Here is a 56131-nt window from a genome sequence, read left to right as displayed (position 1 = left end):
TGCGGCAGGTTACGTGGTATACGGCTCCTCTACCATGTTGGTTTACACCACCGGATGCGGTGTTCACGCCTTTACTTACGATCCTTCGCTTGGCGTTTTCTGCCTGTGCCAGGAACGGATGCGCTTCCCGGAGAAAGGCAAAACCTACTCCATCAACGAAGGGAACTACATTAAGTTTCCAAACGGGGTGAAGAAGTACATTAAATTCTGCCAGGAAGAAGATAAGTCTACCAACCGCCCGTATACCTCACGTTATATCGGTTCACTGGTCGCGGATTTCCACCGTAACCTGCTGAAAGGTGGGATTTATCTCTACCCAAGCACCGCCAGCCACCCGGACGGTAAACTGCGTTTACTGTATGAGTGCAACCCGATGGCGTTCCTCGCGGAACAAGCGGGCGGTAAAGCGAGCGATGGCAAAGAGCGTATTCTGGATATCATCCCGGAAACCCTGCACCAGCGCCGTTCGTTCTTTGTCGGCAATGACCATATGGTTGAAGATGTCGAACGCTTTATCCGTGAGTTCCCGGACGCGTAATCTCCTGCGCCTCTCCACACGGAGAGGCGTTATTATTCCTGCGCAATATTGATTCTTGTCACTGGCGAACTCTGGCGATTCTCCCACAGCACCGTTAATCCACGCTGTAAGGCAATAAAAATGAACAGCAAAATGCCGATGGCGATTTTCGTCCACCATGAGCTCAGCGTGCCATCAAAGTTTATGTAAGTCTGAATTAGCCCCTGAATCGCCACGCCAAAAAGCGTCCCTAATACCGTTCCAACGCCGCCGCTCAAAAGTGTACCGCCAATCACCACCGACGCGATAGCGTCCAGTTCCACACCTACGCCCGCCAGCGCATATCCAGCCTGGGTATAAATCGAGAAGACTATCCCCGCCAGTGTTGCCAGCCCGGTGGAGAGCATATAAATGCGTATAGTGGTGCTGCGAGTGGAAATCCCCATCAGGTTCGCCGACGTCGCGTTGCCACCAATGGCATATACCTGATTACCAAAACGGGTACGATGCGCGAGGAATATGCCGATAACTACCACCGCCAGCATCAGTAGCCCCATCGCACTTAAGCGACCGCCGCCAGGGATTTTCCATGCAAGGCTTGAGAGCGTGTCATAAACAGGATGGTTTATCGGGATCGATTCTTCCGAAACGAGATAGCTGACGCCGCGCAAAAAGAACATTCCTGCCAGGGTAATGATAAACGCCGGGATCTTCAGGGCGTCGATCAGAAGCCCCATAAATGCGCCGAAGGCACAGCCCATCACCAGCACCAGTGGAAACGCCAGCAGCGGCGAGAGGCCGAAATCGCCAATCACTTTTGCCAGAAACACGCCGGTAAAGGCGATCACCGAACCGACGGAGAGATCGATCCCACCGGAGAGGATCACAAAGGTCATGCCAACGGCGATGATCCCCAGAAAAGCGTTATCGGTCAGGATATTGCAGATCACTCTTGTGGAAGCAAAACCGGGAAACTGCGTCAGACAGTAGAGATAACCCAGCACAAAGACGCCGATGGTGATCATAAGCGGCAGGTTACGTTTTATCACGGCTACGCACTCCTTTAATCAGACTGATAAAGCGTTGCGACTGAACAATCAGCACGCAAAGCACCACCACTGCTTTCACTACCTGGTTCATCTCTGGCGGAAAGCCAGAAAGTAAAATTCCGGTGTTCATCCCCTGAATAATCAGCGCCCCTACCACTGAGAGCAGCAGGTTAAAACGCCCGCCCATCAGCGATCCACCGCCAATCACCACCGCAAGAATGGCGTCCAGCTCCAGCCATAATCCGGCGTTGTTGGCATCGGCACCGCGAATATCCGCCGCCACGATAATGCCCGCAATCGCCGCACACAGCCCGCTCAACACATAAGTGAGCATGACGATGATTCGTGTGTTGACTCCGGCATTTTTTGCCGCCCGAATGTTGATACCAACGGCTTCGATAAACATCCCCAGTGCCGTTTTGCGGGTCAACAGCCAGAAGAGGAGAAGCGTCAGTACCGCAATAATGACTGGTGTTGGCAGGAACACCAGCGATCCGCTGCCAAACCATGAGAGATCCGGCGAGTTAAACGTGACGATCTGTCCGGAGGTGATCAGTTGCGCCACGCCGCGCCCGGCGACCATCAGGATCAGGGTGGCGACAAACGGCTGAATTTTGAGGATCGCTACAAGTATGCCGTTCCACAACCCCGCCAGGATGCCGGTGCCCAGGGCGCTTAACAAAACAATCGGCAGGCTGAATCCCGCGACCGTCATCGCAGCCGTTGTGGCTCCGGCGATAGCCATCACCGCCCCTACGGAGAGATCGATACCACCGGTGGCGATAACCAGCGTCATACCGATAGCCAACAGCGCAACGGGTGCCGCACGGTTAAGAATGTCGATGGGGCTACCGAACAAACGCCCATCCTGAAGCACGACCTGCCAGAAATGCGGGGCCACCAGGCTATCGACCAGCAGCACCAGCAATAGCGCCGCCAGCTGCGGCATTCCCGTTGGCCAGCGAAAGCGCCTTTTCGGCGGCGTAGTGTCCGGGAGAGATTGAGGCATCACACAGTTCTCCTTACGCCGCAATGGCGTTCATGATCGCCGGAACGGAAAGCTCTGCCAACGGGATCTCCGCAACCTGTTTGCGATCGCGCATGATAATCACCCGGTCGGCATAGCCCACCAGTTCTTCCAGTTCGGAGGAGATCACCAGCAGCGCCAGACCATCGGCGCATAGCGTTTCGATCAGGCGGATGATCTCAGCGTGGGCGCCAACGTCAATGCCACGCGTTGGCTCGTCGAGGATCAGAAATTGCGGCCGGGTCAGTAGCCAGCGTGAGAGCAGCACTTTTTGCTGATTGCCACCGGAGAGAAACTCAATCGGCTGTTCGCTGGAAGGTGTGCGAATGCCAAGCTGGCGGATAAAGCGTTCGGCAATCTCTTGCTGTTCTTTGCGCGAAATTGGCCGTAACCAGCCGCGCTGGGCCTGGAGAGCGAGGATGATATTTTCCCGCACCGAGGCGGCGGCGATGATGCCATCGGTTTTCCTGTCTTCCGGGCAGAAGCCGATACCCAGTACCGAAGCCTGATGTGGCGATCGCAGGGTTTGCTGTTTGCCTTTGATCAACGCCGTGCCGCTGTCAGCAGGTTTGATCCCGAAGATCACTTCGGCGGTTTCGGTACGTCCTGATCCCAGCAAGCCTGCCAGGCCAACGATCTCGCCGGGGCGTACTTCGAGATCAAACGGTGCGATCGTTCCTTTTTTGCCGTAATTTTTGAACGCGGCAACGGGTTTGTCGCTCAGCAATGTTCGTCCGGCACGCTGTAGCGCGTGGGTGTCCAGCTCGCGCCCCAGCATCATTTTTACCAGTTCGATCTGCGGTAGCTCGCGGGTTTCCCGACAGCCTACGAAACTGCCGTTGCGTAAGACGGTGATCCGATCGCTGACCTGATAGACCTGATCGAGAAAGTGAGTGACAAAGATCAGGCTGACGCCGCGATCGCGCAATTGACGCATCAGGCCAAACAGTAACTCTACTTCCTGAGTGTCGAGGCTGGCGGTGGGTTCATCGAGGATCAGCACTTTGGCGGAGAGATCGATGGCCCGGCAAATGGCGACGATTTGCTGCATCGCGACTGAAAAGCGGTTGAGCGGTTCCCGCACGTCGAGGGAGAAACCGTAAGATGCCATCAGTTCGGTGGCGCGCTTTTCCATCTCTTTACGGCGTAGAAGGCCGAAACGTTTGGGTTCGCGACCTATGAATAGATTATCAGCGACCGACATATTGGGTAGCAGGTTGACTTCCTGATAGACGGTGCCGATGCCGAGTTGTTGTGCGTGGGCGGTATTTTTCGGTGAGATAGTCTGGCCTTCCAGCCAGATGGTGCCACGATCGGCGTGGTAGACACCGGTTAATGCTTTGATTAGCGTTGATTTTCCCGCCCCGTTTTCACCGAGCAGCGCCATAATTTCACCACGGCGCAGGCTGAAATCAACGTTGTCTAACGCTTTGACGCCGGGGAAAAATTTACTTAATCCTTCGGTGCGGAGGATTTCCTGGTGTTGGTTAGTATTCATAGTTTCCCCCGTAGTAAAGCGTGCGCCAGATAAGACACAACAGCGTCGCATCAGGCATCTCGCACAACCGCCGGATGCGGCGTGAATGCCTTATCCGGCGGCCCACAAGTCGGCATCAGGCATTGATGCCCCTCAATACCCCATGTTTTTCTTCTTCTCTAACTCTTCTTTTGCAGTATCAGGCAGATAAAGGGTGGACTTGGTCAGGGTCAGCTTTTCAGGCAGGGTGCCGTCTTTTTTATATTTCTCCAGCGCATCAAAAGCGGGGCCTGCCATGTTCGGCGTCAGTTCAACGCTGGCGTTCGCTTCGCCATCAATCATCGCTTTGTAGATGTCCGGCACGCCGTCGATAGAGCCTGTCAGGATATCTTTGCCCGGTTTCAGGCCCGCTTCTTTAATTGCCTGAATTGCACCAATCACCATGTCATCGTTATGGGCGTAAACCATGCAGATGTTTTTGCCGTTGTTTTCCGCTTTGATAAAGCTCTCCATCACTTCTTTGCCTTTACTACGGGTAAAGTCACCTGACTGCGAGCGGATAATTTTGATATTTGGCGCATTCTTAATGGCTTCGGCAAAGCCTTTCTTACGGTCAATGGCGACACTGGCCCCAACGGTGCCCTGCAGCTCCACCACGTTACACGGTTTGCCATTCACTTCTTTTACCAGCCAGTCACCGATCAACTTGCCTTCCAGAATGTTGTCGGCAGTGACGGTGGTCATATAGAGAGATTTGTCTTTCACATCGATGGAACGGTCAAGCAAGAAGACCGGGATTTCGGCATCTTTCGCCTCTTTTAATACCGGCTCCCAACCGGTCGCTACCACCGGAGCGATAAAGATCGCATCCACCCCTTGCGCGACGAAGGAACGTACCGCTTTAATCTGGTTTTCCTGCTTTTGCTGACCATCGGCAATTTTCAACGTAATTCCGCGCTTTTCGGCTTCACTTTTCGCCACATTGGTTTCTGCGGCGCGCCAGCCGGATTCCGATCCGACCTGCGAAAATCCTACGGTTAATGGAGCGGCCAACGCCATAGACGACATGGCTGCCGAGACTGCAGAGACTACAAGTAAGCGTTTCCACATAGGGTTGTCCTCGTCGGGGTAATTATTATTGGTGAAAAGATGTTCGCGAAAAAACTATAGACAATTCGTTATGTAACGGATTGCGTTACATCACACTTCAAAAAAGTAAATAAAACGTTAATCACAAGTTTGTAATCGCTTTCATCTCACTATGAAAAATGCGGCTACGGTTATGGATTTTCCTGCTCTGTAAACCTTCTTAAAACTGGCGAAAAAGGAAAATGAAGACGAAAACAAGCGAAGACATTCGGCGCGAGTTGGCTATAATACTCGGCACTTGTTTGCCACATATTTTTAAAGGAAACAGACATGAGCTTACTCAACGTCCCTGCGGGTAAAGATCTGCCGGAAGACATCTACGTTGTTATTGAGATCCCGGCTAACGCAGATCCGATCAAATACGAAATCGACAAAGAGAGCGGCGCACTGTTCGTTGACCGCTTCATGTCCACCGCGATGTTCTATCCGTGCAACTACGGTTACATCAACCACACCCTGTCTCTGGACGGTGACCCGGTTGACGTACTGGTCCCGACTCCGTACCCGCTGCAGCCAGGTTCTGTGATTCGCTGCCGTCCGGTTGGCGTTCTGAAAATGACCGACGAAGCTGGTGAAGATGCGAAACTGATTGCTGTTCCGCACACCAAGCTGAGCAAAGAATACGATCACATCAAAGACGTTAACGATCTGCCTGAACTGCTGAAAGCACAGATCGCTCACTTCTTCGAGCACTACAAAGACCTCGAAAAAGGCAAGTGGGTGAAAGTTGAAGGCTGGGAAAACGCAGAAGCCGCTAAAGCTGAAATCGTTGCCTCCTTCGAGCGCGCAAAGAATAAATAAGTTCTTCTAGTGCCATAACCCTGAACGCCGGGCTTCGGTTAGTAAGGGTTTTTTATGCCCGCGATAAATAAACTCTCTATTCCCCTATCATTATTCTCAGCGCTTGCAAGGCTTGAACGGTAAGAACAAGCAAACACGACCACCATTTTGCTGTTCATAGCCGCTTGCTGGAAATTAGCCGACCTCACTCATTCTCACCGTTCAAAGCATGCCCCCGTTTTACCCCTACGTAATTGTGAACGCCAGCAGAGTTTTTTATGCGTTTACGGATATGGAAAGCGGCTCGGAGAGAAAAGCTAAAGATGGGGAAGTTACAAAAAAAATCGCGAGATACATCGCATAAAACAACGCCACCCGAAGGTGGCGTGCTTTTATTATTACTTATCCCTGTCTAACCAGTCGCCGCTTTCAATTAGCTTTAATCCATCGACGGGTCGTTGATAAACGTACATCCATGCACTCCCGTACGGCGTCTGAATCAACTGGCGCGCGTATTCACCGCCCCTGGTGCGCAAGGCATCAAGTTCGGCCAGCGTGGCGTTGTCAATACGATAAACTTCACCGTGTACTGTTCCGTTCCCCGGAACTGCGCCTGGATAGTGGCCCAGGCTATACAACTGGTAGTTATCGATACTGAAATCGCCCAGTAACTGGGCATTGGTCATCCAGTGACTGTTGCCTTGTTTGTGGCGTAAACTGCCGTAGACAAATATTCGCATTGCTAAAACTCGAACTGATAGAGCAAATCCAGTGCCTGGTCTACACCAGACACGGCTTCCAGATATAGCTTAGGCATCAGGCGATAACGTAACGTGAGTGTTGCTATTGAGTCAAATATACCCACGCCGTATTTCACTTGCAGACCTGGCAATACATAGCCGCTGACCACCACCTGGGAGGAGTCGCCTACTCCCTCTGTGTCGAGCGCTAAATTGCTTACGCCAAACGTCTCGCCGATTTTACCCACAATCTGACCACTTTGTGCAACCCCCAGACCAATCAGCATTGAGGTCATCGCCGCACTGTCACTCTGATCGCTCTCCAACCCTTGTCCACGTAGCAGGTAGGAAAGCGCGGCCTGTTGCGACATCGCCGGGTCAGAGAAGATCTCCGCTTTCGGTTCGTCTGCCAGACCAGTGACTCGAACTCCGGCGATTACGTCGTCTTCTGTAGCATCCGGGTTACGAATAGCTTCGATATTAAGATACGGTTGATCCGGCGGACCAGAGAACAGTAGCTCACCCTTACGCACAATCAGATCCTGACCATAAGCATGGAAGCGACCTTCAGGGATGTTGATCTGCCCGTTCAGGCCCAGTCCTTGTTTGTCCTGTACGACGTTGAGATCGCCCGTCAGCCGCGCTTTCAGGCCGAAGGCGTCAATGCGCACATTGTTGCCAACGTGGACAATCAGGTTGCTGTTAATCGGAATCGACGCCGTTTTCGGCTCTTCCGGTTGCAGGTTATCGTTAAGCATCACCACATCGCTGGAAACGCCCACCGCGCTTTCCGGCAGCTCATGCACCACAATGCGCGCCCAAGGGACATCCACGCGACCGTCGAGAGTAAACAGGTTTGGTGTAGCCTCGAATACAACATCTGGGGATACATCCATTCGTACCATCGGCGGCACGGTGATCCGTACCTTACTGCCTTTCGCGGTTACCCTCGCCCGCCAGTTTTCAATCTGGCTCCAGTCGGCGTCACCACTCAGGTAGATTTCTCCCTGTTGGGTCCGCACAGTACCAGCAAGCGTCGAGCGCATACCGTTAAAGTTAACCGCAAGCTGGCTCGGTTGCATATCAAACGGCATAAAGTTGCCGTCGATATCCACACCCGTAGCCTGGAGCTGACCAAACAACTGCGGGCTTTGTACATCCCCCCCCAGACGCAAGTTGGCACTCACCATCCCCGCTGCTTTTTCCCCACGGGTAAAGATGGGGTTTATCATCGCAAGGTTGAAGTTACGGATATTAACGTTGCCACCAAGATTACGGCGGCCTTGCGGATCGGTCACCTGCACCTGACCATCAAACTGGCCGTTATTGGTCAGGCGGATGGTCCAGCCCAGTTCAGCACGGTTGTTACGCAGTTCCGCCGTCAGATTCAGCGTCTGAAACGCCACGGGCAGCGCCGCATCGTTGACGGTTTGCGTTACCTGCACGTTACGCCCCGAAAGGGTGATACTCCCCTGTGGCAGCCCTTCTTTAGTGGTGTCCCATGCGACATCCGCTTTACCCGTGAAGATACCGCTGGCCTGTGTGGTTTCTGGCATAAACGGTTTCAGCATGGCGAGGTCGAAGCGATTGAGATTTACCACCGCACGCCCTTCAGCCCCGGCATCAATGGTTTGCGGCACGCACAGTTCCGCATTCGGGTTAAGCCAGCAGTGTGGCCCGATGCTGATTTTTTGCTCCTTGTTGCGATAATCCAGCGCAATATCGCGGGTCAGCGACCACGGGCCGACTGGCGTCTGGAAGCGGGTATTGCTAAGTGTTCCCTTCCAGCGTTCTTCTTTGCGATCAAAACTGCCTGCCAGATTAAGCTGCCCGGAAACCGGTTCGCCCTGAATCCGCAACTGTAGCTCGTGCTGCTTTTCGCTGCCTTTGGCATTCAGAGTGACGAGGTTGATATTCACATCGGGCTGCGAGATTTGCTCAACGCGTACGTCAAGTTTACCCGCAATCTGGTCAGTGGATTTGATATCACCTTTCACGCGAACCTGCGCCACGGAAAGTTCCTGCCAGCGCAGGCCGCGCGCGGTGATATCTGCCAGTAGTTGTGGCGCTTCCACCGTGCCGCGTACTTTCACCAGCCCTTTCGCTGTACCGCCAAGCCCCGGCAGCGCGTTATCCAGCCCCGGCGCGTTGATGGTGGCATCAAGATTGAGATCTTTTACCCCCAGTTCACCTTTCACTTCGGCACTGTTTGGCCCCAGTTCCAGATGCAGCCCTGGGATCATCCACTGCATATAACTGTTGCCTTTCAGCGTGCCGTCAACGTTCACTTTGTTCTGTTTGACGTTACCGGTCAGCTTCAACTCCGGCACGTCCATCTGCCAGGTGCCGCCATACAGACTACCGCGGGTTTTAATCAGACCATTGAGTTTCGACGGCCACTCCGGGAACTCTTTCGCGGTGTTAATGCCATTAAGCGTTAACTCACCGCGCCAGCTAATTGCCTGCTGCCAGTCGAGTAGCGCCTTGAGTTCAGTTTTCCCTTCCAGCGCCGCGACGGTGAGTTTGTCGAGATTGACCTGCTGTTCATTGCCTTTGGCATCAAGGGTAATGGTCGCGGGCGGGATCTCCTGCCCCTTCACTGCCGTACGCATAGAGATCGTGTAATCGGTCATTTTACCGGTGAGTTTCAATTTCAGATCATCCGCCTGATACTGCTTCTCACCAATGAACGGCCAGTAAAGCTGTTTGCTGTTCACTTCCACGTTGAGCGGCAATCCAGCTTCTGCCAGCCGCGTCTGGGCGCGCAGATCCATATCTACCGGGCCAGAAAGGTTAACGCCTATCTCCAGCTGTTCGCGCAGCGCACCACCCACTTTCAGCTTCACCTTTTCGCCTTTCAACGGCTCCACGTTCAGTGTGCTGTTGAGGGTGATATCCACCGGCCAGTTGTCTGATAGCTGCGCCGTGCCGCTGGCGTTGACGATCCCTTGACTGGAGTCGATATCCAGGGCGTCCAGTTTGGTATTGCCGTCAATGCTGCTCACTTTCAGCAGCATGGTGCGCACGGTGATGTCCGTGTCGCCCGTCACGCGCAGCTGCTCGCCCTTAAACTCTTCAATATTCAGGTTGAGCGGCAAATGCACGTCGGTCATTTCCGGCAATACCGGGCGAGAAAAGAGATCTTTCAGCGTTTCGCCGAGCGGTTTTTCATCCGGCTGCGGATTTTCAATCTTCGGTTCGACGACCTCTTCCTGCGCTACTTCCGCCACTTTCGGCAGAGCAATCAATAAACCTTTCAGTGATGTCGGTTTCAGGGTCAGGGTTTTCTCCTGCCAGTTCAGGCCGGAGGTGAAGTCCATCACCGATACCGTGGTGTCATCAATCTTGATGTTGACGTTATCCAGCGCCACCCGCGTCAGGGTGATGGGATACGGCGTGGAGAGATCCAGCGGCCCGCTATCTTCCTCTTCTTCAACCTGTTCAGAAGGGGGCATTTTTTTACTGTCGATGTTGACCTGAATGTCTTTCAGCGCCAGGTCATTAATACAAACGCTACTGTTCCACAGGCACTCAAGCCCGACCGCCAGATGGAGATTGCCCGCTTTTACCGCCACGCCTGGCTGCTCATAACGAACGTCAGACAAGGTGAGATCGCGCCAGCCGCCGCTGACCTTGCCAATATCCAGTCCTGGCACCCAGCGATCCGCCGCTTTAAATACCAGATGCAGGCCGCTGGTGGTGCCCACCAGAAACGCCACCGATCCCAGCAACAGTAAGATAACGATAACCACGCCGAGGCTGATTTTTTTCCATAAACTCATAATTCTGGCCCCAGACCGATGTAAAACTGTAACCCGTGTTCGTCTTTATCCGCGACCGGTACGGCAAAATCGAGTTTGATTGGCCCGACCGGCGATTCCCAGCGCACGCCAACCCCGGTACCGGTTTTAAAGTCGCTACGGCGAATATCGCTTACCGCTTCGCCACTATCGACAAACACCGCGCCCCACCATTTTCCGGTCACGTTGTACTGGTACTCCAGCGATCCGGTTATCAACTTCGATGCCCCTTTCAGGTCACCGTTGGCGTATTTCGGGGCGATAGATTTGTATTTGTAGCCACGAATACTGCGGTCGCCCCCGGCGAAGAAACGCAGATCCGGCGGTACTTTGTCGAAATCACCCGTTTCAATCCAGCCCAGCGTGCCGCGTGTCACAAAACGATGGCGATCGTACAGTGTGCGGATCCAGACGTTCTGCGCCTGGAAAACGGAGAAATCGACATCCGAGCCCCAGGCCGTGTTGGAGTAGTCGATAGAGTAACGTTGCGAGTCGCCCCAGGTTGGCATCAGGCCACCACGAGAACGCGTGCGGCTAATCATCACCCCCGGATAAAACAGCATCGTGGTGTTGGTAATTTCACCCTGGGTAAAGTGGTCGAGACTCCAGCGCAGGTTAATGGCACGCTGCCAGCCACTGGAGAGATCCCAGTAGCGAGAAGCCACCAGCGTCGTGGAGTCAGACTCGGTATCGTTCAGGTCAGTGCGCTTAAAACCGCCCTGCACCAAATAATATTGTTCCAGCGGGTTCTTCAGCAGCGGCATTTTATAGCTGAAGTCGAGGATCTGTTCCGGTGCGGAAATACTGGTACTGGTGGTCAGACTGTGACCGTAAGAGTTCATCCATGGTTTTTTCCACGTCGCTTTCACGCGCGGTCCCACGTCTGTAGAGTAACCGACCCCGGTTTCGATGGTGTTTTCTGTGCGCGGCGAAACCACGCCCGTCAACGGTAATACTTTCGTTTCGCGCGCTTTATCAAATTGTGGTGCAACCACCACCGAGTTAAACCAGCCGGTAGCAGAAAGTCGGCGGTTCAGTTCCGCGAGATCTTTCGACTCGTACTCATCGCCCTCTTTGAACGGCACCAGATTTTGCAGGTATTCGTCACGAATTTGTGATCCTTCAAAGGTCACATGCCCAAAGCGGTAACGTTCGCCACTGTTATAATCAATATCCCAGAAGGCTTTATGCAGGCCGAGCGCAATGCCCAGCTGCGCTTTGGTAAATTCGCTATCGAAATAACCTTTACGCAACGCAATGCTGGTTAAGGACTTTTTGAAATTTTCATAATCGCCCTGGTTCAGCACAGTGCCAATCGCCGGGCGAGTATCGAGCAATTTCAAATAGTCTTTATCGGTCCGCGCGCCGCCGCGCAATACCACATCGGTGCCGCCAATTAACACCGGCACGCCTGGCGTGACTTTGGCGATCAATACCTGCCGCCCTTTCTTTGGCGGTGGACGGAGATCAAATTCAATGGTCGGCTGGTAATAACCCAGCGCTTTCAGACCTTCGCGGATGGCATCATCGACGCGTGCGCGAAAGCGACGGTCTGGCGTCACTTCATCACTTTCAATTGTTGAAAGCTGTGCACGAACGTTCTTTTCCAGTTGTCCCGATAACCCTTCGACCTGTAGACGGACGTTCGCGGCGAAGGCAGATCCGCTTAAGCAGAGTAAGCTTACACAGCATAACTGTCGGATATAGCGCACATTTTCTCCTGAATATCCTTTATTCCTGCCCCTGGAACGCCGTTAAACGGCTTAACAAAAATCCAGTAATATGGATTAAAAAGCAGACTAAACCCCAAATATTTCTTATGTTTTACTTTAGACCTATTCACGGTGGTTATTGTGTGCAAATACGTCTCTTGTTACAACCTTAACCCCAATGACCGATTTTCGGGAGAGCGACACCATGAGTTTATTTGATAAAAAGCATCTGGTTTCCCCCGCCGATGCCCTGCCTGGACGTAACACCCCGATGCCCGTAGCCACGCTGCATGCGGTCAATGGTCACTCAATGACCAATGTACCTGACGGAATGGAGATTGCCATTTTTGCGATGGGTTGTTTCTGGGGTGTGGAGCGTCTGTTCTGGCAGCTACCCGGCGTTTACAGCACCGCCGCAGGTTACACCGGCGGATATACGCCAAACCCCACTTATCGGGAAGTGTGCTCCGGTGATACTGGTCATGCCGAAGCGGTGCGCATTGTTTACGATCCTTCCGTCATCAGCTATGAGCAGTTGCTACAAGTATTTTGGGAGAATCACGATCCCGCCCAGGGAATGCGTCAGGGCAATGACCACGGCACGCAGTATCGTTCAGCGATTTATCCGCTGACCCCAGAACAGGATGCCGCCGCTCGTGCCAGTCTGAAGCGTTTTCAGGCGGCGATGCTTGCCGCCGATGACGATCGTCACATCACCACGGAAATCGCTAACGCCTCACCATTTTATTATGCCGAAGATGACCACCAGCAATATCTGCATAAAAACCCATATGGTTACTGTGGAATTGGCGGAATTGGCGTCTGTCTGCCGCCGGAAGCATAGCGTTACGGTTACAAACTCAGATTGTTGATAAAGTGAGCTTTGTTTATGCCGGATGCGGCGTAAACGCCTTGCCAGGCCTACAAAACCCTCAAAATTCAATGTATTGCAGAGACTTCGTAGGCCTGAACAGCATAGCGCATCAGGCAGTTTTGCATTTATCAGTCGTCTGAATTTTAACCCTCTGGCGACTTTACAGTACCTTACGCTATACTAGCCACTGAAAATGCCGGTTCACTTTCTTCGAATCGGCTTTCAATGTGTATTTCACACAAATTAATCAACTTCCCCTTCCGAGGATCTGGCCTGAAAGGTCGGATAAGATATGTTAAACAGTATTTTTGTCATACTCTGCTTGATCGCTGTAAGTGCGTTCTTCTCGATGTCCGAGATCTCACTTGCCGCTTCACGCAAAATCAAACTAAAACTGCTGGCTGATGAAGGCAATATAAATGCCCAACGCGTTCTGAATATGCAAGAAAATCCTGGCATGTTCTTTACCGTGGTACAAATCGGTCTTAACGCAGTGGCGATTCTCGGCGGTATTGTCGGTGATGCGGCGTTTTCTCCAGCTTTTCACAGCCTGTTCTCCCGCTATATGTCGGCGGAACTCTCTGAGCAACTGAGCTTTATTCTCTCTTTCTCGTTAGTAACTGGCATGTTTATCCTGTTTGCGGATTTAACTCCGAAACGCATCGGTATGATTGCGCCAGAAGCGGTGGCTTTGCGTATCATCAACCCGATGCGCTTCTGCCTGTACGTTTGCACCCCGTTGGTGTGGTTCTTCAACGGCCTGGCGAACATGATCTTCCGTATCTTTAAACTGCCAATGGTACGTAAAGATGACATCACTTCTGATGACATCTATGCAGTTGTGGAAGCAGGTGCACTGGCGGGCGTGTTACGTAAACAGGAACACGAGCTGATAGAAAACGTCTTTGAGCTGGAATCCCGTACCGTTCCGTCGTCAATGACACCGCGTGAAAACGTGATTTGGTTTGATCTCCACGAAGATGAGCAAAGTCTGAAGAATAAGGTGGCGGAACATCCGCACTCGAAATTTCTCGTCTGTAATGAAGATATTGACCACATCATCGGCTATGTCGATTCTAAAGACCTGCTGAACCGCGTGCTGGCTAACCAAAGCCTGGCACTGAACAGCGGCGTACAAATTCGCAACACACTGATTGTGCCGGATACATTAACCCTTTCAGAGGCATTGGAAAGTTTTAAAACTGCGGGTGAAGACTTCGCGGTGATCATGAACGAGTACGCGCTGGTCGTTGGGATCATCACCCTCAACGACGTAATGACCACACTAATGGGCGATCTGGTCGGTCAGGGACTGGAAGAGCAGATTGTCGCCCGTGATGAGAACTCATGGTTGATTGATGGCGGCACCCCGATTGACGACGTAATGCGTGTGCTGGATATTGATGAGTTCCCGCAGTCAGGCAACTACGAAACCATCGGCGGCTTTATGATGTTTATGCTGCGTAAAATCCCGAAACGCACCGACTCGGTGAAATTCGCCGGCTACAAATTTGAAGTGGTGGATATCGATAACTACCGCATCGACCAGTTGCTGGTAACGCGGATCGACAGCAAGGCCACCGCCCTTTCGCCCAAACTGCCTGACGTTAAAGATAAAGAAGAAAACGTCGCGTAACCCCAAGAAACATCAACGGCTCCTGAATCAGGAGCCGTCTTATTTACTGCATAGCACTTTGGTTAAGCCATCTCTGTTTGCAGACGCATAACCTGACGGTTAACTTCGGACATCACTGACAAATGCAGCTTATCCTTCACTTTTGGGATAAGAATCTTACCCTTATCAAATTCAAAAGCGCCAACATCCTTGATGTATAACCGTCCACGGAACAGGATCTTTACGTACTTCGCCACCTGCAGTGGGTTGTACCGTTGGAAAATTTTCATTGTTATCTCCTGCTGAGTATTACGCCTTTGCGGTGCCACAATCGGCCCAACTATTATGAGGCGCAAATTTTAATGCTTAGTGACTATAGACTATCCGGGTAATGTTTCCACCGCGTATAACTTTTTTTACCTAAAGGTTACAATTATTCAGAATTATCTTTTTACCGAAGCGCGGTCTTCAGTATAAGCATTCATTTTTCATATGATTTGTGCGCTTGACCGCAAACTGGCATCACACTTGCGGGAAATTCGATAAATAGCACATATGATTAAAAGTCAGACCCCAAGTGGTCGGATCACCTGCATATCATAAGAAGGATACACCATGACCCTACGTAAGATTCTGGCACTCACCTGCCTGCTGTTGCCGATGATGGCTTCCGCACATCAGTTTGAAACCGGTCAACGAGTGCCACCGATAGGCATTACCGATCGGGGCGAGTTGGTGCTTGATAAAGATCAGTTTAGCTACAAAACCTGGAACAGCGCGCAGTTAGTGGGAAAAGTGCGAGTACTGCAACATATTGCTGGTCGCACCTCTGCAAAAGAGAAAAACGCGACGCTGATTGAAGCGATTAAATCAGCAAAGTTACCGCACGATCGTTACCAGACCACCACCATTGTGAACACCGACGACGCGATTCCGGGTTCTGGCATGTTTGTGCGCAGCAGTCTGGAGAGTAATAAAAAGCTTTATCCCTGGTCGCAGTTTATTGTCGATAGCAATGGCATCGCGCGCGGTGCCTGGCAGCTAGATGAAGAAAGTTCCGCTGTAGCGGTGCTGGATAAAGACGGTCGAGTGCAATGGGCCAAAGACGGTGCGCTCACTCAGGAAGAGGTGCAGCAAGTGATGAACCTGCTGCAAAAGTTGCTCAAATAATGTTAAGGTGATGCCTCTAATTAGTTGAATCTGATGTATAATTCGGGCTTTTGAGGTTATCTCATGGCCAGTGTTAATATTCATTGTCCCCGTTGTCAGTCAGCTCGGGTTTACCGCCATGGTCAGAACCCTAAAGGCCGTGACAGATTTCGCTGCCGTGACTGCCACCGTGTATTTCAGCTCACTTATACTTATCAAGCACGTAAGCCGGGTATGAAAGAGCTGATCACTGAAATGGCCTTTAATGGTGCCGGGGTTCGCGATACCGCCAGGACACTGAAAATTGGTATTAACACCGTCATCCGGACTTTAAAAAACTCGCGCCAAAGCGAATAACTTCTTCGCCTGTTGCCCATGCTGATGTGGCGCTTATCTGCGAGCTTGATGAGCAATGGAGCTACGTTGGCAGTAAAGCCCGGCAACATTGGCTCTGGTACGCGTACAACACCAAAACAGGCGGTGTACTGGCCTACACTTTTGGTCCCCGAACCGATCAAACGTGCCGGGAGCTACTGGCACTGCTTACACCCTTCAACATCGGCATACTCACCAGCGATGACTGGGGCAGCTATGGCCGGGTGGTACCGAAGAATAAGCATCTGATCGGCAAAATATTCACCCAACGCATTGAGCGTAATAATCTGACGCTACGCACCCGTATTAAGCGGTTGGCTCGTAAAACAATCTGCTTCTCACGCTCAGTTGAGATCCACGAAAAAGTGATCGGAGCGTTTATCGAAAAACACATGTTCTACTAATTGGATGCACTACCAATGTTAATAACATAAATTCTGGAAAAATAAATTTCCCCTATCGATATATATGGGATAGGGGAATTAAGTCTCTGAGTTTTTACGCCGAACTCATACTAGTATCAATAACCCTTATTCGCGTTTAACGGTTTTACCTCTTTTTTAAACGCTTCAATGGTAGATTTATATTTCTTGTGAATCTTTTCTGCGGTATAATTACCGTTTGCGGCAAGATTTGCACTTACAATCGCTTCCACTTGCTCGGTTATTTCCACTTGTTGGTAACCTGCATTAACCAGAAAATTATAAATAAGAGAGTAATCTTCACCCTGCAAAAAAATATAAGAGCCAGTTCGAAGTTCCTCATCCCCTCCATAGATTTTAAGAGCAAAGCCCAAAGATTCTATGACCATGGCATAATTTCCATTATTTATTTCCTCGCAAAAATACCATCCTTCACATTCTTTAATGCTACCTTCTGGCCCTTCAAGTTCAAATTTACCCCGTTTTAATTTGCTTACTACATTCTCCAAATAAGCAGAATCGTAAGATAAGTTACCCGCCGCCTTCCGAAAATAACCGTTAATCCTTTCAGGTATGTCAGACTGTTTTTTCTGCAAAATATCATAGGCATACAATCTTCTATTTTGTGCTAGTGGAAATTCACGGTTTTTAAAGTCTATAAATGAGTTATACTCATTTATTGGTAGTGCATCCAATTAGTAGAACATGTGTTTTTCGATAAACGCTCCGATCACTTTTTCGTGGATCTCAACTGAGCGTGAGAAGCAGATTGTTTTACGAGCCAACCGCTTAATACGGGTGCGTAGCGTCAGATTATTACGCTCAATGCGTTGGGTGAATATTTTGCCGATCAGATGCTTATTCTTCGGTACCACCCGGCCATAGCTGCCCCAGTCATCGCTGGTGAGTATGCCGATGTTGAAGGGTGTAAGCAGTGCCAGTAGCTCCCGGCACGTTTGATCGGTTCGGGGACCAAAAGTGTAGGCCAGTACACCGCCTGTTTTGGTGTTGTACGCGTACCAGAGCCAATGTTGCCGGGCTTTACTGCCAACGTAGCTCCATTGCTCATCAAGCTCGCAGATAAGCGCCACATCAGCATGGGCAACAGGCGAAGAAGTTATTCGCTTTGGCGCGAGTTTTTAAAGTCCGGATGACGGTGTTAATACCAATTTTCAGTGTCGGCGGTATCGCGAACCCCGGCACCATTAAAGGCCATTTCAGTGATCAGCTCTTTCATACCCGGCTTACGTGCTTGATAAGTATAAGTGAGCTGAAATACACGGTGGCAGTCACGGCAGCGAAATCTGTCACGGCCTTTAGGGTTCTGACCATGGCGGTAAACCCGAGCTGACTGACAACGGGGACAATGAATATTAACACTGGCCATGAGATAACCTCAAAAGCCCGAATTATACATCAGATTCAACTAATTAGAGGCATCACCCATTTATTGTTATAGGGATTTCTTCGTATTCAAATCCAGTGCCTCGCAATGTCATTGTATATTCGGCACCGTTATCTTTAAGGCGGAAACTGATAAGAAAATTATCCATGGAGTGAACGGTTTCATCTTTTAATGAAAGCACCTGATAACTATTTTTATCGATCTGTGTTGCTCTAAGAAAGAACTCCCTTAAAATTAACAAACTATCATAATTCGAAATCCAATCCCTTTTCTTAAATGCATGCTGAATATTATTAAAGAAATTATTTGAATGTATTTTTGTATGCGATGACTTTACAAATAACTCCACTGCACCAAAAAAAATTATTGTGTCTGATCTTGGGTAACATATGACAACCTTATTATATTTGGTTATTCTATGTCGCCATTAAACATCTTGTTAAAGAAATAAACTATCAAAAAACGCTCATTATTAAAACATAACTTATTAGCGTTAGAATATTTACACTTTAAATATAGTCCTTTATATCTATAATTTTTTAGGTTGGGAGCAAATCAGGATGGCAGAATCAGGAAATACACTGTTTCTGCCATCTGTATTTAATAAATAGACACTCTGAACCCAGGATTCAGGAACGATTCGCGCGGGGTGTAATCCAGCGGTTTACCCTGCCAGTCGTGAACATGTGCTCCGGCAGCGGCAGCCACGGCATGACCGGCGGCGGTGTCCCAAATATTGGTTGGCCCGAAACGCGGGTAAAGCTGCGCCTGCCCTTCCGCCACCAGGCAGAATTTCAGCGAAGAGCCGATAGACGTGGTTTGATGTTCGCCAAGCTGTTGCAGATACTCTTTCAGCTCCGCATCCGCATGGGAACGGCTGATCACCACCAGCGGCGGGCGCGCATCGCGGACCTGAATCTGCTTGCGTACACCGCACTCTTCTTTCCAGGCTTTGCCGTCTGCCGCGCTGTACATTACGTTCATTACCGGCGCATACACCACACCTAAAATCGGTTTGCCGTGGTCGATGAGCGCAATATTAACGGTGAATTCACCATTACGTTTAATAAACTCTTTAGTACCATCCAGCGGGTCTACCAGCCAGTAACGCTGCCAGTGTTGACGGAATTCCCAACCGGGAGGATCTTCTTCAGAAAGGACCGGAATATCCGGTGTCAGCGTACGTAAACCGTCCATGATAACGGTGTGTGCGGCAATATCCGCTGCCGTTACCGGAGAATTGTCCGCTTTGCTGACGACGTCCATCGGTTTCGTCCCGTCGTAGACCTGCATAATGGCATCGCCTGCATTCCGTGCAAGCTGGCATACTTGATCTAACATTTCTCCACCTCGTCTCTGTGAGCGGTGTTAACTTGTTGTTTTACTTATACCCTATCGTTAAAGAATGCGCCAACTGTGATAGTGTCATCATTTTCAAAGCGTTAAATTGTGGCATTCTTCACTGTTCTAAAAGTAAGAGGTTTATTCTCCCTTTTCTTTCGAATTCCCGATGATAAAAGGATGTCCCTGATGATTAAGTTTAGCGCAACGCTCCTGGCCACGCTGATTGCCGCCAGTGTGAATGCAGCGACGGTCGATCTGCGTATCATGGAAACCACTGATTTGCATAGCAACATGATGGATTTCGATTATTACAAAGACACCGCCACGGAAAAATTCGGACTGGTACGTACGGCAAGCCTGATTAACGATGCCCGCAATGAAGTGAAAAACAGCGTACTGGTCGATAATGGCGATTTGATTCAGGGGAGTCCGCTGGCCGATTACATGTCGGCGAAAGGCTTAAAAGCAGGTGATATTCACCCTGTCTATAAAGCATTAAATACGCTGGACTATACCGTCGGCACGCTTGGCAACCACGAGTTTAACTACGGTCTGGATTACCTGAAAAATGCACTGGCAGGAGCGAAATTCCCTTATGTAAACGCCAACGTCATTGACGCTAAAACCAAACAGCCCATGTTTACACCGTATTTGATTAAAGACACCGAAGTGATCGATAAAGACGGAAAAAAACAGACGCTGAAGATTGGCTATATTGGCGTCGTACCGCCGCAGATTATGGGATGGGATAAAGCTAATTTATCTGGCAAAGTCACCGTTAACGATATAACGGAAACTGTGCGCAAGTACGTACCTGAAATGCGCGAGAAAGGTGCCGATCTTGTTGTCGTTTTGGCGCATTCTGGTCTGTCTGCCGATCCGTATAAAGTGATGGCAGAAAACTCAGTTTATTATCTCAGTGAAATTCCGGGCGTTGACGCCATTATGTTTGGCCATGCTCACGCCGTCTTCCCGAGTAAAGATTTTGCGAATATCAAAGGGGCTGATATCGCCAAAGGCACGCTGAACGGCGTTCCGGCGGTAATGCCGGGCATGTGGGGCGATCATCTCGGCGTGGTCGATCTGCAACTCAATAATGACAGCGGAAAATGGCAGGTGACGCAGGCGAAAGCGGAAGCACGGCCAATTTACGATATCGCCAATAAAAAATCCCTCGCGGCGGAAGACAGCAAGCTGGTAGAAACACTTAAGGCCGATCACGAGGCCACACGCCAGTTTGTCAGCAAACCAATCGGTAAATCTGCCGACAATATGTATAGCTATTTGGCGCTGGTGCAGGACGATCCGACCGTGCAGGTGGTGAATAATGCACAAAAAGCGTATGTCGAACATTACATTCAGGGCGATCCCGATCTTGCAAAACTGCCGGTGCTTTCAGCTGCCGCACCGTTTAAAGTCGGTGGTCGCAAAAATGATCCGGCAAGCTATGTGGAGGTGGAAAAAGGCCAATTAACCTTCCGTAACGCCGCCGATCTTTACCTCTATCCCAATACGCTGATTGTGGTGAAAGCCAGCGGTAAAGAGGTGAAAGAGTGGCTGGAATGCTCCGCCGGACAGTTTAACCAGATTGATCCCAACAGCACGAAACCACAGTCACTGATCAACTGGGATGGTTTCCGCACCTATAACTTTGACGTCATTGATGGTGTGAATTATCAGATTGATGTTACTCAGCCCGCCCGCTATGACGGCGAGTGCCAGGTGGTTAATGCCAATGCGGAAAGGATTAAGAACCTGACCTTTAACGGCAAGCCGATTGATCCGAACGCGATGTTCCTCGTTGCCACCAATAACTATCGCGCTTACGGCGGCAAATTTGCAGGTACGGGCGATAGCCATATCGCTTTTGCTTCACCGGATGAGAACCGCTCGGTGCTGGCAGCGTGGATTGCAGATGAGTCGAAGCGTGCGGGGGAAATTCACCCGGCGGCAGATAACAACTGGCGTTTAGCACCGATTCCCGGCGATAAGAAACTGGATATCCGTTTCGAAACCTCTCCGTCAGATAAAGCCGCAGCGTTTATTAAAGAGAAAGGACAATATCCGATGAAGAAAGTCGCGACCGATGATATCGGCTTTGCGATTTATCAGGTGGATTTGAGTAAGTAAAACACTTCTTTTTCGACCTACAAATCATCAACCGCATCCGGCATTTATTGGCGGATGCGATGCTGTCGCATCTTATCCGCCCTACAAGTCATGCACCGTAGGTCGGATAAGCGCATCCGGCTGTTATTCTGCACGTTCATCCCGCACTGCCAACACCTCAGGCAAATTCAACTCAATCCAGTCCGCCAGTGCAGCAACCTTTTCGCTCACCTGCTCGCCCAGCGGCGTGAGGCTGTATTCCACATGCGGCGGCACCACCGGATACGCGATACGGTTAAGAAAACCATCCTGCTCTAGCGCCTGTAACGACTGCGCAAGCATCTTTTCACTCACCCCACCCATCTTGCGGCGCAGGTCGCTAAAACGGTGCGTACCTTCGCGAAGCGCGACCAGAATCAATACCCCCCAACGGCTGGTGACGTGTTTCAACACCTCGCGCGACGGGCACTGTTCGGCGAAGAGGTTACCCTCTTTCAGTTGTTGCGACAGGCTAGCCTGGCTCATTCATACTTACCTTTTTGTACGTACTTACTAAAAGTAAGTTTAGGTGGTAGCGTATTTAAACACAAGACAAACCGATGGAGGCTTCCCATGATCGCAATTACCGGCGCAACCGGCCAACTTGGTCACCATGTTATTAACTCCTTACTGAAAACCGTTCCTGCCAGCCAAATAGTGGCTATCGCACGTAACCCGGCAAAAGCGCAGGCATTGAGCGCGCAAGGCATTACTGTACGTCAGGCTGAATACGGCGATGAGGCCGCACTGACATCTGCGCTTCAGGGAGTGGAAAAACTGCTGCTGATCTCTTCCAGCGAAGTGGGGCAACGTGCCCCGCAGCATCGAAATGTTATTAATGCCGCTAAGGCGGCGGGCGTGAAATTTATCGCTTATACCAGCCTGCTACATGCTGATACCTCCCCGCTCGGCCTCGCCGATGAGCACATCGAGACGGAGAAAATGCTGGCTGCTTCTGGCATCGCTTACACCTTGCTGCGCAACGGCTGGTACACCGAAAACTATCTCGCCAGCGCCCCGGCAGCACTGGAGCACGGCGTATTTATCGGTGCCGCGGGCGATGGCAAAATTGCCTCAGCTACGCGAGCTGATTATGCGGTAGCTGCGGCGCGCGTAATTAGCGAAGCAGGTCACGAAGGCAAGGTTTATGAACTGGCAGGTGATAGCGCCTGGACACTGACACAGTTAGCGGCGGAACTCACTAAACAGAGCGGCAAACAGGTTACCTATCAAAACCTGAGCGAAGCTGATTTCGCCGCGGCGCTGAAAAGCGTCGGTCTGCCTGACGGGCTGGCGGATATGCTGGCAGATTCTGACGTTGGCGCATCGAAAGGCGGCCTGTTTGATGACAGCAAAACGCTTAGCAAATTGATTGGCCGCCCAACGACAACATTAGCCGAGAGCGTAAGCCATCTTTTTAATGTTAATAACTAGTTAATTAAAGTGGCATCCTCCCGTATCCTCTCTGATAATGACGGGATGCGGGGAGCAATCATGTCTGCTTCCTGAACTTTCTTCTGACAGACCAATGGATGCCAGTAATGATTAGCGGCGTGCTGTACGCCCTGTTAGCAGGGTTGATGTGGGGGCTTATATTTGTCGGGCCGTTGATCGTGCCGGAATACCCGGCGATGTTGCAGTCGATGGGTCGTTATCTGGCGTTAGGGTTAATTGCGCTGCCCATTGCCTGGCTGGGACGCGTGCGTCTGCGTCAGTTGGAGCGTCGCGACTGGCTTACCGCCTTGATGCTCACCATGATGGGCAACCTCATCTATTACTTCTGCCTTGCCAGTGCCATTCAACGTACTGGCGCGCCTGTTTCCACGATGATTATCGGCACCCTGCCGGTGGTGATTCCTGTCTTCGCCAATCTGCTTTATAGCCAGCGTGACGGTAAACTCGCGTGGGGGAAACTCGCCCCGGCGCTGGTTTGTATTGGCATCGGCCTGGCATGTGTAAATATTGCTGAGTTAGACCACGGACTCCCCGATTTTGACTGGGCACGTTATACCTCTGGCATCGTGTTGGCGTTAGTTTCCGTGGTCTGCTGGGCGTGGTATGCCTTGCGCAACGCCCGTTGGCTGCGGGAAAACCCAGACAAACATCCGATGATGTGGGCAACGGCGCAGGCGCTGGTCACGCTGCCGGTTTCGCTCATCGGTTATCTTGTCGCCTGTTACTGGCTGAATACGCAAACGCCGGGCTTCTCCCTACCTTTTGGCCCCCGTCCGCTGGTGTTTATTAGTCTGATGATTGCGATAGCTGTGCTTTGCTCATGGGTCGGCGCACTTTGCTGGAACGTCGCCAGCCAGCGATTACCGACGGTTATCCTCGGACCGTTGATTGTTTTCGAAACGCTGGCAGGTTTGCTGTACACCTTTTTACTCCGCCAGCAAATGCCGCCGCTAATGACGCTGAGCGGTATCGCGCTGTTAGTGATTGGCGTGGTCATTGCGGTCAGAGCCAAACCGGAAAAACCCTTAATTGAACCTGTCTCTGAAAGTTGACACGCTGGCAGTGAGTTAAATAAGCCTCTGCTACGTAAGGGTTATAGCATTCACCTTAAAGATGCATTTAAAATACATCTTATCTTATTAAGAATGAGGTATCAGCTATGGCTTATCGCGACCAACCTTTAGGTGAACTGGCGCTCTCTATTCCTCGCGCTTCGGCTCTGTTTCGTAAATATGATATGGATTACTGCTGTGGCGGTAAGCAAACGCTGGCGCGCGCGGCGGCACGTAAAGAACTGGATGTTGAGGTCATTGAAGCCGAACTGGCAAAGCTTGCTGAACAACCGATTGAGAAAGACTGGCGTAGCGCCCCACTGGCAGAAATCATCGACCATATCATCGTGCGCTACCACGATCGTCACCGCGAGCAGTTGCCGGAGCTGATCCTGCAAGCTACCAAAGTCGAGCGCGTTCACGCCGACAAACCGAGCGTGCCAAAAGGGCTGACAAAATACCTGACTATGCTGCATGAAGAGCTTTCCAGCCACATGATGAAAGAAGAGCAGATCCTCTTCCCGATGATCAAACAAGGAATGGGCAGCCAGGCGATGGGGCCAATCAGCGTAATGGAAAGCGAGCACGATGAAGCGGGCGAACTGCTGGAAGTAATTAAACACACCACCAATAACGTCACACCGCCGCCAGAAGCCTGCACCACCTGGAAAGCGATGTATAACGGCATTAATGAACTGATTGATGACCTGATGGAGCACATCAGTCTGGAAAACAATGTGCTGTTCCCGCGCGCGCTGGCGGGTGAGTGATCTAAAAGCTGGATGGCATTGCGCCATCCAGCATGAGAAAGCCGTTACTTCCGCAGTTCAGCAGTCCGCTTCTTACCAATAAACAACCAGCCCAACCCCAGCGCGATAAACCACAGCGGGGTAACCAGCAGCGCCTGGCGAGTGTCATCTTCCAGTGTCAGCAGCACGACCACGAACACAAAGAACGCCATACATACCCAGCACATCAGCTTGCCGAGCGGCATCTTGTAGATAGACTTCTCATGCAGGTGCGGACGCTGTTTGCGATACACCAGGTATGAGCAAAGGATAATCGTCCAGACGAACATAAACAGAATCGCGGAAACAGTCGTGATCATCGTGAACGCGCCAATTACACTTGGATTCACATACAACATCACCACGCCGCCGAGCAGACAGATACAAGAGAAGGTCAGCCCTTTCGCGGGCACGGCGCGCTTAGAAAGTTTAGCGAACGCTTTCGGCGCAACACCTTCCTGGGCCAGACCAAACAGCATACGGCTGGTAGAGAAGACGCCGCTGTTAGCGGAAGACGCCGCAGAGGTCAGCACCACAAAGTTGATTACGCTGGCAGCCGCAGGCAAACCCACCAATACAAACAATTCAACAAACGGGCTTTTCTCCGGGACTACTGAACTCCACGGCGTCACGGACATAATCACAATCAGCGCGAAGACGTAGAACATAATGATACGGATCGGAATGGAGTTAATCGCGCGTGGCAGTGATTTCTCCGGATCTTTCGTTTCCGCAGCGGTTGTACCGACCAGCTCAATCCCCACGAAAGCGAAAACCGCTATCTGGAATCCGGCAAAGAAGCCACTTAAACCTTTCGGGAACCAGCCGCCGTCATTCCACAAATGCGCAAACGACGCTTCCACACCGGTCGGTGACTGGAAGTGCATCATGACCATGATCAGACCAACGACAATCAGCGACACGATGGCGACAATTTTGATCATCGCAAACCAGAACTCCATCTCACCGAACATTTTCACGGTAGCGAGGTTGAGCGTCAGCAGCAGCACTATCACCGCCAGCGAGGCAACCCAGTCGGAGAGATCGGGGAACCAGAACTGAGCATAGGCAGTGATGGCCACCACGTCCGCCATACCGGTAACCACCCAGCAGAACCAGTAGGTCCAGCCAGTGAAATATCCCGCCCATGGCCCCAGTAAATCGGAAGCGAAGTCACTAAAAGATTTGTATTCCAGATTCGAAAGCAGCAATTCCCCCATTGCCCGCATCACGAAAAAGAGCATAAAACCGATGATCATATAAACGAAGATGATCGACGGTCCGGCAAGGCTGATTGTTTTACCGGACCCCATAAACAACCCCGTACCAATGGCCCCACCAATGGCAATAAGCTGAATATGTCGGTTTGTGAGATTGCGCCGTAGCGACTGTTCAGCCGGAGCCTGATCATCGGCAACGACTTTTACCTGATCTACCATGTTTTTTTCTTCCTGTACCTGTCTGTGTTGTTCAGGCTCTGCGGCCTTTAGTCAGTCTATGATACGACGAATCTGTATCGGGACTCATCGATATTAGGTAACAATACGCGGGATGAATACTAAGATTTAGATCTAATGTTAATTTTATGTTTAAAGTGAGTGTCATATCACGGTGATAACGCGAAACAGCTCACAAAAATACACGCTTACGTGGTCTTTGCAACACAAAATAGCGCCATTTGGCAAACTGAAGGGTTTATTGCTGAATGCCTGCTCCCCTCTGGCTCGAGGGGAACAGAATGCGCTGCTTAGAGGATTTCCAGCAGTTCGACTTCAAACACCAGGGTGCTGAACGGAGGGATGGACGCGCCTGCGCCACGCTCGCCATATGCCAGTTCCTGCGGGATAGTCAGTTCCCATTTAGAACCTACCGGCATCAGAGTCAGTGCTTCAATCCAGCCAGGGATCACGCCGTTAACCGGGAATTCAGCTGGCTCGCCGCGAGCGACGGAGCTGTCAAACACGGTGCCGTCGATCAGTTTTCCGGTGTAATGAACACGAACGCGGTCGGTACGTGCCGGAATTGCGCCTTCCCCCTGATTGATCACGCGGAATTGCAGGCCAGATTCGGTGCTATTCACACCTTCTTTTTTGGCGTTTTCTTCCAGGTATTTCACACCTTCAGCAGCCATCGCCTGGAAACGCTGACGACGAACGGCATCGGCGCGTTCGTGGATTTCACGCAGCGCGCGGTGCACCACATCAACCGGAACAGCCGGATGTTTGCCTTCCAGCGCATCGGCAATGCCTGCAACCAGTGCTTCTGGCAGCAGCCCTTCCAGGCCTGATTCACTCAGTTGTTGCCCTACCTGCAAACCAATGCCGTAGCTTGCTTGCGCTTCGATGGTGTCAAAAGTTGGGGTGGTCATCGTATTTCCTTTCTTAGGGTATAAAGTAGCGGGCAGCATATCAGCCACACTTCTTTGGGTAAAACTTTGTCGCGGGAATGATGACAAATCCCGGGGAAAAAGAAACAATAGCAATATCCCGTATGAATATAATAAAGGCGGGTTTACCACGGACATCATAGCGTTAGCTTATTCATAGGCTATGATTGAGGAACAAGACGCGGAGCAGGAGGAAACCATGCCCGGGCGCTTTGAACTAAAACCAACCCTGGAGAAAGTCTGGCACGCGCCGGACAATTTTCGCTTCATGGACCCGCTACCGCCGATGCATCGTCGGGGGATCATTATTGCCGCTATTGTATTGGTGGTCGGATTTCTACTCCCGTCGGATGATACGCCAAACGCGCCGATGGTGACGCGTGAAGCACAGTTAGATATTCAGTCGCAATCACAACCGCCGACAGAAGAACAGCTGCGGGCGCAATTAGTCACACCACAAAATGATCCTGATCAGGTGGCTCCGGTCGCTCCAGAACCGATACAGGAAGGCCAACCGGAAGAGCAGCCGCAAACCTCGCAAGTGCAACCTTTCCAGCCAGATAGCGGAATTGACAATCAATGGCGCTCTTATCGTGTCGAACCCGGTAAAACAATGGCGCAGCTGTTCCGCGACCACGGACTGCCCGCTACCGATGTCTATGCAATGGCGCAGGTAGAAGGCGCGGATAAGCCACTGAGTAATTTGCAAAATGGGCAGATGGTGAAAATCCGCCAGAACGCCAGCGGCGTGGTGACGGGCTTAACCATTGATACGGGAAATAATCAACAGGTCCTGTTTACCCGCCAGCCGGATGGCAGTTTTATTCGCGCGCGGTAGATGAAGGGTCAACCAGAAGCCAGCTAAGGATCGTCTCTTTGATGACCTTACGCCTGGCTTCCAGTGCCTGCGGTGAAACCATACTGATGTGATAAACCAGGCCAAGCGTATGCTGGTTGATCAAATAATATCCTCCAAGAGCAGCAATATTAATATTCACCTGCAACGGGTCGATATCTGGCTTAAAAATATTGCGCCGTTTGCCTTCAGCTAATAATGACTCCATTAACTGTAAGTGTGCGTGGTTAATTTCTAAAAGGCGCTGTGATTTTGCATAATGCACCCCTTTACTCTGGTTTTCACTATGCACAATTTTTAAAAACCAGGGGTTAGCAATGTAATAATCCCAGGTGAAATCGATAATTTTCTCAATGGCTTTTTGTGGCGGAAGACCTGAGAAATCAAGGGATTTTTCTTTTTGCCGGATATCATTCCAGGTATATTCCAGCACTTCGATAAATAAATTTTCTTTATTACCAAAGTGATGATAAACCGTCTGTTTACTGCACTCCGCGGCCTTGACGATATTATCGACTCTGGCCCCTTCGTAACCATATTCGGCAAATTCATTAACCGCACATAACAACAGCTTTTCCTTCAGGCTTTGTACGTTGCTGGTATCAAGATACATTCCGCTTCCCCACGTCTTCTTCGTGATGACTATCTTAACCCGATTTGTTAGAAGCTCCACTAAAATGGCTAAAAACTCGCAATTTCATCGGGTTATCAAATGCTCTGTGATCATTATCGCATATCAACCAACTAGATGGTTGATCTTTCTTGCCACACATTGCAAGCTAATCGTCACTTAAGGAAATAATATTCAAAAAGAGGGTTATCGTATGAAGTCAACACGTCCTGTTGCTGTCATCACTGGAGCCGCACGTGGTATTGGAAAGGGCTGTGCACTGGAACTTGCGCGTGGCGGATTTAATCTGCTGATTAATGATCGTCCGGATGCCGACAGCGTAGAAAAATTACATGCCACACAACAAGAATGTCTGGCGGAAGGCGTGGAAGTGATTTGCTTCCCTGCTGATGTTGGCGATCTCTCCCTTCATGAAGAGATGCTCGACGCGGCGCAAAACCAGTGGGGACGTCTGGACTGTCTACTCAACAACGCAGGCATTTCAGTGAAAAAACGCGGTGACCTCCTCGACCTCGAACCAGACAGCTTCGACCAAAACATTGCCATTAACACCCGTGCGCCGTTCTTCCTTGCTCAGGCATTCAGTAAGCGATTACTGGCACAGCCGAAACCGGAAGCAGAACTGCCGCACCGCTCGATTATTTTTGTCAGTTCCATTAACGCCATCATGCTGGCGATGAATCGCGGCGAATATACCATTGCCAAAACTGCCGTCTCCGCCGCAGCTCGTCTGTTTGCCGCTCGCCTTTGCAATGAACAAATTGGCGTTTATGAAGTGCGCCCTGGCCTAATCAAAACCGATATGACCATTCCGGCAACGGCTTATTACGACGAACTGATTGCTAAGGGGTTAGTGCCGTGGGGACGTTGGGGTTATCCGGCTGATATTGCCTCAACGGTCCGCGCGATGGCGGAAGGCAAACTGATTTACACCTGTGGTCAGGCGGTCGCCATCGACGGCGGCTTAAGTATGCCGCGCTTCTGAGGCTGAATCATGAGAGATCTGTTACAACGCCCGGATTTATTCAGTATCAATACTGCGACACTGGGCTATAAAACGCCGCTACCTGCCATTATTGATGCCTGCGCCGCACGCGGTATTGGCGCGATTGCCCCCTGGCGCAGGGAGTTGCAGGGTGAAGATCTCCAGCAAATCGCCCGCCAGCTTGCTGCCAGTAACATGAGCGTTTCCGGTTTGTGCCGTAGCACCTATTACACCGCGCCGACGCTGACGGAACGCAAACTGGCGATTGATGATAACCGCCGGGCGCTGGACGAGGCCGCTGTACTGAACGCCGCCTGTTATATGCAGGTGGTTGGCGGTCTGCCAATGGGAACAAAAGATCTGTACGAAGCGCGGGAACAAGTGAAACAAGGGATTCGCCAGTTGCTGCCACATTCGAAAGATGTCGGCGTACCAATTGCGCTGGAGCCGCTGCACCCGATGACCGCCGCCGATCGCTCTTGCCTGTGCACGTTACATCAGGCGTTGGACTGGTGTGATGAACTCGATCCCGATGGGGAGTTTGGCCTCGGCGTGGCGGTAGATGTCTACCACGTTTGGTGGGATCCGGATCTCGCCAGTCAGATCCTGCGTGCCGGAAAACGCATCCTCGCGTTTCATGTTTCCGACTGGCTGGTGCCAACCACCGATTTAGTCAATGACCGGGGAATGCCGGGAGATGGCGTAATCAATATTCCGTCTATTCGTCGCCAGGTAGAAAATGCCGGATTTAACGGTGCTGTGGAACTGGAAATTTTCTCACCGTACTGGTGGCAGCAAGATATTAACAGCACGTTGGATATTAGCGTCGATCGCATCGCGCATTATTGCTAAGGAATGATCATGAGTGACCAACCCGTTCTGTTCAGCAGAGCGGCGGCTTCCTGCCGCCTGACATTGAACCGTGAAGATAAATGTCATGCTATTAATGAAGAAATGATCGAATCTCTCGACCATTATTTAAATGAAATTGAAAACGACACCACATTACGATTAGTCGAATTAACGGCAACCGGCGATAAATTCTTTTGTGCAGGCGGCGATATTAAATCGTGGTCAGCCTATTCGCCATTAGATATGGGCAGAAAATGGATTAAACGCGGCAATGACGTTTTTAATCGCCTGCGCAATTTACCTCAATTAACGGTTGCGAATCTCAACGGTCATACCATCGGCGGTGGTATTGAACTTGCCTTGTGCTGCGATATTCGTATTGCCCGCCCCAGTGCGAAATTCTCTAATCCGGAAGTAATGCTCGGCATGGTGCCTGGCTGGATGGGCATTGAACGCGTGCTTAATCAGGTCGGTCCGGTGGTCGGTCGCCAGATGCTGATGCTGGGTAAACGCCTGACGGCGCAGGAAGCTCAGGCGGCGAATTTAATTGATGAAGTGGTAGAAAAAGAACAGGTGGAAAGCTGGATGGCGAATCAGTTAGCGCAGCTGGAAAAATGCGGTCCGGTGGCGCTCGCACATATTAAGCAACTGATTCTGGCGCTGGAAAATAAACACGCCGATTACCCGCACCAGTTACTGGCTGGATTAATGTCCGCCACTCAGGATTGCCAGCAGGCGACGCGCGCATTTGCCGAAAAAAGTAGCGTGATCTTCCAAAATCAATAAGGAAATTGTATGCGTAAGATAACAACCGCCGAGACACTGGCGGCGCAAATTCAGGACGGCGCAACCATTGCCATTAGCGGTAATGGCGGCGGCATGGTGGAAGCGGACCATATTCTGGCTGCTATTGAAGCGCGTTTCCTGCAAACCGGACACCCGCGCGATCTGACATTAATCCACTCACTGGGCATTGGCGATCGCGACTGCAAAGGCACTAACCGCTTCGCTCATGCAGAGATGCTCAAACGCATCATTGCCGGACATTTTACCTGGTCGCCCAAGATGCAGGATCTGGTGAAAAACAATGCTATTGAAGCCTACTGCTTCCCTGGTGGCGTAATTCAGGCACTGCTGCGGGAGATCGGTGCCGGACGTCCAGGGCTTTTTACCCACGTTGGGCTGGGATCGTTTGTTGATCCGCGCAACGGCGGCGGTAAGTCGAACGCCAGCACCACTGAGGATCTGGTAGAGCTGATTGAAATCGACGGTGAAACCAAACTTCGTTATCGCCCTTTCAAAGTGGATTACGCGATTTTGCGTGGCACTTATGCTGATCCGCGTGGCAACGTCAGCCTCGAAGAAGAGGCGATTGATATGGATAGCTATTCCATGGCGCTGGCAGCACACAACAGCGGCGGCAAAGTGTTCGTACAGGTGCGCGATGTGCTGGAAGCTGGTGCCATTGAACCACGCCGGGTCAAATTACCGGGCATTCTGGTTGATGGCATCGTTGAACACCGCGAACAACCACAAACCTATCTTGGCGGTTACGATCTGACCATTAGCGGTCAGCATCGCCGTCTAAGTTCTAACGACGCAATTGAACTGGTTAGTCATCCGGTGCGCCGCCTGATTGCCCGTCGGGCAGCACGCGAACTTGTAGCTGGCGCTTCAACCAACTTTGGCTTTGGCATTCCCGGCGGCATTCCTGGGGTTGCACTGCGCGAAGGCGTGCCTTATCAAAGTTTATGGCTGAGCGTCGAGCAAGGCGTGCATAACGGTATGATGCTGGATGATGCTCTGTTCGGCTGCGCCCGTAACGCCGATGCCATTATTCCATCACTCGATCAATTCGAATTCTACAGTGGCGGAGGGATCGATATCACCTTCCTCGGCATGGGAGAGATGGATCAGTACGGTAACGTCAACGTCTCCCATCTCAATGGCAATCTCATTGGCCCCGGCGGATTTCTCGAAATTGCGCAAAACGCCCGTAAAGTGGTGTTCTGCGGCACGTTCGACGCCAAAGGTAGCACGATTGATGTAACACCAGATGGCTTGCATATCGCCCAGTCAGGTCAAATCCCTAAACTGGTTACCCAGGTGGAAAAAATCACTTTTAGCGCCGCTTACGCACAGCAAAGCGGTCAGGAAGTGTTGTATATCACTGAACGTGCAGTATTCCAGTTAACAGCAGAAGGCGTTGAATTAATTGAAATCGCACCAGGCGTGGAGATTGAGCGCGACATTCTGCCGCATATGGCCTTCCGTCCAATTATCAATCAGCCACGCCTGATGGAAAGTAGCCTGTTTACGCCGATGGAGGATGCATGAGTCAGCTTGATGACACCCTCCTTGATGCGCTGACGCACGTCACTTTCCCGAAGGGTTTTGTGTCAGCAGAGCCAGCGTCAATTGTCACGGTTGAAGATGTCGATTACCCGATCTGGCAAGTTGATGCGCTAGTCGTTGGTAGCGGCGCGGCAGGGCTGCGCGCAGCGGTTGAACTTAAGCGCCGCCAGCAAAATGTGCTGATCGCCACCGCTGGGTTATATATGGGGACATCGGCATGTTCTGGTTCCGATAAACAGACGCTGTTTACCGCCGCTACCGCGGGCAACGGCGATAACTTCGCCAAACTGGCGGAAGCACTGGCGAGCGGTGGGGCGATGGATCACGACACCGCTTATGTCGAAGCGGTAGGTTCTCTGCACACTCTTGGCGGGTTGCAATATCTTGGTCTGGAATTACCGGAAGATCGCTATGGCGCAATTCTTCGTTATCAAACCGACCATGACGAAGCCGGGCGAGCAACCTCGTGTGGGCCGCGTACTTCTCGCCTAATGGTGAAAGTATTGCTGGAGGAAGTGCAGCGTCTTGCCATACCACTACTGACCAGTGCAACGGTGATTAAGCTCCTGCATCAGCACGGAGAGAATGGCGAAGATCGCGTTGCGGGGGCTATTCTCGCAACCGGTTCCCGCGCCTATAACCCTTGGGGGCTGGCTATTGTGACGGCGCCCAATGTGGTACTGGCAACGGGCGGACCGGGCGAGCTTTATCGCGACAGTGTTTATCCACATAAATGCTTCGGCTCGCTGGGGCTGGCGCTGGAAGAAGGTCTGACGCTAACCAATCTGACCGAAAGCCAGTTTGGTATAGGCACGCCGCGCAGCACGTTTCCGTGGAATTTGTCCGGCACCTATGTACAGGTGATCCCATATATCTATTCCGTGGATGCCGGGGGCAACGAGTATAACTTCCTCGCAGATTACTATCGCACCACCCAGGAGCTGGCTTCAAACATCTTCCGTAAAGGCTATCAGTGGCCGTTTCACGCCACACGAGTGATGGATTTTGGCTCCAGCTTGTTAGATATGGCAGTAGCGCAAGAGCAGCAATCAGGGCGTCAGGTATTTATGGATTTCAATCGCAATCCTGAACCTGTGCCGGGTGACCTGCCGTTCTCATTAGATCGACTGGACGACGACGTTCGCGCGTATCTGGAAAATAACGACGCTCTGGCACCATCGCCCATCGAACGACTGCAACGAATGAATCCGCTGTCTATCTCGCTGTATAAGATGCACGGTTACGATCTCACCACGCAGCCATTGCAGTTTGCCATGAATAATCAGCATATGAATGGCGGCATTGAAGTGGATATCTGGGGGCAAACCTCCCTGTCCGGCTGTTTCGCCGTGGGGGAAGTTGCTGGCACACACGGCGTCACTCGCCCTGGTGGTGCGGCATTGAATGCCGGGCAGGTTTTTGCTGTTCGTCTGGCACGTTTTATTGGTTGCACGCAAAAGCGGTCCGTTGAGGATGATGTCGCGCAGCTAGTAGCCTCACCTCTGCATACAATCAGAGAAGTTATCGCTCAGGCACTGGCAAACGAGAACGGAATGACGCTGGCAACGGTAAAAGAAAAAATCCAGGCGCGAATGTCTGATTACGCGGGATTTATTTGCCATGCTGATAAAGTTCGTCACGCCGCCCGTGACGCCATGCTGTTAAATGAATTTGCGCAGCAACATGGTCTAACTATCAACCACGCCGGTGAAATTGCCGAGCTATTTATGTGGCGGCATATGGCATTAACATCCGCTGCGGTGTTAAGCCAGCTATCACATTATATTGATGCTGGCGGTGGTAGTCGTGGAGCGCGGATGATTATTGATCCACAAGGAGAATATCTTCCACAAACTCGTCGCGGCGCAATCGAAGATTGGCGTTTTCGCTCTGAACAAGCTGAAGATAAAAATCACAGACTAACTCTCTCCTTTTCACAAGGTTTATTTATTAATGAAATTAAGTTCTTGAGAAACTTACCGCATATTAAAGGTATTTACTTTGAGAAGAATTGGCCTGATTTTCTTAACGGAACAATTTATCAGACACGGCATGAATAATATTGCAAAGGTTAATCACTATGCGAAATATAATCAGATCTATTAATTCATTGCTTTCCACATTGAACATTACCATTTTGGCAATTATTGTGATGTGCGTTACATGGCAAGTAGTAGCACGATTTATCTTTAAAAGCCCCAGCATTTTTACAGATGAACTTAGTCGTTTACTATTTATTTGTCTTGGACTTTTTGGTGGTGCTTATACTGCCGGACAAAACCGACATCTGGCCATTGATCTTCTGCCAATGATGCTAAAAGGAAAATCCCGACGTTATTTATTCTTATGTATTCAGGCCATTGTTATTCTTTTTGCCTCTATCATTATGGTTTATGGTGGCGGGTTATTAACACTGGACACATTTGATTCAGGGCAAACTTCTCCGGCTTTAGGCTGGCAGATGGGATATATTTACATGAGCATTCCAATAAGTGGCATCCTTATTATTATATACACCATAGATACAGTTTTAACCGAACTTAAACAACCACTCTAAAATAAGTAGGGATGGAGAAAACATGGATTACTGGTTACCGATCATTGTGTTATTTGGTGCTTTCTTTTTTATGTTGGCATTAGGTGTTCCTATTGTCTATGCTATTGGTTTATCAACACTGGCATCAATTACTACACAACTCGATTTCAACTCAGCGTTAAGTGTGGTTTCCCAAAAGTTAGCCTCCGGGTTAGATAGTTTTACGTTGTTGGCAATCCCATTTTTTATTTTGTCTGGCAACATTATGAATCACGGAGGAATAGCGCGACGATTAATCAACTTTGCCCGAATTCTCGGCGGTCGTCTGCCAGGCTCACTTGCCCACTGTAATATTCTTGCCAATATGCTGTTCGGGGCAATTTCTGATTCAGCCGTGGCTTCGGCGGCTGCGATGGGCGGCGTCATGCATCCGCAACAGGTTAAAGAGGGCTACGACCCGGCATTCAGTACTGCAGTTAACGTTGCCTCTGCCCCGACGGGTTTGCTTATTCCACCCAGTAATACGTTAATCGTCTATTCACTGGTCAGTGGTGGTACTTCTATTGCCGCACTGTTCCTGGCAGGATATGTCCCGGGAATTTTATTGGGCCTGGCGCTGATGACTGTGGCTGGTATTATCGCGGTACGCCGGGGTTATCCAAAACCAGAACGTCCGACTTTGCGCCAGGCTGGAGTGGCAATATGGATGGCGATCCCCAGTATTTTCCTGATTGTATTAATTATGGGTGGTGTACTAAGCGGTATTTTTACCCCGACAGAAGCATCTGCAATTGCGGTAATTTATACCCTTTTCCTTGCACTGGTTCTTTATCGTGAAATATCAGTTAAAGATTTACCTAAGATATTTCTGGAGTCCGTCATTACCACTGCAATTGTCTTGTTGTTAATTGGTTCTTCAATGGGAATGTCATGGGCAATGTCAAACGCTGACGTTCCCTTCCTGATTCTCGATTTGCTTAACACTATTTCTGACAATCCAATAATCATCCTGCTTATTATCAATATTATCCTGTTGATTATCGGCACATTTATGGATATGACACCGGCAGTACTGATTTTTACGCCGATATTTTTACCCGTTGTCACCGAACTGGGTATGGACCCGATTCACTTTGGTATTGTCATGGTACTGAACATGTGTATCGGTATTTGTACTCCGCCTGTAGGCAGTGTGTTATTTGTCGGTTGTAGTGTATCTAAATTACCGATTAATAAAATTATCAAACCTATGCTGCCATTCTATGCCGTGATGGTATTGGTGCTGGCAATGGTTACCTATATTCCGCAAATCAGTATGGCATTGCCAAGAGCACTGGGCTACTGATATGCATTAACTGGCGGCACCTGCCGCCATATTTATTAGAAAAGGAACATCTATGAAAATAAAAGTATCCGCTGGCATTATCGGTGCTGTTCTTATGCTATCCGCAAGCCAGTCCTGGGCAGTAACATTAAAACTTAGCCATAATCAGGATAAATCTCATCCTGTTCATAAAGCGATGGAGTTCTTTGCGAAAAAGAGCAAAGAGTACTCTAACGGTGATATTACTATTCGTATTTATCCAAATGGAACATTGGGTACTCAACGAGAAACAATGGAGCTGATTCGTTCTGGTGCTATTCCGCTGGTAAAAACCAATGCGGCGGAGATGGAAGCCTTCGAGAGTTCGTATAAAATATTTAGCCTGCCTTATTTGTTCCGCGATCGTGATCATTATTATCAGGTCATGCAAGGCGATATCGGAAGGAAAATCCTCGACTCAACGAAAAGCAAAGGTTATTTCGGGCTGACTTTCTATGATGGAGGCGCCCGCAGTTTCTACGGTAATAAACCGGTACTGAAACCAGACGATCTGAAAGGCATGAAAGTCCGTGTCCAGCCAAGTCCTGGCGCAGTTGAAATGATCAAAGTCATGGGCGGTAACCCGACGCCACTGGATTACGGCGAGCTGTATACGGCCTTACAGCAGGGCGTGGTCGATATGGCAGAAAACAGCGTGATGGCACTGACCACTATGCGTCACGGTGAAGTGGCAAAATCCTTTAGCCTTGATGAGCACACCATGGTGCCCGATGTGGTTCTGATGAGTAATGCTGCATTTGATAAACTCAGCCCTGAAAATCAGGCAGTTATATTAAAAGCAGCGAAAGAATCGATGAGTTACATGAAGGAGTTATGGAGCGAGCAAGAGAAACAAGAATTTGCAAAACTGGATAAAATGGGCGTAAAAGTCTACCCGGTTGATAAAGCACCGTTTATCGAGAAAGTACAACCGATGTACGCAAACTTCGCTAAAGATAACCCTGCCCTTGCCCCAATGCTGGCTGATATTCAGGCGGCTAAGTAATTACCTTCATGGGGCTGCTTATTGTGGCCCTTATCGATATCAGCAAGTGCTCGCTATAAAAGCAAAACGCCGACCAATGGTCGGCGTTTTTACGTCTCGTTGAATAACGAATTATTCAGCTACTACGTTTACGATCACTTTCGCGAATACTTCGCTGTGAACCTGGAAGCTCACTTCGTGTTCGCCAGTGGTACGCAGAACGCCGTTCGGCAGACGAACTTCGCTCTTAGCCACTTCAACGCCAGCTGCAGTTACAGCGTCAGCGATGTCGCGAGTACCGATGGAACCGAACAGTTTACCTTCGTCGCCAGCTTTAGACGCGATGGTAACAGTTTCCAGTGCATTGATTTTCTCAGCGCGAGCATTAGCAGCTGCCAGAACTTCAGCCAGTTTAGCTTCCAGTTCAGCGCGACGTGCTTCGAAGAATTCAATGTTTTTCTTGGTAGCTGGAACAGCTTTACCCTGCGGTACCAGGAAGTTACGAGCATAGCCCGCTTTAACGTTTACCTGATCACCCAGGCTACCCAGGTTTGCTACTTTATCAAGCAGAATAACTTGCATTACCTTATCCTCTCAAAGTCGTATTAATGGACCGTGACCGATTACTGATGGCGATCAGTGTACGGCAGCAGGGACAGGTAGCGAGCGCGTTTGATAGCGCGAGCCAGCTGACGCTGGTATTTTGCACGGGTACCGGTGATACGGCTTGGGACAATCTTACCGCTTTCGGTGATGTAGTTTTTCAGCGTAGCGATATCTTTATAGTCGATCTCTTGAACGCCTTCCGCGGTGAAACGGCAGAACTTGCGACGACGGAAATAACGTGCCATATGGCTAGTCTCCAGAATCTATCAATTCAATCTGCTCGGCATGCAAAACCATTTTGCTCAGACCGTTCTTTGCCTTGTGGCATGAAATGAACCCCTGAACGGTTATGCGACTGCCGACCGTTATACTGTGAGTAATGGCCTGGTTTTCGTGTCCGCTAACAATAACGGGCATTTGACACCACGCCTGCCGGTGAAAGCCGGCTTCCTCCTGCACAGAACGATGCTCAAGCACGAACTGGCAGTGAGGAATTCCTGATGGACTGACCTTTCGAAGGGGAGTCCTGCACACGGTGCCGGACAACACCAGACGGTTGGTCATCAGAAATTACTCTTCAGAATCCCCAGCTTCAGCATCATCAGCGGTTTCGTTTGCGAAATCATCGCGACGCTCACGGCGCTCGTCTTTCGCTTTAACCATCGGAGATGCTTCGGTAACAGCGTGCTTGGTACGCATAACCATGCTGCGGATAACGGCATCGTTGAAGCGGAAGGTAGTTTCCAGCTCATCGATCACTTCCTGCGGAGCTTCAACGTTCATCAGAACGTAGTGTGCTTTGTGCAGTTTGTTGATCGGGTAAGCCAGCTGACGGCGGCCCCAGTCTTCCAGACGGTGGATCTTGCCTTCTGCACCAGTGATGGCAGCAGTGTAGCGCTCGATCATGCCCGGAACCTGTTCGCTCTGGTCAGGATGGACCATAAAAACGATTTCGTAATGACGCATCGAATTGCTCCTTACGGATTATTCAGCCTCCTGTCTGGGTCAGCCGAATCCCGGGGAGGCAAGGAACGTGTTAAAGGTCGGCTGAAAAATGACGCGTTATAGTACTGACATACCCCGCTAAACTCAAGGCCAGCCGACAAATAAATCTCATCTTTCACCAAATCGTACTAACACGCTGATTTGAAGTTCATCACACTTCATCATGGTGTTTTTTTGAACAACTGCATCAGAAATGGTCACCATCCACTTCTTTATCATTGATTAAAATTAAATCAGAAGATCACCACAAGAGGAGAGCACACAAAGTCAGCCGTCGAGGAGGTATCTATGTTCAGCCGTGTTTTAGCCCTTCTGGCTGTGCTTTTGCTAAGTGCAAATACATGGGCAGCCATTGAAATTAATAACCACCAGGCCAGAAATATGGACGATGTGCAAAGCTTAGGCGTGATTTATATCAATCATAATTTCGCCACTGAAAGCGAAGCGCGTCAGGCATTAAATGAAGAGACAAATGCGCAGGGCGCAACGTACTACCACGTGATTCTGATGCGGGAACCGGGGAGTAACGGCAACATGCACGCCAGCGCGGATATTTATCGCTAGCACCAGGTATAACCAACGAAACATTGCCATAGTTTGCTTTGCCCCCTTCTCAGGGGGCTTTTTTTGAAAAACGGCTGTGGACTTAGACCAGTTATCTCCCGAAGAAGGAAATTTCCGCAGCGCGTGTTTTACTTCTGCCCGTAATAGGCGTTAGGACCGTGCTTACGCATGAAGTGTTTATTCATGAGATAGCTGTCGATGTGATTCAGTTGTGGGTTAATGCCGCGGGCAATCCACGCCATTTTCGCCACTTCTTCCATCACCACCGCGTTATGCACCGCATCGTGAGCATCTTTCCCCCAGGCGAACGGCCCGTGCTGATACACCACAATTCCCGGCGTATGCAGCGGCTCGGCGTTGCCCAGCGTTTCGATAATCACTTTGCCAGTGTTCAGTTCATACTCACCCTGCACCTCTTCTTCGCTTAATCCACGCGTACACGGGATATCACCAAAGAAGTAGTCAGCGTGCGTGGTGCCTAACGCCGGGATCGCCAGCCCCGCCTGCGCCCATGCGGTGGCATGCGTGGAATGGGTATGGACAATGCCGCCAAGCGACGGATAACGACGGTAGAGTTCAAGATGCGTCGCAGTGTCGGAAGACGGACGATACTCCCCTTCCACCACCTTGCCGCTCATATCAACCACCACCATATCGTCTGCTTTCATGGTTTCGTAGGCAACGCCGCTGGGCTTGATCACCACCAGCCCGCGTTCGCGGTCAATGGCGCTGACGTTGCCCCAGGTAAAGGTCACCAGCCCGTAGCGCGGCAGATCCATATTGGCTTCAAATACCTGCTGTTTTAGCTTTTGCATTATGCCGCCTCCACCATGCCGGCTTTGGCCATGCGCGCTTTCACCCAATCACGCGCTTTCGCCACTTCTGCCGCCGGGTCTTCCGCCGTTTCGCTCCACATCTCAATCAGGTACGGCCCGCAATAGCCACTCTGTTTGAGCGTTTCAAAGCAACGTTCGAAATCCACTACGCCTTCGCCAAACGGCACGTTTTTGAAGACGCCTGGTTTGGTGTCTTTCACATGCACCGCGACGATATGCCCGATTCCGGCCTGCAACTCCATCTGCACGTCGTTGTCCCACGCCGACAAGTTGCCGATATCCGGGTAGAGCTGGAACCACGGGTTGTTAAGATAGTGCGCGTAACCCAGCGCCTTGCTGATGGAGTTCATCAACGGGTAATCCATGATCTCCATTGCCAGCGTCACCTGCGCGCGGCTCGCCATCTCAACGCTCTCTTTCAGGCCGTCACGGAAACGACGACGCGTTTCGTTATTGGCTTCCTGATAGTAAACGTCGTAGCCCGCCAGTTGGATCACGCGAATACCGACATCCTGGGCGAACTGGATAGCTTTGCGCATAATCTCCAGCCCCTGCGCCCGCACTGCGTCATCTTCGCTGCCCAGCGGGAAACGACGATGAGCAGAAAGGCACATGGATGGTACGCGCACGCCGGTTTCAACAATCGCGTTCACCAGCGCCAGACGCTGCTCGCGGCTCCAGTCAAGGCGCGAGAGGCGATCGTCCGTTTCATCTACCGACATCTCGACAAAATCGAAGCCTAACGTTTTTGCCAGTTGCAGCCGTTCCAGCCAGCACTCCCCGGCGGGGAGCGCTTTTTCGTAGATGCCAAGCGGGATTTGTTTGGACAACATATCCGCTCCTTAGCCCCACAGTTCGGCGATGGAACGTTTGAACTGACGCGCGGCTTCAACCGGAGAGGCGGCATCACGGATACTACGCCCAGCGATAAACACATGAATCGGAATGCCTTTGAACAGCGGCAGGTCTTCCAGCGCCAGGCCACCGGTGACGGTGACTTTGAAGCCCATATCGGAAAGACGTTTGATCGCGGTGATATCCGCTTCGCCCCACGCCACGCCTGCGGCCTGCGCGTCACGGCTGCGGTGATAAACCACCTGCTGGATACCAGCGTCGCGCCACTGCTGCGCCTGTTCCCAGGTCCAGTAACCGGTCAGTTCGATCTGCACGTCGCCATTAAACTCTTTTGCCACGTCCAGCGCGCCTTTGGCGGTGTTGATATCTGCACAACAAATCACGGTCACCCAGTCAGCGTTGGCTTCGAAGCACATACGAGAAAGGATTTTGCCCGCATCGGCGATTTTGGCGTCTGCCAGCACGATTTTGTGCGGATAAAGCGCTTTCAGATCGCGAACCGCACGCACACCTTCGCCCACGCACAGAATGGTGCCCACTTCGATAATGTCGACTTCTTCGGCAATCAGGCGAGTGGTTTCGTAGGCGCTAGCCATAGTCTGGTTGTCCAGCGCGACTTGCAACATCGGTAATGACATTTTCAATTCCTTCTTAAGCAGCCGCGTTGGTGCGGTCAATGAGATCCAGGACTTCCTGCTCAGTACGGCAGGCGCGTAAACGGTCGAAATTCTCTTCATCTTCAAACAGGTTGACGATCTGCATGATGCCCACTTCCTGATGCGTGTTGGCATCGACCGCCGCCATCGTGATGAGGATATCCACCGGGTCGTTATCTTCGTGGTTGAACTCCAGCGGCTTTTTCAGCGTCACCAGTGCAAAACCGGTTTTCTTAACGCCCTCTTCCGGGCGACCATGCGGCATTGCCAGGCCCGGTGCGAGCACAAAGTACGGGCCGTGTTGTTCAACCGCATCCAGAATCGCCTGGTAGTAACGCGGCTCTACCACATCTGCCGCCACCAGCAGGTCAACGCCGATTTTCACTGCGTCCTGCCATGTCTCAGCTTCAGCCTGCAGACGGATAGATTTATTCTCCGCCAGCGAATCACGTAATTTCATAGCGCGCCCTTACTTCACGTCCTGCGGGAAATGTTCTTTGATCACTTCCAGCAGTTTCGGGCCAAAATCGGCAGGAGAGAGCATGTTGCGCACGCCAACCACGTATTTATTGCCGGTCACGGTGATTTCGCCCGCGATGTGCGTAGAAGCGATGATGATATCCGCGCCGCTCAACTCGCTTTTGTATTCACCAACCGCGCAGCTGTTTACCGTGTGGTCGATGTTCGACTGGGTTAAAAACTGGTCCACTTTCATTTTCATGATCATGGAACTGCCTTGTCCGTTACCACACACAGCCAGAATACGTACGGTCATAATCAAAACTCCTTATTAAGCAGACTGTTCTGCCAGTTGTTTTTCTGCATCTTCTTCTGCGCGCAGCGCGCGGCCAGCGAAGAACATATAAGCCAGTGCAATGAAAATGATGACGGCCATAAAGGCGATGCCGATGGAGAAGAAGCCCTGCATCATCGGCGGTGCCAGAATCGACCAGTCCGCCATGCCCATCCAGGCGCTCATACCGGTGAGTTTCACCGCCCAGACGCAACCAAAGATTTCAATCATCCCCATCACCAGACAAATCTTCAGCGCCGCGCGCCAGCCACCGAAGTGGTTAGCAAACACGCCAATAGTGGCGTTAGAGAAGAACATCGGGATAAAGCCAGGGATAATCAGAATGGAAGAGCCGCAGGCGACCAGGATGCCAACTGCAATCAGTTGACCGATGGTGCCCCACATAAAGCCCCAAACCACAGCGTTCGGCGCGAAGCTATAGATGGCCGCACAGTCAATCGCCAGAACCGCACCGGGGATCAGGCGCTGGGAGATACCGTTAAACGCTTCAGAGAGTTCCGCCACAAACATGCGCACGCCCTGAGTGATGATGAAGATCGCCACCGCAAAGGAGAAACCGGTTTGCAGGATGTACACCGTCCAGTTCACTTTACCTGCCATCGCCTGCACGGTGTCGATCCCGAAGGAGAGCAAAATGGCACCAAAGAAGATGGTCATGACAATCGCCGTGGAGACGATGTTGTCGTGGAAAATGTTCAGCCAGCCTGGCAGTTTGAGGTCTTCAACGCTCTCCTCTTTTTTGCCGAGGAAAGGCGCAACTTTATAAGCAATCCATGATGCAAACTGTTGTTGGTGACCGATGGAGAAACCACAGCCGTCCGTCACTTCCTGAGTCGGCTTGTACATCATGTTAGAGGTAATACCCCAGTAGAGCGAAACCAGAATCGCGGTGCAGATAATGGTCGTCCACATGGAGTAACCAAAGATAAACAGCGTAACGGCAATCAGCCCCGCCTGCTGGAACATGATGTGACCCGTCAGCATGATGGTGCGAATACCGGTAATGCGACGCAGCAGCACGTAACAGATGTTCAGCGCCAGTGCCAACAGCACCGCGTAGCCCACCCAGCTATAGGCATCGCCCATACGCTCGATGGTAGCCATCATGGATGCGTAAGTATCGGAAATCGCACCATTGATGCCATAAACCTCCGACATTTTCGCCACCACCGGTTTGAAGGTGCTGGTCAGGATGCCGGACCCGGCCTGCAACAACATGAAACCAATAATGGTTTTAATCGTACCTTTGATAATCACGCTGACGCTTTTGCGCAGCAGGATATAACCCAGACAGGTCACAATACCCAGCAGTAACGGGGCATTGGTCATGACCTGGTTAAAAAACACGGTAAAGATGTTGTAGAGGATCTCCATAACGATCTCCTGAAGAAGAGGTAACCGGGTATTCCACACACCCGGAATGTTGTGCACTCACTCTAATTTTCAAAAGTAATCACAACAAGATTATTTATGATTAAATGTGACGCGACCCGCAAATAATTCCACATGGATAGAGTGGGATTCACACAACGAAACAATTATTCATTTAAATTCATTTAGTTAATTGAATTACACATTCCATTAAATCTTTCCATACTCAAAATCAACAACAACTTCCCTGGCAAAAAGTCAAAAAATGGTCATTGCCTTCCTGAAAAAATAGTGTCATGATTAATCAAAACCAATCAAATATTGATTCAAATTGAACTATCATGAAGGTAAATGGCGATGAGTAAAGTGAAAAGTATCACCCGTGAATCCTGGATCCTGAGCACTTTCCCGGAGTGGGGTAGCTGGCTGAATGAAGAAATTGAACAAGAACAGGTAGCTCCTGGCACATTCGCGATGTGGTGGCTAGGCTGTACCGGGATCTGGCTGAAATCTGAAGGTGGCACCAACGTTTGCGTCGATTTCTGGTGTGGTACTGGCAAACAAAGTCACGGTAACCCACTAATGAAACAGGGTCACCAGATGCAGCGCATGGCTGGCGTGAAAAAACTGCAACCGAACCTGCGTACCACCCCATTTGTTCTTGATCCGTTTGCGATTCGCCAGATCGACGCGGTACTGGCAACTCACGATCACAACGATCATATCGACGTCAACGTCGCTGCTGCCGTGATGCAGAACTGCGCTGATGACGTGCCATTTATCGGGCCGAAAACCTGCGTGGATTTGTGGATTGGCTGGGGTGTGCCGAAAGAACGTTGCATCGTGGTCAAACCGGGCGATGTCGTTAAAGTGAAAGACATTGAAATTCATGCCCTTGACGCGTTTGACCGTACTGCACTGATCACTTTGCCTGCCGATCAAAAAGCGGCTGGCGTACTGCCAGACGGCATGGACGATCGCGCGGTAAACTACCTGTTCAAAACGCCGGGCGGTACCCTGTATCACAGTGGCGATTCCCACTACTCTAACTACTATGCGAAGCACGGTAACGAGCATCAGATCGACGTGGCATTAGGTTCATACGGTGAAAACCCACGTGGTATCACCGACAAAATGACCAGTGCTGATATCCTGCGTATGGCAGAAGCGCTGAATACAAAAGTGGTTATCCCGTTCCACCATGATATCTGGTCAAACTTCCAGGCCGATCCGCAAGAGATCCGCGTACTGTGGGAGATGAAAAAAGATCGCCTGAAGTATGGCTTCAAGCCGTTTATCTGGCAGGTCGGTGGCAAATTTACCTGGCCGCTGGATAAAGACAACTTCGAGTACCACTATCCACGCGGTTTTGACGATTGCTTCACCATTGAACCGGATCTGCCGTTCAAGTCGTTCCTGTAATCTGTCGTTTATACCGGATGGCGTGGAGAAGTTCGCGCTATCCGGCGTAGTATTTCCTGGCTATTTCAAATATCATCTAAAAAAATCAAATTTTATCGGAATAGCTCATGACTGAAGCACAAAGACATCAAATTCTCCTGGAAATGCTCGCACAATTGGGCTTTGTGACCGTTGAGAAAGTCGTTGAGCGTCTGGGAATTTCGCCTGCTACCGCTCGACGCGATATCAATAAACTTGACGAAAGCGGCAAACTGAAAAAAGTGCGCAATGGCGCAGAAGCCATTACCCAGCAGCGCCCACGCTGGACGCCGATGAATCTGCATCAGGCGCAGAACCATGATGAAAAAGTACGTATCGCTAAAGCAGCCTCGCAGCTGGTTAATCCGGGCGAAAGCGTCGTCATCAACTGCGGTTCCACCGCGTTTCTGCTTGGGCGGGAAATGTGTGGCAAGCCAGTGCAAATCATTACTAATTATCTACCGCTGGCGAATTACCTGATCGATCAGGAGCATGACAGCGTGATTATCATGGGCGGCCAATACAACAAAAGCCAGTCCATCACCTTAAGTCCACAGGGCAGCGAAAACAGTCTCTATGCCGGGCACTGGATGTTTACCAGCGGCAAAGGACTGACCGCAGAAGGGTTGTATAAAACCGATATGCTGACGGCAATGGCAGAGCAGAAGATGTTGAGCGTGGTAGGGAAACTGGTGGTACTGGTTGATAGCAGTAAGATCGGCGAACGTGCGGGGATGCTCTTTAGTCGTGCAGATCAAATCGATATGCTGATCACCGGCAAAAATGCTAACCCGGAAATCCTGCAACAACTGGAAGCGCAAGGGGTCAGCATTCTGCGTGTTTAAAGATGCTGGCGGAAAAATGTCACGGCGGTCTCTAACGCCTCGGGCGTAATGCGGTGACGCACGCCTGGCTGCCATGAACAGGTTAGCTGTTTATCCCGTCCCACCTCGCTTAAGGCCTGCTGCAAACGTAGTGATTCGTCGGCGGGGACGACATCATCGTCAAGGCCATGCCATAAGAGCAGAGGTCTGTTTCCCAACTCTTCCAGGTGGTTTGTCGCTTCCCACTCTGCCAGTGGCGCGATAATGTTATTAAATTCGTTCTGCTGTCCTGTCGTTTCAGATATCAGCGGTGGAAACAGTGAACGGGCGAGTGATGTAAAATAGCCCGATCCCATCATGCTGGCGGTACATTTCACCGTGGGGTAGCGAGCGGTAATTCCCAGTGCCGTCATCGCGCCCATCGACGCGCCACCGACTGCCAGACGGTCAGCAAGCAGCCAGTTTTCTTCGGCTATTGCCGCACGTAAGGTAGTGAATTCCTGCATACTTTGTAGCAAAATTTGCCAAAATTGATTTAACCGCCGCGCTGCGTCGCCCCTAAAACGGCTACCGTGATCGGGCGCATCCGGCATGATCACCCGCAAACCAGCCTGCGCCAGCGCAACGGCAAAATAGCTATACACCAGACTGGACGAAGTAAAGCCGTGATAAAAAATCACGCACGGTAACGGGGTATCTTTTTGCCCGACAGGATAAGCATGAAGAACGGGAATATCTGCCAGCACGCGCGAGTCTATTTCAATCATCTGTCTCTCCTTTTTGTCTGGTATGACATGAAGAAATCCTTAGCACAAGTTTCTGCTGGCGGTATTAGTTCATAATGTTGAGATGTGGGTTACGCTTTCATCACGTTTTCATTCGAAAATCGCGTACCAGGTAACAATTCGGGAACATTCCCCCAAAGTTAAATTAATAAGGCACTACACTATGGTTAGCAGGAAACGTAATAGCGTTATTTACCGGTTTGCCAGTTTATTATTGGTGTTGATGTTAAGTGCCTGTAGCGCACTGCAAGGTACGCCACAGCCAGCACCGCCAGTAACGGACCATCCGCAAGAGATTCGCCGCGACCAGACGCAAGGGTTACAGCGAATAGGTAGCGTAAGCACGATGGTTCGGGGTTCTCCGGATGACGCATTAGCAGAAATCAGAGCGAAAGCTGTCGCTGCAAAAGCTGATTATTACGTTGTCGTCATGGTGGACGAAACCATCGTGACAGGACAGTGGTATTCACAAGCTATTTTATACCGTAAATAAATCAGACAACTTATACAGCCAGCTTTACATTGCTTTGCGTCCCTATGCGTTTACCTGTGCACAATAAATTACCAGCTGGAAGCTCGGGCGTTTATTACCGCGATGGAATGCCCTGCAACATGTGGGGAAACGAAAAATGGAGCTGACGATGAAACAATTACTTGCCTCACCCTCGCTGCAATTAGTGACTTATCCTGCGAGCACCACGGCACAGTCTGCAGAATTCGCCAGTGCTGACTGCGTGACGGGCCTGAATGAAATAGGTCAGATCTCGGTTAGCAATATTTCAGGGGATCCGCAGGACGTGGAACGTATCGTGGCGTTAAAGGCCGATGAACAAGGTGCATCATGGTACCGCATTATTACCATGTACGAAGACCAGCAGCCTGATAACTGGCGCGTACAGGCGATCCTGTATGCGTGAGTGTCATCTACAGCAAATGAACAATGCCGGATGCGGCACCTGTGCCTTATCCGGCCAACAGTTCCTGAAATTTCATTGTGTTAGTTGATAACACGTAATGCTGCTGTTGCCATTATAAGACGCGCTAGCATCACATCTGGCTGACTCGTTTATAAACATACTCCCCCCGTCGCCCGCAGCAATAAATCATTCTGGATCTGCTCTGACAACCGCACGCCGCCGCGCGTATCAAACATCATCTGACACCACGCCTGCGCCATTGGCGGAGAGGCATATTTCAACATTTGCGCGCCGCAACCCAGCAGGAATAGCTGACGAGTAATCTCTCGCCCCATTTCTTCAGCTGGCTTACGCAGTTGCTGCTGCAAACGACGAACCGCGCGATCAAAATAGCGATCCTGCCCTTTCACTTCCATAAACGCTTCCGACAGTAAGTCGTATACACCCGCCTGCTTATTGAGAACGCGCAGCACATCGAGGCACATAATATTGCCAGAACCTTCCCAGATGCTGTTCACTGGCATTTCCCGATAAAGTCGCGGTAGTTCGCTCTCTTCGCAATAGCCAATACCGCCCAGCACCTCCATCGCTTCAGCCACAAACGGAATGCCACGTTTGCAGATAACAAATTTCGCCGCAGGCGTAAATAAGCGCGCCCACAGGGCTTCTTTGGCATCGGCACGCCGATCCCACGCTCGCGCAAGACGAAACAGCAACGCTGTTTGCCCTTCAAGTTGGAGCGCCATGCGGCTTAAGACATGACGCATCAAAGGCTGTTGGATCAACGGATTACCAAATACATGGCGTTGATGAGCGTGATAAATTGCCAGCGAGAACGCACGACGCATCATGGCGTGGCTACCCAGTGCACAATCAAAACGCGTCATCCCGCCCATTTTCAGGATCAGGCGAATCCCTTCCCCTTCCTGCCCCAATAACCAGCCTATGGCATCCTGAAACTCCACTTCGCAACTGGCGTTAGAGCGATTGCCCAGCTTATCTTTCAGCCGCTCCAGGCGAATCGCGTTGCGTTGCCCGTCAGGCAAAAATCGCGGCACAAAAAAGCAGGATAAACCGCCCGTGGTCTGCGCCAGCACCAGATGCGCGTCGCTTTGTGGCACCGAGAAAAACCATTTATGTCCCACCAGCCGATAAGAGCCATCGTCCAGACGCTCTGCGCGGGTAGTGTTGCTCATCACATCGGAACCGCCCTGCTTTTCCGTCATGCCCATGCCAATCAACAAACCGCGTTTTTGCCCACCTGGCAATAAGTGGGAATCGTAGCGATCGCTCAACAGCGGCGTGGTCCAGTCCTGAAACGGCGCGGGTAACATCTGTAATAACAATGGCGTGGCGGCAAAGGTCATCGTTATCGGGCATAACGACCCAGCCTCAACCTGTGCGTGCAACATAAAACGCGCCGCTCGCGCCACAAATGCGCCGGAGCGAGCGTCTTCTTCCCAGGCAAGATTGTGCACCCGATTGGTACATAGCGCCTGCATCAGCAAGTGCCAGGCGGGGTGAAAACGCACATCGTCCAGACGGCGTCCTTGCGCATCGTAGCGCAATAATTCGGGCGGATTCACATTCGCCAGTCGCCCCAGTTCAAGGGATTCAGCCGTTCCTAACTGCTGACCAATACTGGCGAGAAAATCGCTATCCCAGCCAGCACCTTCACGCGTTACCGCTTCGCAGAGCGCGCCATCAGACAGGTATAGGTTGCTGTTATTTAATGGTATAGGTTGATTAAAAACGGTGTGAGTTTGCCAGTGCACTGTGTCTCCCTCCATCAATGGCAGTCACCATTAGTATGGTCACTGCCACGGATTCCTGACAGAAAGAGATTGCTAAAACATTCTTAGCCAGCAATATAATGCGGAACGAAACGTGAGGTGTCTTTGGTGATCAGCGTGTTATCTTCACGGATCCCCATTCCGCACGCTTCATCATCAACAATCCAGCTACCAATGAGTGTGTAGCTATCGCCAAATCGTGGCAGAGGTTGAAATGCCTGGTAGATCATCGGTTCATCGGCATAATCACCCTCAGCGTGGTCAACGACGTTATTCTGACCATCGAAAATGGTGACGTTACCGCCCTCGCGTGAGTAGATCGGTTTACGCACATAGCTTTCGCCAGCGGCAATCTGCGGTTTTTCGCCATCAAACCAGGATGCAAGTAGGTTAGGATGACCAGGAAAGAAGCGCCAAAGCAGCGGCATTAACCCTTTGTTGCTCAAGATACTTTTCCATAACGGCTCCACCCATTGCTCGCGGCGCTTGCGCAGCAGCGGACCGTTATCGTCACGCATCATCCATTCCAGCGGATACAGCTTAAATGCACGCTGGATGACATTATCATCAAGATCGGTCAGTACACCGCCGACGCCCAAACCGAGATCTTCAATGTAGATAAACCGTGACTCCTGCCCAGCCTGCTGAGCGCAGTCCTGCAAGTACAGCACAGTACTCCTGTCTTCGTCGGTATCCTGACAACAGCAGAAATAAAACGGTTCCCGACTGTAAAGCTCGCTAAAACGCGAAATCAGGCGTTCCTGAATGGCATTGTACTGATCGGCATCACGCGGAATAATGCCGCTGCGCCGGGCATCTTCCAGCCACAGCCACTGGAAATAAGCCGATTCATACAACGAGGTTGGCGTATCGGCGTTGTACTCCAGCAGCTTCACCGGCGCATTGCCACACCAGGCAAAATCCATCCGTCCATACAGCGAAGGATCGCGTGCGCGCCAGCTTTCGGCGATCACATCCCAGTACAACGGCGGGATCGCCAGTTGCTTCAGGATCTCTTCGTCTTTAACCGCGCGATCCACCACCTCAAGGCACATCTGATGCAGTTCCGCAGTTGGTTTTTCGATCTGCTCTTCAATCTGGCGCAGGGTAAAGCGGTAAGCCCGACTCTCATCCCAATAGATTTCATTGTCGATGATATGAAAGTCGAAACCGTTGTCAGCGGCGATCTGGTCCAGATCCCGCCGTACAGGAACGTTGTGTCTCAGCATGATTAGCCTCCCCAATGCCCACGGGCGCTGGAAGAACGACCATAGCCGCCGCGAGAAACAGTTGACGCTTTTCTGGTGGTAAAGCCGCCCGAGGAGTAAGACTCTTTTTTGCCAGAACCGGAGCGCCAGGAGTAATCACCGGAAGTATTGCGCCAGACGGGGCGGGAAGCAAATGAGGATCCACCGCTGTTATAAACGAACGGCTCATCGCGATCTTTACGAATAACCCGGCTTAATAAAAATCCAGAAATGACCGGGATCCAACTCTGTTCAACATTGTCGTAGTAGCAATTTTCGTACTTAGACTGACAATTCTGCTGAGTCATATTCTTCGGAACATCGGCATAAAATGCCGCTTTGGCATTGTTCCAGCCATGAGCACAGATATCTGAATTATTACCGTCATCAATACAATCCTGCACTGTCGAGTAAAACGTTCCGTCACCGTCGTTATCGACATCACCACTATCGCCACAACCTTTCAATACAAAAAAAGCTGCACCGCCCATTAGCGCCAACGTTAAGTATTTTTGTGCGTAGCGATTGCGTCGCGGCTCAAAAGGATTATTAGGTCTTCCAATGCGACTGATCGCTCCGTGACCAATTTTACTGTTATTTCTTGATTTGCGTTTTCTGGCCATGATCGTCCATTACCATGTCATACAAGCTGCGTTAAAAATACCGCCAGCCAGCGCGGCGGTTCCCATAAACATTCCTGCTGCGGTATTGTGATTAATAATTTTTTCGCTTAATGCTGGCATATAAAGTCTGACGCCAGCAAAAACGAGTAACTGAATCACCAGTGCGATCCCGCCCCAGGCAAAATAATCCGGAATACTCACCGCATTGATTGCCGCACTAGATAATGGGATCACGTAACCCAACAATGTACCACTGAACGCCAGTGCCGCCGCGGTATTATTGTTTTTAATTAACTGCCATTCGTTGTGCGGTGTAATTTTGGAGTAGATAAACAGAAAAATAATCACCATAGCCACGCCAATAAAAAAATAGGCGCTAAAGGCAAGAAGTGAATCCAGTATATGCATCGTAAACGTCCTTGTAATTAACCAATAATATGAAGTGATGTCAGTGGGATATCAACACCCAGTGCGCGCGAAAATAACCACTCCGGCTCGCCGAGATCGTTAAAAGATTCCTCACCATTTAACAGCAAATATTCACAGGTATCTTCGGTCACCTGCCGTTCATAGCCCATGGTAAAATTATGCACTTCCCATTTGGCGTGGTTTTGATTTTCAACTTTTTCCAGCATATAGACGGGTTCGATATTCCCCGGTTCTTCGCTGTTAAAAAATCGCTGCCAGCGTTTTTCCTGCCAGTTTAAAGTCATTGCCCCCATCGCTTTGGCGTTGATCGCCTCGCGCCAGTGACTCTCTTTACTGATACCGTAGCTCTCTTCATAGACAAAGAGCTTTATATCATCAATGTCATCAATATCTTCGCCGCCGGTGGTATTGATTTGCAGAAATTCATCGCCCGAAGTGTAGTAGCGGAAAATCTGACTACCGCCGCCCAGATCGATGTGGCTGACAGCGGCTACCGTAAATTCTTCACCCGGCAGCGCAATCAGCAATTCATCTTCCAGCAAACGAAACGCTAACGTGTCGAGCGTAAAGCCGCTATTGAGATGAAGTCCCAGCGGGCCACGTGCGATTACAGGTTTATCATCCTTACCAAACAGATGCTTGAAAAAACTTGTCATATGCTTCCCTCAATGTCCTGCCATGCCACTTCTTCAGCCAAAATACGGTTATTGCCAATAAGATGCAGCCACATACCGCCTTTAACTTCCGTTGCAATGACTGGATTCAGTTCCATTCCCCTACCATTTTTACAACTGCTTATTCCCAGGACGGTGGCATCATGATGAAGTTTCATATAATGCATCAATGCGCCATAACGCATTGAGGTAACCCGTTCAGGAATCGGTAAAACAAATCCCGTATCCCCCAGCATTGGATTCATAATCGATGCCACTGATTGAGATGAACCGGGATCTTGTATTGAACGGGAAAGTTGTTCTGCTGAAATATTTCGCACTATTTCAATACGTTGACAATGAACCTCTAATAAACGAGCGTAGCGTTCATCTTCCAGATAAGCGACGATATGGCATCTTTCAGGAATAAAATCCGCCAGGGATAGTGCGGTCGTGAACGTCTGCTCATCTGTTTGCGAAAAGATGATGACACTTTGGCAATTTGCCAGTCCCATGCGGGTATGTTCATGCGGATCATTAAAATTACTAATACGAATGAAATCGACCCAATTATTTCCAGGCATCGGATGTTGAATATCATCCCGCTCACACAAAAGTACCCGGCCAAATGCTCTTCGGGAATCAAACAACAATAATGAAATCATCTTTTCAGTCTGATGCCCGCGCCATCCAATGACCAGCATATGGTTGCGCAAATTGCTGTAGTCGCCCATTCCCGTCATTCCTTTCGCCAATATGTCTTGCACTAATGCAATGACTTTTCCCATTAAAGCGCCAAATAAACCAACACTCACAGGAATCTGCCAGAGCGCTGTGAACAGACGTCCCCCAACCGTTTGGGGTGTGATATCACCAAACCCCAGCGTTGATCCCACAACCGAGCAGTAATAAATAAAATTACTCAGTTGACCTACCAACGCCACTTCATGCAACGCAGTTAACACCAGATAACAAAACAGATACTGTCCTGTAAATAATCCAGTCAATGCCGGCCAGGTAAGCCTGGAAAGGTGACGTCGGCAGGTTTTAATGATCCAGGAGAAGAACATTACTCGCCCTGTTGGCGTTGCAGTCTTGCTAATACATCCTGGGCGCTACTTTTGTTGCTACCGCCAATTCCGGCTTCCGCCAGTTTTTCATCAAGATCGCGACCATCTGCCACTTTTTCCAGCTGTGCGGCAGCATCCAGGCGAGCTTGACGTTCGGCCTGACGCGTTTGCAGACGCTTTAAGGATTCTGCCGCTGTCGAAACGCTGGAAGATGCGCCAACAGTAGAGGTCGTTACGGCCTGTTGTGCACGCTGCATGGCTTCAGTAGCTTTAACGACTTCCATTTGTTGCTCAAATTGAGCGATACGCTGTGCTGTCGCTGTAACCGCTTTTTCCACACCATCGCGAGAGACCTCCAGATTCGACAACACTTGCTCTTCAGCGGTAATGAGATTCTCAAGACGGGCGATTTCTTCAGCAACTTCGTTAATCAACGACGGATTAACGTTCTTGCTTAACGCTTCCAGCGCACGAGCTTCCAGACTGGCTTTACGCTCACGTAAATCTTTCAGTTTATCGTTGCTCAATTTCACTCTTGCCAGTAGATCGACACGTGATTTACCGGCCTTATCCAGTTCTGCTTTGGCATCGCGTATATGCTGTTCAAGCATTCTAACGCCCTGTGCTTCTTCAATGGATTCTTCCGCTTGCGAGATCACCGATTTACCCAGCGTAAATAAAGTTTTTAAAATTCCCATAAATACCTGTCCTTGTAATTAGTGTGAATATTCTTCTGTAATTTCAGCAAGATCCAAAGCGTTATCTACCAGCGTGGTTATTTCCAGCAGGATATCTTCAAGAGAAGATTTAAGCGATAACGCCCCGAAAACAATGTAATACTCTTCCTCTTGCACGCTGGAGATCCCTACCGATGACAACGGCATCATCTTCTGATTTCTTAATAAGAAGGTATTAAATTCATCTGGATTGCTGATACTACTTACCGGACAAATAAAGGTTTCGATAATCATTTGGCGGGAAGTAAAAAGAATATTGATTTGCAAATCGCCATAATCATTCATTTTAATAATTAATGCGTTTTCATTATTTGTTATATCAATATTTTGTTCAGGTACAGTTTGCAGCGCCGTCGCCAGCGCCAACGGATTCCATGTCATATATTATTCCATATAAATTAAGTTTAAATATTAATAAAATGAATATTTGTAGTACGTAATTATCTTACCAGCTATAGACAAAAAAACCATCCAAATATGGATGGTTTTTCATAATTCAGAGAAATTAGCTACGCTGGCGTACCGCTTCAAATAAGCAAATGCCGGTCGCTACCGAAACGTTCAGGGAAGAAACGCTTCCTGCCATGGGGATGCTGATCAACTCATCGCAATGTTCACGAGTGAGGCGACGCATACCTTCACCTTCTGCGCCCATAACCAGTGCCAGCCGTCCGGTCATTTTGCTCTGATAGAGCGTATGATCCGCCTCTCCTGCCGTACCGACGATCCAGATATTCTCTTCCTGCAACATACGCATGGTGCGCGCCAGGTTAGTCACCCGAATCAGCGGAACGCTTTCTGCCGCGCCGCAGGCCACTTTTTTCGCCGTGGCGTTGAGCTGTGCGGAGCGATCTTTCGGCACAATCACCGCATGAACGCCAGCGGCGTCCGCGCTGCGCAGGCACGCGCCGAGGTTGTGCGGATCGGTCACACCGTCGAGGATCAGCAGGAACGGTTGATCGAGCGAAGCGAGCAGATCCGGCAGATCATTTTCCTGATACTGACGTCCAGGCTTCACACGGGCGATAATGCCCTGATGCACGGCACCGTCGCTTTTCTCGTCGAGATATTGGCGGTTT

The 56131-nt window shown here is 50.5% G+C and carries 57 protein-coding genes and 3 pseudogenes (2 of these 60 only partly in view); 24 read left to right on the top strand and 36 right to left on the bottom strand.

Annotated features, from left to right (window positions below; translation table 11 throughout):
• Positions 1–538 carry the 3' portion of a class 1 fructose-bisphosphatase gene (gene fbp, locus QUF14_RS25560; RefSeq protein ID WP_000853753.1) on the top strand. It extends 461 nt beyond the left edge of the window, so the window shows 538 of its 999 coding nt (coding positions 462–999); its start codon lies beyond the left edge, outside the window; the stop codon is at positions 536–538.
• 32 nt (positions 539–570) lie between these two features.
• Here fbp and yjfF read toward each other — a convergent pair whose 3' ends face one another.
• From yjfF to ytfQ, 4 genes are all read right to left on the bottom strand, one after another.
• Positions 571–1566, bottom strand: a complete 996-nt coding sequence (gene yjfF, locus QUF14_RS25555) for a galactofuranose ABC transporter, permease protein YjfF (protein ID WP_000596019.1) — start codon at positions 1564–1566, stop codon at positions 571–573.
• Positions 1553–2575, bottom strand: coding sequence for a galactofuranose ABC transporter, ATP-binding protein YtfT (gene ytfT / locus QUF14_RS25550; RefSeq protein ID WP_001316039.1), 1023 nt, complete (start codon positions 2573–2575; stop codon positions 1553–1555). Before ytfT ends, yjfF begins: the two co-directional genes overlap by 14 nt.
• Before the next feature lie 13 nt (positions 2576–2588).
• Positions 2589–4091 carry a galactofuranose ABC transporter, ATP-binding protein YtfR gene (gene ytfR / locus QUF14_RS25545; RefSeq protein ID WP_001095666.1) on the bottom strand — a complete coding sequence of 501 codons (1503 nt, stop codon included), beginning with the start codon at positions 4089–4091 and terminating at the stop codon, positions 2589–2591.
• 132 nt (positions 4092–4223) lie between these two features.
• Positions 4224–5180: a galactofuranose ABC transporter substrate-binding protein YtfQ gene (gene ytfQ, locus QUF14_RS25540; RefSeq protein WP_000265930.1), complete on the bottom strand. Its 957-nt coding sequence runs from the start codon at positions 5178–5180 to the stop codon at positions 4224–4226.
• 309 nt (positions 5181–5489) lie between these two features.
• Between ytfQ and ppa the strand changes: the two genes are divergently transcribed.
• Complete coding sequence (gene ppa / locus QUF14_RS25535) at positions 5490–6020, top strand: inorganic diphosphatase (RefSeq protein WP_000055072.1); 531 nt, start codon at positions 5490–5492, stop codon at positions 6018–6020.
• A gap of 377 nt (positions 6021–6397) precedes the next feature.
• Here the strand turns inward: ppa and QUF14_RS25530 are convergent, their stop codons facing one another.
• From QUF14_RS25530 to tamA, 3 genes are read right to left on the bottom strand one after another with little or no spacing between them, the layout of a single operon-like run.
• Positions 6398–6739 (bottom strand): gamma-glutamylcyclotransferase family protein, encoded by a 342-nt coding sequence (locus QUF14_RS25530; RefSeq protein ID WP_001219160.1) that lies wholly within the window; start codon positions 6737–6739, stop codon positions 6398–6400.
• A gap of 2 nt (positions 6740–6741) precedes the next feature.
• Positions 6742–10521 (bottom strand): autotransporter assembly complex protein TamB, encoded by a 3780-nt coding sequence (tamB, locus tag QUF14_RS25525; protein ID WP_000060851.1) that lies wholly within the window; start codon positions 10519–10521, stop codon positions 6742–6744.
• A complete protein-coding gene (gene tamA, locus QUF14_RS25520) occupies positions 10518–12251 on the bottom strand; it encodes an autotransporter assembly complex protein TamA (RefSeq protein WP_001269295.1) in 1734 nt (577 codons plus the stop codon). The genes tamB and tamA overlap by 4 nt, the downstream gene beginning before the upstream one ends.
• Positions 12252–12456: 205 nt before the next feature.
• Here tamA and msrA point away from each other — a divergent pair, with 205 nt between their 5' ends.
• Positions 12457–13095: a peptide-methionine (S)-S-oxide reductase MsrA gene (gene msrA, locus QUF14_RS25515; RefSeq protein ID WP_024212012.1), complete on the top strand. Its 639-nt coding sequence runs from the start codon at positions 12457–12459 to the stop codon at positions 13093–13095.
• Positions 13096–13417: 322 nt separating this feature from the next.
• Positions 13418–14761: a polyamine export protein PaeA gene (gene paeA / locus QUF14_RS25510; RefSeq protein WP_000934983.1), complete on the top strand. Its 1344-nt coding sequence runs from the start codon at positions 13418–13420 to the stop codon at positions 14759–14761.
• 62 nt (positions 14762–14823) lie between these two features.
• Here paeA and QUF14_RS25505 read toward each other — a convergent pair whose 3' ends face one another.
• Complete coding sequence (locus QUF14_RS25505) at positions 14824–15030, bottom strand: DUF1107 domain-containing protein (protein WP_000689228.1); 207 nt, start codon at positions 15028–15030, stop codon at positions 14824–14826.
• Positions 15031–15355: 325 nt separating this feature from the next.
• On the opposite strand from QUF14_RS25505, the gene QUF14_RS25500 reads away from it, so the two are divergent.
• Both QUF14_RS25500 and QUF14_RS25495 read left to right on the top strand, forming a co-directional pair.
• A complete protein-coding gene (locus tag QUF14_RS25500; RefSeq protein WP_000175278.1) occupies positions 15356–15910 on the top strand; it encodes a YtfJ family protein in 555 nt (184 codons plus the stop codon).
• Between the two features lie 63 nt (positions 15911–15973).
• Positions 15974–16668, top strand: a protein-coding gene (locus tag QUF14_RS25495) for an IS1 family transposase (protein ID WP_085948397.1) whose coding sequence is annotated in 2 segments (ribosomal slippage) — positions 15974–16220 and positions 16220–16668 — 696 coding nt in all. Because the reading frame shifts where the segments join, the coding sequence is not laid out codon by codon here.
• A 116-nt stretch (positions 16669–16784) separates the two neighbouring features.
• Here the strand turns inward: QUF14_RS25495 and QUF14_RS25490 are convergent.
• The 4 genes and pseudogenes from QUF14_RS25490 to cysQ form a co-directional block, all read right to left on the bottom strand.
• Positions 16785–17372, bottom strand: a pseudogene (locus QUF14_RS25490) (hypothetical protein); the annotation flags it as partial.
• Between the two features lie 9 nt (positions 17373–17381).
• A pseudogene (locus QUF14_RS25485) lies at positions 17382–18073 on the bottom strand (IS1 family transposase).
• A gap of 58 nt (positions 18074–18131) precedes the next feature.
• A pseudogene (locus QUF14_RS25480) lies at positions 18132–18480 on the bottom strand (hypothetical protein); the annotation flags it as partial.
• Positions 18481–18691: 211 nt separating this feature from the next.
• Complete coding sequence (cysQ, locus tag QUF14_RS25475) at positions 18692–19432, bottom strand: 3'(2'),5'-bisphosphate nucleotidase CysQ (RefSeq protein ID WP_000886896.1); 741 nt, start codon at positions 19430–19432, stop codon at positions 18692–18694.
• Between the two features lie 189 nt (positions 19433–19621).
• On the opposite strand from cysQ, the gene cpdB reads away from it, so the two are divergent.
• Entirely contained in the window at positions 19622–21565 is a 1944-nt protein-coding gene (gene cpdB, locus QUF14_RS25470; RefSeq protein ID WP_000589414.1) for a 2',3'-cyclic-nucleotide 2'-phosphodiesterase, read from the top strand.
• A 123-nt stretch (positions 21566–21688) separates the two neighbouring features.
• Here the strand turns inward: cpdB and QUF14_RS25465 are convergent, their stop codons facing one another.
• Entirely contained in the window at positions 21689–22069 is a 381-nt protein-coding gene (locus QUF14_RS25465) for a winged helix-turn-helix transcriptional regulator (protein WP_000075979.1), read from the bottom strand.
• 87 nt (positions 22070–22156) lie between these two features.
• On the opposite strand from QUF14_RS25465, the gene qorB reads away from it, so the two are divergent.
• The 3 genes from qorB to ytfE all read left to right on the top strand — a co-directional run bounded on the left by qorB (position 22157) and on the right by ytfE (position 24860).
• A complete protein-coding gene (gene qorB / locus QUF14_RS25460; RefSeq protein ID WP_000560542.1) occupies positions 22157–23017 on the top strand; it encodes an NAD(P)H:quinone oxidoreductase in 861 nt (286 codons plus the stop codon).
• Between the two features lie 107 nt (positions 23018–23124).
• The gene (locus QUF14_RS25455; protein WP_024212010.1) at positions 23125–24090 is read left to right on the top strand and encodes a DMT family transporter; all 966 of its coding nucleotides are present in this window, start codon (positions 23125–23127) and stop codon (positions 24088–24090) included.
• 107 nt (positions 24091–24197) lie between these two features.
• On the top strand, positions 24198–24860 hold the full coding sequence (gene ytfE / locus QUF14_RS25450) for an iron-sulfur cluster repair protein YtfE (RefSeq protein WP_000331457.1): 663 nt from the start codon (positions 24198–24200) through the stop codon (positions 24858–24860).
• 44 nt (positions 24861–24904) lie between these two features.
• Here ytfE and cycA read toward each other — a convergent pair whose 3' ends face one another.
• Positions 24905–26317, bottom strand: a complete 1413-nt coding sequence (cycA, locus tag QUF14_RS25445) for a D-serine/D-alanine/glycine transporter (protein WP_000228335.1) — start codon at positions 26315–26317, stop codon at positions 24905–24907.
• Between the two features lie 308 nt (positions 26318–26625).
• The gene (bamJ, locus tag QUF14_RS25440) at positions 26626–27246 is read right to left on the bottom strand and encodes a BamJ family beta-barrel-assembly machinery protein (protein WP_000211225.1); all 621 of its coding nucleotides are present in this window, start codon (positions 27244–27246) and stop codon (positions 26626–26628) included.
• Between the two features lie 217 nt (positions 27247–27463).
• Between bamJ and ytfB the strand changes: the two genes are divergently transcribed.
• Positions 27464–28102, top strand: coding sequence for a cell division protein YtfB (gene ytfB / locus QUF14_RS25435; protein ID WP_001119464.1), 639 nt, complete (start codon positions 27464–27466; stop codon positions 28100–28102).
• Here ytfB and QUF14_RS25430 read toward each other — a convergent pair.
• Positions 28086–28733 carry a TetR/AcrR family transcriptional regulator gene (locus QUF14_RS25430; protein ID WP_001355101.1) on the bottom strand — a complete coding sequence of 216 codons (648 nt, stop codon included), beginning with the start codon at positions 28731–28733 and terminating at the stop codon, positions 28086–28088. The two genes, ytfB and QUF14_RS25430, sit on opposite strands and share 17 nt — an antisense overlap.
• A 211-nt stretch (positions 28734–28944) precedes the next feature.
• Between QUF14_RS25430 and QUF14_RS25425 the strand changes: the two genes are divergently transcribed.
• Genes QUF14_RS25425 through QUF14_RS25390 form a run of 8 tightly spaced genes read left to right on the top strand, consistent with a single transcriptional unit; the run spans position 28945 to position 37848 of the window.
• Entirely contained in the window at positions 28945–29736 is a 792-nt protein-coding gene (locus QUF14_RS25425; RefSeq protein WP_000843394.1) for a 3-ketoacyl-ACP reductase, read from the top strand.
• A 9-nt stretch (positions 29737–29745) separates the two neighbouring features.
• Positions 29746–30588, top strand: a complete 843-nt coding sequence (locus QUF14_RS25420) for a sugar phosphate isomerase/epimerase family protein (RefSeq protein ID WP_001205240.1) — start codon at positions 29746–29748, stop codon at positions 30586–30588.
• Positions 30589–30597: 9 nt separating this feature from the next.
• Complete coding sequence (locus tag QUF14_RS25415) at positions 30598–31374, top strand: enoyl-CoA hydratase/isomerase family protein (RefSeq protein WP_001283554.1); 777 nt, start codon at positions 30598–30600, stop codon at positions 31372–31374.
• Positions 31375–31383: 9 nt separating this feature from the next.
• Positions 31384–32925 carry an acyl CoA:acetate/3-ketoacid CoA transferase gene (locus tag QUF14_RS25410; RefSeq protein WP_001226985.1) on the top strand — a complete coding sequence of 514 codons (1542 nt, stop codon included), beginning with the start codon at positions 31384–31386 and terminating at the stop codon, positions 32923–32925.
• Complete coding sequence (locus tag QUF14_RS25405; RefSeq protein WP_000080364.1) at positions 32922–35003, top strand: FAD-dependent oxidoreductase; 2082 nt, start codon at positions 32922–32924, stop codon at positions 35001–35003. Before QUF14_RS25410 ends, QUF14_RS25405 begins: the two co-directional genes overlap by 4 nt.
• Positions 35004–35023: 20 nt before the next feature.
• A complete protein-coding gene (locus tag QUF14_RS25400) occupies positions 35024–35500 on the top strand; it encodes a TRAP transporter small permease (protein ID WP_001244360.1) in 477 nt (158 codons plus the stop codon).
• A gap of 22 nt (positions 35501–35522) precedes the next feature.
• On the top strand, positions 35523–36824 hold the full coding sequence (locus QUF14_RS25395; RefSeq protein WP_100733631.1) for a TRAP transporter large permease: 1302 nt from the start codon (positions 35523–35525) through the stop codon (positions 36822–36824).
• Between the two features lie 52 nt (positions 36825–36876).
• Positions 36877–37848 (top strand): TRAP transporter substrate-binding protein, encoded by a 972-nt coding sequence (locus tag QUF14_RS25390; RefSeq protein ID WP_000695897.1) that lies wholly within the window; start codon positions 36877–36879, stop codon positions 37846–37848.
• Between the two features lie 111 nt (positions 37849–37959).
• On the opposite strand, the gene rplI is transcribed toward QUF14_RS25390, so the two are convergent.
• The 4 genes from rplI to rpsF are packed head-to-tail and all read right to left on the bottom strand — an operon-like array spanning position 37960 to position 39399.
• Complete coding sequence (rplI, locus tag QUF14_RS25385) at positions 37960–38409, bottom strand: 50S ribosomal protein L9 (protein ID WP_001196062.1); 450 nt, start codon at positions 38407–38409, stop codon at positions 37960–37962.
• A gap of 41 nt (positions 38410–38450) precedes the next feature.
• Positions 38451–38678 carry a 30S ribosomal protein S18 gene (gene rpsR, locus QUF14_RS25380; protein ID WP_000135199.1) on the bottom strand — a complete coding sequence of 76 codons (228 nt, stop codon included), beginning with the start codon at positions 38676–38678 and terminating at the stop codon, positions 38451–38453.
• A gap of 4 nt (positions 38679–38682) precedes the next feature.
• Complete coding sequence (gene priB / locus QUF14_RS25375; RefSeq protein ID WP_001296681.1) at positions 38683–38997, bottom strand: primosomal replication protein N; 315 nt, start codon at positions 38995–38997, stop codon at positions 38683–38685.
• A 6-nt stretch (positions 38998–39003) separates the two neighbouring features.
• On the bottom strand, positions 39004–39399 hold the full coding sequence (gene rpsF / locus QUF14_RS25370) for a 30S ribosomal protein S6 (protein WP_001216676.1): 396 nt from the start codon (positions 39397–39399) through the stop codon (positions 39004–39006).
• 327 nt (positions 39400–39726) lie between these two features.
• Here rpsF and yjfY point away from each other — a divergent pair, with 327 nt between their 5' ends.
• On the top strand, positions 39727–40002 hold the full coding sequence (yjfY, locus tag QUF14_RS25365) for a DUF1471 family protein YjfY (RefSeq protein ID WP_000492917.1): 276 nt from the start codon (positions 39727–39729) through the stop codon (positions 40000–40002).
• A gap of 128 nt (positions 40003–40130) precedes the next feature.
• Here yjfY and ulaF read toward each other — a convergent pair whose 3' ends face one another.
• From ulaF to ulaA, 6 genes are read right to left on the bottom strand one after another with little or no spacing between them, the layout of a single operon-like run.
• Entirely contained in the window at positions 40131–40817 is a 687-nt protein-coding gene (gene ulaF, locus QUF14_RS25360) for an L-ribulose-5-phosphate 4-epimerase UlaF (protein ID WP_001170808.1), read from the bottom strand.
• Complete coding sequence (ulaE, locus tag QUF14_RS25355; protein WP_000949498.1) at positions 40817–41671, bottom strand: L-ribulose-5-phosphate 3-epimerase UlaE; 855 nt, start codon at positions 41669–41671, stop codon at positions 40817–40819. The genes ulaF and ulaE overlap by 1 nt, the downstream gene beginning before the upstream one ends.
• Positions 41672–41680: 9 nt before the next feature.
• Positions 41681–42331: a 3-keto-L-gulonate-6-phosphate decarboxylase UlaD gene (ulaD, locus tag QUF14_RS25350; RefSeq protein ID WP_000056740.1), complete on the bottom strand. Its 651-nt coding sequence runs from the start codon at positions 42329–42331 to the stop codon at positions 41681–41683.
• Positions 42332–42344: 13 nt separating this feature from the next.
• Positions 42345–42809, bottom strand: coding sequence for a PTS ascorbate transporter subunit IIA (gene ulaC, locus QUF14_RS25345; RefSeq protein WP_000776505.1), 465 nt, complete (start codon positions 42807–42809; stop codon positions 42345–42347).
• 9 nt (positions 42810–42818) lie between these two features.
• Positions 42819–43124 carry a PTS ascorbate transporter subunit IIB gene (gene ulaB / locus QUF14_RS25340; protein ID WP_000218362.1) on the bottom strand — a complete coding sequence of 102 codons (306 nt, stop codon included), beginning with the start codon at positions 43122–43124 and terminating at the stop codon, positions 42819–42821.
• A gap of 15 nt (positions 43125–43139) precedes the next feature.
• On the bottom strand, positions 43140–44537 hold the full coding sequence (gene ulaA, locus QUF14_RS25335) for a PTS ascorbate transporter subunit IIC (protein WP_024212009.1): 1398 nt from the start codon (positions 44535–44537) through the stop codon (positions 43140–43142).
• A 354-nt stretch (positions 44538–44891) separates the two neighbouring features.
• Between ulaA and ulaG the strand changes: the two genes are divergently transcribed.
• Together ulaG and ulaR are read left to right on the top strand one after the other, a co-directional pair.
• Positions 44892–45956, top strand: a complete 1065-nt coding sequence (gene ulaG, locus QUF14_RS25330) for an L-ascorbate 6-phosphate lactonase (protein WP_001353507.1) — start codon at positions 44892–44894, stop codon at positions 45954–45956.
• Between the two features lie 107 nt (positions 45957–46063).
• A complete protein-coding gene (gene ulaR / locus QUF14_RS25325) occupies positions 46064–46819 on the top strand; it encodes an HTH-type transcriptional regulator UlaR (RefSeq protein WP_000133631.1) in 756 nt (251 codons plus the stop codon).
• On the opposite strand, the gene yjfP is transcribed toward ulaR, so the two are convergent.
• The gene (gene yjfP / locus QUF14_RS25320; RefSeq protein ID WP_000569639.1) at positions 46816–47565 is read right to left on the bottom strand and encodes an esterase; all 750 of its coding nucleotides are present in this window, start codon (positions 47563–47565) and stop codon (positions 46816–46818) included. The two genes, ulaR and yjfP, sit on opposite strands and share 4 nt — an antisense overlap.
• Before the next feature lie 181 nt (positions 47566–47746).
• On the opposite strand from yjfP, the gene bsmA reads away from it, so the two are divergent.
• A complete protein-coding gene (gene bsmA, locus QUF14_RS25315; RefSeq protein WP_000254636.1) occupies positions 47747–48076 on the top strand; it encodes a biofilm peroxide resistance protein BsmA in 330 nt (109 codons plus the stop codon).
• 148 nt (positions 48077–48224) lie between these two features.
• Entirely contained in the window at positions 48225–48500 is a 276-nt protein-coding gene (yjfN, locus tag QUF14_RS25310) for a DUF1471 family protease activator YjfN (protein ID WP_024166233.1), read from the top strand.
• Between the two features lie 149 nt (positions 48501–48649).
• Here the strand turns inward: yjfN and QUF14_RS25305 are convergent, their stop codons facing one another.
• The 9 genes from QUF14_RS25305 to rlmB form a co-directional block, all read right to left on the bottom strand.
• Positions 48650–50275, bottom strand: coding sequence for an isovaleryl-CoA dehydrogenase (locus QUF14_RS25305; RefSeq protein ID WP_024212008.1), 1626 nt, complete (start codon positions 50273–50275; stop codon positions 48650–48652).
• Between the two features lie 83 nt (positions 50276–50358).
• Positions 50359–51522, bottom strand: coding sequence for a glutathionylspermidine synthase family protein (locus QUF14_RS25300; RefSeq protein WP_024212007.1), 1164 nt, complete (start codon positions 51520–51522; stop codon positions 50359–50361).
• A 2-nt stretch (positions 51523–51524) separates the two neighbouring features.
• A complete protein-coding gene (locus QUF14_RS25295) occupies positions 51525–52163 on the bottom strand; it encodes a DUF1190 domain-containing protein (protein ID WP_000101673.1) in 639 nt (212 codons plus the stop codon).
• A 9-nt stretch (positions 52164–52172) separates the two neighbouring features.
• The gene (locus QUF14_RS25290; RefSeq protein WP_000547753.1) at positions 52173–52571 is read right to left on the bottom strand and encodes a DUF350 domain-containing protein; all 399 of its coding nucleotides are present in this window, start codon (positions 52569–52571) and stop codon (positions 52173–52175) included.
• 17 nt (positions 52572–52588) lie between these two features.
• Entirely contained in the window at positions 52589–53248 is a 660-nt protein-coding gene (locus QUF14_RS25285; protein WP_000200290.1) for a YjfK family protein, read from the bottom strand.
• A complete protein-coding gene (locus tag QUF14_RS25280) occupies positions 53245–54315 on the bottom strand; it encodes a potassium channel family protein (protein WP_000466340.1) in 1071 nt (356 codons plus the stop codon). The genes QUF14_RS25285 and QUF14_RS25280 overlap by 4 nt, the downstream gene beginning before the upstream one ends.
• Entirely contained in the window at positions 54315–55013 is a 699-nt protein-coding gene (locus QUF14_RS25275) for a PspA/IM30 family protein (RefSeq protein WP_000511992.1), read from the bottom strand. The genes QUF14_RS25280 and QUF14_RS25275 overlap by 1 nt, the downstream gene beginning before the upstream one ends.
• A gap of 18 nt (positions 55014–55031) precedes the next feature.
• Entirely contained in the window at positions 55032–55433 is a 402-nt protein-coding gene (locus QUF14_RS25270; protein WP_000220118.1) for a YjfI family protein, read from the bottom strand.
• Positions 55434–55557: 124 nt separating this feature from the next.
• Positions 55558–56131: the 3' portion of a 23S rRNA (guanosine(2251)-2'-O)-methyltransferase RlmB gene (gene rlmB / locus QUF14_RS25265; RefSeq protein WP_001293285.1), read on the bottom strand. It continues 158 nt past the right edge of the window; only the last 574 of its 732 coding nucleotides appear in the window; its start codon lies off the right edge, out of view — the gene reads right to left on this strand; its stop codon occupies positions 55558–55560.

The sequence above is a fragment of the Escherichia sp. HH091_1A genome, from assembly GCF_030295175.1.
GTDB classification, from domain to species: domain Bacteria; phylum Pseudomonadota; class Gammaproteobacteria; order Enterobacterales; family Enterobacteriaceae; genus Escherichia; species Escherichia coli_F.
The sequence above is the reverse complement of the archived record's forward strand: the minus strand, read 5'-3'. Positions and strand labels throughout refer to the sequence as shown.

What these genes read in the sequence shown, in the direction of transcription:
- ytfT (WP_001316039.1), bottom strand. Translation starts at nt 2,575, where the DNA reads ATGCCTCAATCTCTCCCGGACACTACGCCGCCGAAAAGGCGCTTTCGC.
- ytfR (WP_001095666.1), bottom strand. Translation starts at nt 4,091, where the DNA reads ATGAATACTAACCAACACCAGGAAATCCTCCGCACCGAAGGATTAAGT.
- ytfQ (WP_000265930.1), bottom strand. Translation starts at nt 5,180, where the DNA reads ATGTGGAAACGCTTACTTGTAGTCTCTGCAGTCTCGGCAGCCATGTCG.
- ppa (WP_000055072.1), top strand. Translation starts at nt 5,490, where the DNA reads ATGAGCTTACTCAACGTCCCTGCGGGTAAAGATCTGCCGGAAGACATC.
- QUF14_RS25530 (WP_001219160.1), bottom strand. Translation starts at nt 6,739, where the DNA reads ATGCGAATATTTGTCTACGGCAGTTTACGCCACAAACAAGGCAACAGT.
- tamB (WP_000060851.1), bottom strand. Translation starts at nt 10,521, where the DNA reads ATGAGTTTATGGAAAAAAATCAGCCTCGGCGTGGTTATCGTTATCTTA.
- msrA (WP_024212012.1), top strand. Translation starts at nt 12,457, where the DNA reads ATGAGTTTATTTGATAAAAAGCATCTGGTTTCCCCCGCCGATGCCCTG.
- paeA (WP_000934983.1), top strand. Translation starts at nt 13,418, where the DNA reads ATGTTAAACAGTATTTTTGTCATACTCTGCTTGATCGCTGTAAGTGCG.
- QUF14_RS25505 (WP_000689228.1), bottom strand. Translation starts at nt 15,030, where the DNA reads ATGAAAATTTTCCAACGGTACAACCCACTGCAGGTGGCGAAGTACGTA.
- QUF14_RS25500 (WP_000175278.1), top strand. Translation starts at nt 15,356, where the DNA reads ATGACCCTACGTAAGATTCTGGCACTCACCTGCCTGCTGTTGCCGATG.
- cysQ (WP_000886896.1), bottom strand. Translation starts at nt 19,432, where the DNA reads ATGTTAGATCAAGTATGCCAGCTTGCACGGAATGCAGGCGATGCCATT.
- cpdB (WP_000589414.1), top strand. Translation starts at nt 19,622, where the DNA reads ATGATTAAGTTTAGCGCAACGCTCCTGGCCACGCTGATTGCCGCCAGT.
- QUF14_RS25465 (WP_000075979.1), bottom strand. Translation starts at nt 22,069, where the DNA reads ATGAGCCAGGCTAGCCTGTCGCAACAACTGAAAGAGGGTAACCTCTTC.
- qorB (WP_000560542.1), top strand. Translation starts at nt 22,157, where the DNA reads ATGATCGCAATTACCGGCGCAACCGGCCAACTTGGTCACCATGTTATT.
- QUF14_RS25455 (WP_024212010.1), top strand. Translation starts at nt 23,125, where the DNA reads ATGATTAGCGGCGTGCTGTACGCCCTGTTAGCAGGGTTGATGTGGGGG.
- ytfE (WP_000331457.1), top strand. Translation starts at nt 24,198, where the DNA reads ATGGCTTATCGCGACCAACCTTTAGGTGAACTGGCGCTCTCTATTCCT.
- cycA (WP_000228335.1), bottom strand. Translation starts at nt 26,317, where the DNA reads ATGGTAGATCAGGTAAAAGTCGTTGCCGATGATCAGGCTCCGGCTGAA.
- bamJ (WP_000211225.1), bottom strand. Translation starts at nt 27,246, where the DNA reads ATGACCACCCCAACTTTTGACACCATCGAAGCGCAAGCAAGCTACGGC.
- ytfB (WP_001119464.1), top strand. Translation starts at nt 27,464, where the DNA reads ATGCCCGGGCGCTTTGAACTAAAACCAACCCTGGAGAAAGTCTGGCAC.
- QUF14_RS25430 (WP_001355101.1), bottom strand. Translation starts at nt 28,733, where the DNA reads ATGTATCTTGATACCAGCAACGTACAAAGCCTGAAGGAAAAGCTGTTG.
- QUF14_RS25425 (WP_000843394.1), top strand. Translation starts at nt 28,945, where the DNA reads ATGAAGTCAACACGTCCTGTTGCTGTCATCACTGGAGCCGCACGTGGT.
- QUF14_RS25420 (WP_001205240.1), top strand. Translation starts at nt 29,746, where the DNA reads ATGAGAGATCTGTTACAACGCCCGGATTTATTCAGTATCAATACTGCG.
- QUF14_RS25415 (WP_001283554.1), top strand. Translation starts at nt 30,598, where the DNA reads ATGAGTGACCAACCCGTTCTGTTCAGCAGAGCGGCGGCTTCCTGCCGC.
- QUF14_RS25410 (WP_001226985.1), top strand. Translation starts at nt 31,384, where the DNA reads ATGCGTAAGATAACAACCGCCGAGACACTGGCGGCGCAAATTCAGGAC.
- QUF14_RS25405 (WP_000080364.1), top strand. Translation starts at nt 32,922, where the DNA reads ATGAGTCAGCTTGATGACACCCTCCTTGATGCGCTGACGCACGTCACT.
- QUF14_RS25400 (WP_001244360.1), top strand. Translation starts at nt 35,024, where the DNA reads ATGCGAAATATAATCAGATCTATTAATTCATTGCTTTCCACATTGAAC.
- QUF14_RS25395 (WP_100733631.1), top strand. Translation starts at nt 35,523, where the DNA reads ATGGATTACTGGTTACCGATCATTGTGTTATTTGGTGCTTTCTTTTTT.
- QUF14_RS25390 (WP_000695897.1), top strand. Translation starts at nt 36,877, where the DNA reads ATGAAAATAAAAGTATCCGCTGGCATTATCGGTGCTGTTCTTATGCTA.
- rplI (WP_001196062.1), bottom strand. Translation starts at nt 38,409, where the DNA reads ATGCAAGTTATTCTGCTTGATAAAGTAGCAAACCTGGGTAGCCTGGGT.
- rpsR (WP_000135199.1), bottom strand. Translation starts at nt 38,678, where the DNA reads ATGGCACGTTATTTCCGTCGTCGCAAGTTCTGCCGTTTCACCGCGGAA.
- priB (WP_001296681.1), bottom strand. Translation starts at nt 38,997, where the DNA reads ATGACCAACCGTCTGGTGTTGTCCGGCACCGTGTGCAGGACTCCCCTT.
- rpsF (WP_001216676.1), bottom strand. Translation starts at nt 39,399, where the DNA reads ATGCGTCATTACGAAATCGTTTTTATGGTCCATCCTGACCAGAGCGAA.
- yjfY (WP_000492917.1), top strand. Translation starts at nt 39,727, where the DNA reads ATGTTCAGCCGTGTTTTAGCCCTTCTGGCTGTGCTTTTGCTAAGTGCA.
- ulaF (WP_001170808.1), bottom strand. Translation starts at nt 40,817, where the DNA reads ATGCAAAAGCTAAAACAGCAGGTATTTGAAGCCAATATGGATCTGCCG.
- ulaE (WP_000949498.1), bottom strand. Translation starts at nt 41,671, where the DNA reads ATGTTGTCCAAACAAATCCCGCTTGGCATCTACGAAAAAGCGCTCCCC.
- ulaD (WP_000056740.1), bottom strand. Translation starts at nt 42,331, where the DNA reads ATGTCATTACCGATGTTGCAAGTCGCGCTGGACAACCAGACTATGGCT.
- ulaC (WP_000776505.1), bottom strand. Translation starts at nt 42,809, where the DNA reads ATGAAATTACGTGATTCGCTGGCGGAGAATAAATCTATCCGTCTGCAG.
- ulaB (WP_000218362.1), bottom strand. Translation starts at nt 43,124, where the DNA reads ATGACCGTACGTATTCTGGCTGTGTGTGGTAACGGACAAGGCAGTTCC.
- ulaA (WP_024212009.1), bottom strand. Translation starts at nt 44,537, where the DNA reads ATGGAGATCCTCTACAACATCTTTACCGTGTTTTTTAACCAGGTCATG.
- ulaG (WP_001353507.1), top strand. Translation starts at nt 44,892, where the DNA reads ATGAGTAAAGTGAAAAGTATCACCCGTGAATCCTGGATCCTGAGCACT.
- ulaR (WP_000133631.1), top strand. Translation starts at nt 46,064, where the DNA reads ATGACTGAAGCACAAAGACATCAAATTCTCCTGGAAATGCTCGCACAA.
- yjfP (WP_000569639.1), bottom strand. Translation starts at nt 47,565, where the DNA reads ATGATTGAAATAGACTCGCGCGTGCTGGCAGATATTCCCGTTCTTCAT.
- bsmA (WP_000254636.1), top strand. Translation starts at nt 47,747, where the DNA reads ATGGTTAGCAGGAAACGTAATAGCGTTATTTACCGGTTTGCCAGTTTA.
- yjfN (WP_024166233.1), top strand. Translation starts at nt 48,225, where the DNA reads ATGAAACAATTACTTGCCTCACCCTCGCTGCAATTAGTGACTTATCCT.
- QUF14_RS25300 (WP_024212007.1), bottom strand. Translation starts at nt 51,522, where the DNA reads ATGCTGAGACACAACGTTCCTGTACGGCGGGATCTGGACCAGATCGCC.
- QUF14_RS25295 (WP_000101673.1), bottom strand. Translation starts at nt 52,163, where the DNA reads ATGGCCAGAAAACGCAAATCAAGAAATAACAGTAAAATTGGTCACGGA.
- QUF14_RS25290 (WP_000547753.1), bottom strand. Translation starts at nt 52,571, where the DNA reads ATGCATATACTGGATTCACTTCTTGCCTTTAGCGCCTATTTTTTTATT.
- QUF14_RS25285 (WP_000200290.1), bottom strand. Translation starts at nt 53,248, where the DNA reads ATGACAAGTTTTTTCAAGCATCTGTTTGGTAAGGATGATAAACCTGTA.
- QUF14_RS25280 (WP_000466340.1), bottom strand. Translation starts at nt 54,315, where the DNA reads ATGTTCTTCTCCTGGATCATTAAAACCTGCCGACGTCACCTTTCCAGG.
- QUF14_RS25275 (WP_000511992.1), bottom strand. Translation starts at nt 55,013, where the DNA reads ATGGGAATTTTAAAAACTTTATTTACGCTGGGTAAATCGGTGATCTCG.
- QUF14_RS25270 (WP_000220118.1), bottom strand. Translation starts at nt 55,433, where the DNA reads ATGACATGGAATCCGTTGGCGCTGGCGACGGCGCTGCAAACTGTACCT.